56 protein-coding genes and 1 pseudogene (2 of these 57 cut by a window edge) are annotated in these 55454 nt (G+C 70.6%); 26 read left to right on the forward strand and 31 right to left on the reverse strand.

Annotation, left to right across the window (positions count from 1 at the left end):
• Window positions 1-198, forward strand: the 3' portion of a protein-coding gene (locus tag ACIBEI_RS01950; RefSeq protein WP_398884065.1) for a DUF2255 family protein. 195 nt of this gene lie to the left of the window's left edge; the window shows 198 of its 393 coding nt (coding positions 196-393); its start codon lies off the left edge, out of view; its stop codon occupies window positions 196-198.
• A gap of 60 nt (window positions 199-258) precedes the next feature.
• On the opposite strand, the gene ACIBEI_RS01955 is transcribed toward ACIBEI_RS01950, so the two are convergent.
• From ACIBEI_RS01955 to ACIBEI_RS01970, 4 genes and pseudogenes are all read right to left on the reverse strand, one after another.
• Window positions 259-924, reverse strand: a complete 666-nt coding sequence (locus ACIBEI_RS01955; RefSeq protein WP_398884067.1) for an SDR family NAD(P)-dependent oxidoreductase — start codon at window positions 922-924, stop codon at window positions 259-261.
• 50 nt (window positions 925-974) lie between these two features.
• Window positions 975-1550 (reverse strand): FABP family protein, encoded by a 576-nt coding sequence (locus ACIBEI_RS01960; RefSeq protein ID WP_398884069.1) that lies wholly within the window; start codon window positions 1548-1550, stop codon window positions 975-977.
• Between the two features lie 187 nt (window positions 1551-1737).
• Window positions 1738-3222: a DUF1996 domain-containing protein gene (locus ACIBEI_RS01965; protein ID WP_398884071.1), complete on the reverse strand. Its 1485-nt coding sequence runs from the start codon at window positions 3220-3222 to the stop codon at window positions 1738-1740.
• Between the two features lie 338 nt (window positions 3223-3560).
• Window positions 3561-3839: pseudogene (locus tag ACIBEI_RS01970) on the reverse strand (alkene reductase); the annotation flags it as partial.
• Window positions 3840-4265: 426 nt separating this feature from the next.
• On the opposite strand from ACIBEI_RS01970, the gene ACIBEI_RS01975 reads away from it, so the two are divergent.
• Entirely contained in the window at window positions 4266-5246 is a 981-nt protein-coding gene (locus ACIBEI_RS01975; protein WP_398884072.1) for an NADPH:quinone reductase, read from the forward strand.
• 325 nt (window positions 5247-5571) lie between these two features.
• On the opposite strand, the gene ACIBEI_RS01980 is transcribed toward ACIBEI_RS01975, so the two are convergent.
• The 5 genes from ACIBEI_RS01980 to ACIBEI_RS02000 all read right to left on the reverse strand — a co-directional run bounded on the left by ACIBEI_RS01980 (window position 5572) and on the right by ACIBEI_RS02000 (window position 11307).
• Window positions 5572-7539, reverse strand: a complete 1968-nt coding sequence (locus ACIBEI_RS01980) for a leucine-rich repeat domain-containing protein (protein WP_398884074.1) — start codon at window positions 7537-7539, stop codon at window positions 5572-5574.
• A 535-nt stretch (window positions 7540-8074) separates the two neighbouring features.
• The gene (locus ACIBEI_RS01985; protein ID WP_398884076.1) at window positions 8075-8266 is read right to left on the reverse strand and encodes a hypothetical protein; all 192 of its coding nucleotides are present in this window, start codon (window positions 8264-8266) and stop codon (window positions 8075-8077) included.
• Between the two features lie 382 nt (window positions 8267-8648).
• Window positions 8649-9506 (reverse strand): alpha/beta fold hydrolase, encoded by an 858-nt coding sequence (locus ACIBEI_RS01990; RefSeq protein WP_398884078.1) that lies wholly within the window; start codon window positions 9504-9506, stop codon window positions 8649-8651.
• A gap of 120 nt (window positions 9507-9626) precedes the next feature.
• Window positions 9627-10535, reverse strand: coding sequence for an NAD-dependent epimerase/dehydratase family protein (locus ACIBEI_RS01995; RefSeq protein WP_398884080.1), 909 nt, complete (start codon window positions 10533-10535; stop codon window positions 9627-9629).
• A gap of 19 nt (window positions 10536-10554) precedes the next feature.
• Entirely contained in the window at window positions 10555-11307 is a 753-nt protein-coding gene (locus ACIBEI_RS02000) for an SDR family NAD(P)-dependent oxidoreductase (RefSeq protein WP_398884082.1), read from the reverse strand.
• A gap of 135 nt (window positions 11308-11442) precedes the next feature.
• Between ACIBEI_RS02000 and ACIBEI_RS02005 the strand changes: the two genes are divergently transcribed.
• Complete coding sequence (locus tag ACIBEI_RS02005) at window positions 11443-11943, forward strand: MarR family winged helix-turn-helix transcriptional regulator (RefSeq protein WP_398884084.1); 501 nt, start codon at window positions 11443-11445, stop codon at window positions 11941-11943.
• Between the two features lie 287 nt (window positions 11944-12230).
• Here ACIBEI_RS02005 and ACIBEI_RS02010 read toward each other — a convergent pair whose 3' ends face one another.
• Entirely contained in the window at window positions 12231-12617 is a 387-nt protein-coding gene (locus ACIBEI_RS02010) for a winged helix-turn-helix transcriptional regulator (protein ID WP_398884086.1), read from the reverse strand.
• 106 nt (window positions 12618-12723) lie between these two features.
• On the opposite strand from ACIBEI_RS02010, the gene ACIBEI_RS02015 reads away from it, so the two are divergent.
• Complete coding sequence (locus ACIBEI_RS02015) at window positions 12724-13557, forward strand: enoyl-CoA hydratase/isomerase family protein (protein WP_398884088.1); 834 nt, start codon at window positions 12724-12726, stop codon at window positions 13555-13557.
• A gap of 432 nt (window positions 13558-13989) precedes the next feature.
• Here ACIBEI_RS02015 and ACIBEI_RS02020 read toward each other — a convergent pair whose 3' ends face one another.
• Window positions 13990-14955 (reverse strand): pirin family protein, encoded by a 966-nt coding sequence (locus tag ACIBEI_RS02020; protein ID WP_269654485.1) that lies wholly within the window; start codon window positions 14953-14955, stop codon window positions 13990-13992.
• Window positions 14956-15073: 118 nt separating this feature from the next.
• Between ACIBEI_RS02020 and ACIBEI_RS02025 the strand changes: the two genes are divergently transcribed.
• From ACIBEI_RS02025 to ACIBEI_RS02035, 3 genes are all read left to right on the forward strand, one after another.
• A complete protein-coding gene (locus ACIBEI_RS02025) occupies window positions 15074-15550 on the forward strand; it encodes a MarR family winged helix-turn-helix transcriptional regulator (RefSeq protein WP_398884090.1) in 477 nt (158 codons plus the stop codon).
• A 2-nt stretch (window positions 15551-15552) separates the two neighbouring features.
• Window positions 15553-16017: a MarR family winged helix-turn-helix transcriptional regulator gene (locus ACIBEI_RS02030; protein WP_398884093.1), complete on the forward strand. Its 465-nt coding sequence runs from the start codon at window positions 15553-15555 to the stop codon at window positions 16015-16017.
• A gap of 107 nt (window positions 16018-16124) precedes the next feature.
• The gene (locus ACIBEI_RS02035; RefSeq protein ID WP_398884095.1) at window positions 16125-16472 is read left to right on the forward strand and encodes a tetratricopeptide repeat protein; all 348 of its coding nucleotides are present in this window, start codon (window positions 16125-16127) and stop codon (window positions 16470-16472) included.
• Between the two features lie 22 nt (window positions 16473-16494).
• Here the strand turns inward: ACIBEI_RS02035 and ACIBEI_RS02040 are convergent, their stop codons facing one another.
• From ACIBEI_RS02040 to ACIBEI_RS02050, 3 genes are all read right to left on the reverse strand, one after another.
• Entirely contained in the window at window positions 16495-17766 is a 1272-nt protein-coding gene (locus ACIBEI_RS02040; protein ID WP_398884097.1) for an MFS transporter, read from the reverse strand.
• Complete coding sequence (locus ACIBEI_RS02045; RefSeq protein ID WP_398884099.1) at window positions 17763-18320, reverse strand: helix-turn-helix domain-containing protein; 558 nt, start codon at window positions 18318-18320, stop codon at window positions 17763-17765. The genes ACIBEI_RS02040 and ACIBEI_RS02045 overlap by 4 nt, the downstream gene beginning before the upstream one ends.
• A 205-nt stretch (window positions 18321-18525) precedes the next feature.
• The gene (locus ACIBEI_RS02050; protein ID WP_398884101.1) at window positions 18526-19923 is read right to left on the reverse strand and encodes a PepSY-associated TM helix domain-containing protein; all 1398 of its coding nucleotides are present in this window, start codon (window positions 19921-19923) and stop codon (window positions 18526-18528) included.
• A 175-nt stretch (window positions 19924-20098) separates the two neighbouring features.
• On the opposite strand from ACIBEI_RS02050, the gene ACIBEI_RS02055 reads away from it, so the two are divergent.
• From ACIBEI_RS02055 to ACIBEI_RS02065, 3 genes are all read left to right on the forward strand, one after another.
• Complete coding sequence (locus ACIBEI_RS02055) at window positions 20099-20749, forward strand: hypothetical protein (RefSeq protein WP_398884103.1); 651 nt, start codon at window positions 20099-20101, stop codon at window positions 20747-20749.
• Between the two features lie 361 nt (window positions 20750-21110).
• On the forward strand, window positions 21111-21677 hold the full coding sequence (locus ACIBEI_RS02060; RefSeq protein WP_398884105.1) for a sigma-70 family RNA polymerase sigma factor: 567 nt from the start codon (window positions 21111-21113) through the stop codon (window positions 21675-21677).
• 135 nt (window positions 21678-21812) lie between these two features.
• A complete protein-coding gene (locus ACIBEI_RS02065; RefSeq protein WP_398884107.1) occupies window positions 21813-22466 on the forward strand; it encodes a peptide deformylase in 654 nt (217 codons plus the stop codon).
• Window positions 22467-22579: 113 nt separating this feature from the next.
• Here ACIBEI_RS02065 and ACIBEI_RS02070 read toward each other — a convergent pair whose 3' ends face one another.
• The gene (locus ACIBEI_RS02070; protein ID WP_398884109.1) at window positions 22580-24013 is read right to left on the reverse strand and encodes a dihydrolipoyl dehydrogenase family protein; all 1434 of its coding nucleotides are present in this window, start codon (window positions 24011-24013) and stop codon (window positions 22580-22582) included.
• 122 nt (window positions 24014-24135) lie between these two features.
• On the opposite strand from ACIBEI_RS02070, the gene trxA reads away from it, so the two are divergent.
• Window positions 24136-24510 (forward strand): thioredoxin, encoded by a 375-nt coding sequence (trxA, locus tag ACIBEI_RS02075; RefSeq protein WP_189839268.1) that lies wholly within the window; start codon window positions 24136-24138, stop codon window positions 24508-24510.
• Between the two features lie 99 nt (window positions 24511-24609).
• Here trxA and ACIBEI_RS02080 read toward each other — a convergent pair whose 3' ends face one another.
• The 4 genes from ACIBEI_RS02080 to ACIBEI_RS02095 form a co-directional block, all read right to left on the reverse strand.
• Window positions 24610-26046, reverse strand: a complete 1437-nt coding sequence (locus ACIBEI_RS02080) for a benzaldehyde dehydrogenase (RefSeq protein WP_398884111.1) — start codon at window positions 26044-26046, stop codon at window positions 24610-24612.
• A 17-nt stretch (window positions 26047-26063) separates the two neighbouring features.
• On the reverse strand, window positions 26064-27287 hold the full coding sequence (locus tag ACIBEI_RS02085; RefSeq protein WP_398884113.1) for a 4-hydroxybenzoate 3-monooxygenase: 1224 nt from the start codon (window positions 27285-27287) through the stop codon (window positions 26064-26066).
• Between the two features lie 18 nt (window positions 27288-27305).
• A complete protein-coding gene (locus tag ACIBEI_RS02090; RefSeq protein WP_398884115.1) occupies window positions 27306-28340 on the reverse strand; it encodes a LacI family DNA-binding transcriptional regulator in 1035 nt (344 codons plus the stop codon).
• Window positions 28341-28450: 110 nt separating this feature from the next.
• Window positions 28451-29113, reverse strand: a complete 663-nt coding sequence (locus ACIBEI_RS02095; RefSeq protein WP_398884117.1) for a TetR/AcrR family transcriptional regulator — start codon at window positions 29111-29113, stop codon at window positions 28451-28453.
• Between the two features lie 118 nt (window positions 29114-29231).
• Between ACIBEI_RS02095 and ACIBEI_RS02100 the strand changes: the two genes are divergently transcribed.
• A complete protein-coding gene (locus ACIBEI_RS02100; protein ID WP_398884119.1) occupies window positions 29232-29795 on the forward strand; it encodes an NAD(P)H-dependent oxidoreductase in 564 nt (187 codons plus the stop codon).
• 187 nt (window positions 29796-29982) lie between these two features.
• Window positions 29983-30837 carry an HAD family hydrolase gene (locus ACIBEI_RS02105; RefSeq protein ID WP_398884121.1) on the forward strand — a complete coding sequence of 285 codons (855 nt, stop codon included), beginning with the start codon at window positions 29983-29985 and terminating at the stop codon, window positions 30835-30837.
• Between the two features lie 121 nt (window positions 30838-30958).
• Here ACIBEI_RS02105 and ACIBEI_RS02110 read toward each other — a convergent pair whose 3' ends face one another.
• Window positions 30959-31840 carry an LLM class F420-dependent oxidoreductase gene (locus ACIBEI_RS02110; protein ID WP_398885063.1) on the reverse strand — a complete coding sequence of 294 codons (882 nt, stop codon included), beginning with the start codon at window positions 31838-31840 and terminating at the stop codon, window positions 30959-30961.
• A 232-nt stretch (window positions 31841-32072) separates the two neighbouring features.
• Between ACIBEI_RS02110 and ACIBEI_RS02115 the strand changes: the two genes are divergently transcribed.
• The 4 genes from ACIBEI_RS02115 (at window position 32073) to ACIBEI_RS02130 (ending at window position 35985) form a co-directional block, all read left to right on the forward strand.
• Complete coding sequence (locus ACIBEI_RS02115) at window positions 32073-33515, forward strand: amidase (protein WP_398885065.1); 1443 nt, start codon at window positions 32073-32075, stop codon at window positions 33513-33515.
• A gap of 10 nt (window positions 33516-33525) precedes the next feature.
• Window positions 33526-33744 carry a hypothetical protein gene (locus tag ACIBEI_RS02120; protein ID WP_143634725.1) on the forward strand — a complete coding sequence of 73 codons (219 nt, stop codon included), beginning with the start codon at window positions 33526-33528 and terminating at the stop codon, window positions 33742-33744.
• Window positions 33745-33889: 145 nt separating this feature from the next.
• The gene (locus tag ACIBEI_RS02125; protein WP_398884124.1) at window positions 33890-35386 is read left to right on the forward strand and encodes an SPFH domain-containing protein; all 1497 of its coding nucleotides are present in this window, start codon (window positions 33890-33892) and stop codon (window positions 35384-35386) included.
• A 152-nt stretch (window positions 35387-35538) separates the two neighbouring features.
• A complete protein-coding gene (locus ACIBEI_RS02130) occupies window positions 35539-35985 on the forward strand; it encodes a type II toxin-antitoxin system PemK/MazF family toxin (RefSeq protein ID WP_307519264.1) in 447 nt (148 codons plus the stop codon).
• Here the strand turns inward: ACIBEI_RS02130 and ACIBEI_RS02135 are convergent.
• Window positions 35970-36872: a TIGR02452 family protein gene (locus tag ACIBEI_RS02135; protein ID WP_398884127.1), complete on the reverse strand. Its 903-nt coding sequence runs from the start codon at window positions 36870-36872 to the stop codon at window positions 35970-35972. The two genes, ACIBEI_RS02130 and ACIBEI_RS02135, sit on opposite strands and share 16 nt — an antisense overlap.
• Before the next feature lie 257 nt (window positions 36873-37129).
• Here ACIBEI_RS02135 and egtA point away from each other — a divergent pair, with 257 nt between their 5' ends.
• From egtA to ACIBEI_RS02160, 5 genes are all read left to right on the forward strand, one after another.
• Window positions 37130-38464, forward strand: a complete 1335-nt coding sequence (gene egtA / locus ACIBEI_RS02140) for an ergothioneine biosynthesis glutamate--cysteine ligase EgtA (RefSeq protein WP_398884129.1) — start codon at window positions 37130-37132, stop codon at window positions 38462-38464.
• Entirely contained in the window at window positions 38461-39807 is a 1347-nt protein-coding gene (gene egtB, locus ACIBEI_RS02145; protein WP_398884131.1) for an ergothioneine biosynthesis protein EgtB, read from the forward strand. Before egtA ends, egtB begins: the two co-directional genes overlap by 4 nt.
• The gene (gene egtC, locus ACIBEI_RS02150) at window positions 39807-40598 is read left to right on the forward strand and encodes an ergothioneine biosynthesis protein EgtC (protein WP_359728041.1); all 792 of its coding nucleotides are present in this window, start codon (window positions 39807-39809) and stop codon (window positions 40596-40598) included. Before egtB ends, egtC begins: the two co-directional genes overlap by 1 nt.
• Window positions 40595-41557 (forward strand): L-histidine N(alpha)-methyltransferase, encoded by a 963-nt coding sequence (egtD, locus tag ACIBEI_RS02155; protein ID WP_398884133.1) that lies wholly within the window; start codon window positions 40595-40597, stop codon window positions 41555-41557. The genes egtC and egtD overlap by 4 nt, the downstream gene beginning before the upstream one ends.
• Before the next feature lie 124 nt (window positions 41558-41681).
• Window positions 41682-41897 (forward strand): dodecin, encoded by a 216-nt coding sequence (locus ACIBEI_RS02160; RefSeq protein ID WP_398884135.1) that lies wholly within the window; start codon window positions 41682-41684, stop codon window positions 41895-41897.
• Window positions 41898-41961: 64 nt separating this feature from the next.
• Here ACIBEI_RS02160 and ACIBEI_RS02165 read toward each other — a convergent pair whose 3' ends face one another.
• From ACIBEI_RS02165 to ACIBEI_RS02180, 4 genes are all read right to left on the reverse strand, one after another.
• Window positions 41962-42495 (reverse strand): hypothetical protein, encoded by a 534-nt coding sequence (locus tag ACIBEI_RS02165; protein ID WP_398884137.1) that lies wholly within the window; start codon window positions 42493-42495, stop codon window positions 41962-41964.
• Window positions 42496-42607: 112 nt separating this feature from the next.
• Entirely contained in the window at window positions 42608-43504 is an 897-nt protein-coding gene (locus tag ACIBEI_RS02170; RefSeq protein ID WP_398885067.1) for a TerC family protein, read from the reverse strand.
• 60 nt (window positions 43505-43564) lie between these two features.
• Window positions 43565-44356, reverse strand: a complete 792-nt coding sequence (locus ACIBEI_RS02175) for a sulfite exporter TauE/SafE family protein (RefSeq protein WP_398884139.1) — start codon at window positions 44354-44356, stop codon at window positions 43565-43567.
• 75 nt (window positions 44357-44431) lie between these two features.
• Window positions 44432-45478, reverse strand: coding sequence for a LacI family DNA-binding transcriptional regulator (locus ACIBEI_RS02180; RefSeq protein ID WP_398884141.1), 1047 nt, complete (start codon window positions 45476-45478; stop codon window positions 44432-44434).
• A 110-nt stretch (window positions 45479-45588) separates the two neighbouring features.
• Between ACIBEI_RS02180 and ACIBEI_RS02185 the strand changes: the two genes are divergently transcribed.
• Genes ACIBEI_RS02185 through ACIBEI_RS02200 form a run of 4 tightly spaced genes read left to right on the forward strand, consistent with a single transcriptional unit; the run spans window position 45589 to window position 49599 of the window.
• Window positions 45589-46767 carry a phytanoyl-CoA dioxygenase family protein gene (locus ACIBEI_RS02185; RefSeq protein WP_398884143.1) on the forward strand — a complete coding sequence of 393 codons (1179 nt, stop codon included), beginning with the start codon at window positions 45589-45591 and terminating at the stop codon, window positions 46765-46767.
• A 17-nt stretch (window positions 46768-46784) separates the two neighbouring features.
• Window positions 46785-47546 carry an SDR family oxidoreductase gene (locus tag ACIBEI_RS02190; RefSeq protein ID WP_398884145.1) on the forward strand — a complete coding sequence of 254 codons (762 nt, stop codon included), beginning with the start codon at window positions 46785-46787 and terminating at the stop codon, window positions 47544-47546.
• A 32-nt stretch (window positions 47547-47578) separates the two neighbouring features.
• Window positions 47579-48583: a Gfo/Idh/MocA family oxidoreductase gene (locus tag ACIBEI_RS02195; RefSeq protein ID WP_398884147.1), complete on the forward strand. Its 1005-nt coding sequence runs from the start codon at window positions 47579-47581 to the stop codon at window positions 48581-48583.
• Window positions 48580-49599, forward strand: coding sequence for a Gfo/Idh/MocA family protein (locus ACIBEI_RS02200; RefSeq protein WP_398884149.1), 1020 nt, complete (start codon window positions 48580-48582; stop codon window positions 49597-49599). Before ACIBEI_RS02195 ends, ACIBEI_RS02200 begins: the two co-directional genes overlap by 4 nt.
• A gap of 102 nt (window positions 49600-49701) precedes the next feature.
• Here the strand turns inward: ACIBEI_RS02200 and ACIBEI_RS02205 are convergent, their stop codons facing one another.
• The 6 genes from ACIBEI_RS02205 to ACIBEI_RS02230 form a co-directional block, all read right to left on the reverse strand.
• The gene (locus ACIBEI_RS02205) at window positions 49702-50721 is read right to left on the reverse strand and encodes a Gfo/Idh/MocA family protein (RefSeq protein ID WP_398884151.1); all 1020 of its coding nucleotides are present in this window, start codon (window positions 50719-50721) and stop codon (window positions 49702-49704) included.
• 69 nt (window positions 50722-50790) lie between these two features.
• The gene (locus ACIBEI_RS02210; RefSeq protein WP_398884153.1) at window positions 50791-51705 is read right to left on the reverse strand and encodes an ATP-binding cassette domain-containing protein; all 915 of its coding nucleotides are present in this window, start codon (window positions 51703-51705) and stop codon (window positions 50791-50793) included.
• A 3-nt stretch (window positions 51706-51708) separates the two neighbouring features.
• Window positions 51709-52782: an ABC transporter permease gene (locus tag ACIBEI_RS02215; RefSeq protein ID WP_398884156.1), complete on the reverse strand. Its 1074-nt coding sequence runs from the start codon at window positions 52780-52782 to the stop codon at window positions 51709-51711.
• Between the two features lie 5 nt (window positions 52783-52787).
• Complete coding sequence (locus tag ACIBEI_RS02220; protein ID WP_398884158.1) at window positions 52788-53807, reverse strand: sugar ABC transporter substrate-binding protein; 1020 nt, start codon at window positions 53805-53807, stop codon at window positions 52788-52790.
• Between the two features lie 311 nt (window positions 53808-54118).
• Window positions 54119-54967: a sugar phosphate isomerase/epimerase family protein gene (locus ACIBEI_RS02225; RefSeq protein WP_398884160.1), complete on the reverse strand. Its 849-nt coding sequence runs from the start codon at window positions 54965-54967 to the stop codon at window positions 54119-54121.
• A 290-nt stretch (window positions 54968-55257) separates the two neighbouring features.
• Window positions 55258-55454: the final stretch of a sugar phosphate isomerase/epimerase family protein gene (locus ACIBEI_RS02230; RefSeq protein WP_398884162.1), read on the reverse strand. 688 nt of this gene lie beyond the right edge of the window; the window shows 197 of its 885 coding nt (coding positions 689-885); its start codon lies beyond the right edge, outside the window; it ends in the stop codon at window positions 55258-55260.

Genomic DNA, 55454 nt, shown 5'->3' on the forward strand with positions numbered 1-55454 from the left:
GGCCGCATCCAGGCCGGCGGCCTGGACAAGGACGTGACCTTCGTCGACGCCGATCCCGCCCTCAACGACGAGGTCGACGCCGCCTACCGCGCCAAGTACGGCCACTACGCCGCGAACATCATCAAGGCCATCACCGGCCCCGAGGCGACCTCCACCACGATGCGGCTCCTCCCCCGCCCGGCGGAGTCCGCCGCCTAGGCCACAGAGTTCGCTGCCTGGGCCACGAGGTCCGCCGCCCGGGTCACCGACCGCCGTCGGTCAGGAGTCGAGGTCGTCGGCGAAGTGCCGGAACCCGTGCCGCTCCTGGTGGATCCCCCACAAGGTGTCCGCGAGCACGGCCGGGTCCTTCCTGTGGTGTCCGGCGATGATCGCGCCGGGGACGATCAGCTGGGCGACATGGATGCCCTCGCCACCGAGCGCGTCGTGCAGCAGATGGCCGTACGCGCTCTCCGCGGCGAAGGCGATGGACGTGCCGGCGCGGTCGGGGTGGGGGACGACCGCGGTGCCGCCGTTGACGAAGAGGACCGTGCCGCGGCCCAGAGCGCGCATACCGGGGAGCACCTGCTGTACGGCGACGACGGGCCCGTAGACGGAGAACTCGACCGGGCCGGTGAGGTCGGCGTGGGTGGTTTCCAGGACCGGCAGCATGAAGTCCCGTTGCGGGACCGGGCTGTACTGCAGGACCTCGACCGGCCCCAGAGTCGAGTTCGCCGCGTCGAGGGCGGCGGCGAGGGCCTTCGGGTCCCGTACGTCGGCGGCGAAGCCACGGGCCGTGACGCCCTCCCGGCCCAGCTCGGCGGCGAGGGCGTTCGTCCGCTCGTGGTCGCGGGCGACGAGCGCGACGTCGAAGCCCTCACGCCCGAAGCGCCGGGCGACGGCCACCCCCAGTCCAGGTCCGGCTCCGACGATGGCGATGCTGGTCACGGTCTTCCTCGATCTCCGGGTTCGGGTCGGCGTGGGGACGTCACTCCTGCTCAACGCCCTGTGAACCGTGGGCCGGAGTCGTCCTCGGCCTTGCGGCGCAGCAGCGCCGAGAGGTGGTGCTGCATGGACTGGCCGACCGCTTCCAGGTCGTGGTCGAACGTGAGCGTGTCGTCGTCGGTCAGGGTGTAGCGGCGGTGGGTGGCGTCGACCTTCTTGGCGGTGGGAGCGAGAGCCACCTGGTGGGTGGAGAGGTCGACCGTCTTGTCGGCCGCGTGACCGACCATGATCTCGGCGATGCCGGTGGGCTGGGTGATCAGTGCCTCCACGCGGCCGTCGGGCTGCAGCCGCCACCAGCCGCTCTCCCGGGCCGACGGGCGCAGCGGGGCGTCATCGGCGCCGAGCAGCCAGGCCCTGGCCTCGTAACGCAGGAAGGGACGGCCGTCATGGCTGAAGGTCACCTCCTGCGCGTACGCGAAGTCCTCGGTGAGCGTCGGGTACTGGCCCCGACCCCGGCCGTGCCAGGAACCCAGGAGGCCGAGGACGGGTTCGAGGAGCGCGTGCGGCGTCGGCGTCCCGTCCGGCTGATGGCCGTCTGGGTACGGGTGCTCGGGTGCGGGGTCGAACACGGTGTGCGCTCCTGGGGTCGGTGGCGGTTCCGGTGCCGACCGGAAGCCTAGGCCGTCGACCCGCCCGGCGCCCCGAAAGCGGTGGGGTGGCGCCGTAAACGCGCCGGGGTGGGCGCCGTTCGCACGACGCCCACCCCTACCGCTAACTTGCGGACTAGCTCTGACTAGCTAGACCCGCTGTTCGGACTCAGCTGCACCTGCGTCCGGTGTTGATGCACTGGACCATCTTGTTCTGCACCTTCTTGTCGAACACGTTGATGAAGTCGCCGTGGTCCGTGATCGGCTTGTGCGCCTGCTCGGGGAACCCGTCCAGGGAGAAGAACGGCCGGGTCTTCCCGTTGTCCTTCAGGCTGGGCGCGTCCACGTCGTACACCAGACGCTGAACCAGCTGCGGAATGGCCTTGAAGCCGGCCGGGCAGTTGCCCTTGGCGTCCGCGAAGGCCACGTGCGTACGGTGGTTGGCGCTGTCGATGTTGGTGCCGTCCCAGCAGCTCTGGAACTTGAAGGTGCGCACCACGTCCCGGCCCGACGGGCAGAGCGGGTACTTGTCCTTCAGCTGGACCTTGTTCTCGAAGCCCGTGCAGCTCCAGGAGGCGTTGGCGTTGGTCGGGCCGTTCGTGAACGCCTTGGCGTCACCGGTGATGATGCGCAGGAGCTGCGGCATCGCCACGACCTTGCCGCGCGGGCTGCCGACGAAGTCCAGCGTGGCCTGCTTGGCCGTCAGGATGCGGCCGGTGTTGCCTTCGGCTCCACCGCCAAGGCGGTCGGCGTCGAACTCCTTGGTGCCGTCCTGCAGACGCAGCACCGGCCAGTAGTAGGACGACTTGTCGCCCTTGTTCTTGCAGCTGGTGTTGGCCTTGAGGAAGTCCTGGTCGCTGGTGAAGGCGTCGTTGTCCTGGCTGCCGACGTAGTCGTGCACGTGGTGGGCGCCGTTGGTGACACCGGGGGCGACGATGACGTTGTCGCTGTTGTACAGCTTGTTGGCGTTCACCCCGCACTTGGTGACGAAGGTGCCCTTGGACGCCTTCGACGACTTGCGCGGTGTGCTCACGTTGGGCTTGACCTTGGTGATGTCCACGAAGTCGGCGGCGACGGGCCCGTTGCCCGCGGCGGGCTGGCCGGCGGCCGGAGAAGCGGGCTGGCCCGAGGCCGGCTGACCGGAGGCGGGCTGGCCGGAGGGCTGACCCGCGGCGGGCTGGTTGCCGGTGGAGCGCAACGTGCAGGGCGCCAGCGCCTCAAGACCCTGCGGCTTGGTGCCCACACGGCCGATGGCGATGACGATCCGGTCGATCGTGGCCTTCCGCTTGTCCTTCAGCGGATTCACGATCGCGTTCTGCGCGAAGTTGGCGTCCTGCTGAATCGCCTGCTGGGAGGTGGAGAGACGCTGGTAGGCCTCGGACACCTGCTTGTCGAGCAGGGCAAGCTCCCTGTCGACCTGGGTTCGGGCCTTGGCGGGCACCGCCTTCAACTGCTGGCCGACGTCGGGGCAGTCGATCGTGGAGGTTCCGGCCGCCAACGCCTGGTTCTGGGCCGTGCCCTTCGCTGCGCCGGTTTCGTCGGCAGAGGCGTAGATGTTGGCCGCGACGAGTCCGCCGGCCCCCATGGCCAGTGCCGCCGCAGCGCCCACCACCCGAACGGTGGTCTTCGACTTCTTTCGCGTGTTGCGTCTCATCAGGCCTCTCTGAACATCCTCGGAACCGGCGGGACTTCCGGTGTGGGCGAAGCTGTCCTTCGATACGGATGTGGTCACAGGATGTTCACTGAATTCTCAGATTCATAGTTTCCTCCACCCGCAATCCGGGCATAGGAGCCGGACTCGGGCGCCGGATCGGTCACCTTCTCCGCGAGCAGGCCACGACCTTCACGCGTTCGCCGCCGCGAGGACGGACCGCCGCTCGACACCCAAAAGGCGACAAACAGAATGGTGTCGCCGTCGTTGGGTGCTGACGACCAGTGAGGGCGAGCCGGTGGCCACCGAGCGCCTCATCAGCCTGGACCGCGGTGAAATGCCACGAGAACCCGATCGCGGTGCGGACCACCGTAGGAATCGGTGCGCAGGTTGGCGCTGGACGACAGGAACTGCGAGATCAAGTAGCCGTTCGCGCCGTGCAGTTCGACGCCGTCGAAGCCGGCGTCGACAGCTCGCCGGGCGGCTTCGGCGTACGAGCGGGCCTGCTCGGGCACCTCGGGGAGATCCAGGGCGCGAGGCGTCGGGGCGGGCCGCGGGCCCATCGGGGTGAACACGTCGCCCACGGCCGCGACGGCGGAGGGTCCGACCGGTTGGGCACCCCGGGCCAGCCATCACGACCCGGTTGGGCAGCTCCAGACCGCCGAGCCGGTAGCGGTCCATCAGCGTGGGCGCGCTGGTCTGCCGGTCATGCCGGAACTCCTTCGTATGGTGCAGGGACCGGGAACAGCGGGCCCGACACAGGTACGCTAGAACCTGACATCAATGTGAGAGGCAAGCCCTGAGTGAGAGAGCCGCCGGGAGGGTCGGACACGGATCGCCTCTTCCCGGAGCCCGCGAGCTTCTTCTGCAACGGCCACGGCGGCGACCGCCCGCTGCTCGCTGCCCGCTGAGGAGGTCCCCCACGCCTACCGGCGCGGCATGCTCCTCACCGCCGAGGACGCCTCCGGGTCCGGCGCCGCGCGCACCAAGAACGATCCCCCTAAAGCTCGAAGAACCCGCGAGCCGAGAGGCGACGGAGGACCCGCATGCTTGCGTCCTGGTACGACGAACAAGGCTCCGCGACCGATGTGCTCCGGGTCGGTGAGCTGCCAGACCCCGAGCCCGGGCCGGGCGAGGTCCGTGTCCGCGTCACCGTGTCGGGGGTGAACCCCGGGGACACCAAGAAGCGGCGCGGCTGGCTCGGTTCATCGATGCCGTACCCCCGGGTGATCCCTCACAGCGATGCCGCGGGCGTCGTCGACTCGGTGGGGGAAGGAGTCGACGCGCGCCGGGTCGGGCGGCGGGTGTGGGTGTACGGAGCGCAGTCCTACCGGGCGTTCGGCACCGCCGCCCAGTACACCGTCGTACCCGACGACCTGGCCGTATCCCTCCCCGACCACCTCACCGACGAACTCGGTGCCGGCCTCGGCATCCCCGGAGTCACCGCTCACCGCACCGTGTTCGCAGACGGCTCGGTCGACGGAAGACTCGTGCTCGTCCACGGCGTGCTCGGCGGGGTCGGCTCACTGGCCGCACAACTCGCGCGGTGGGGCGGGGCGACAGTGCTCGCCACCGTGCGGCACGGCAAGGATCTGGACCGGGTCGACCCCGCCGTCGTCTCGCACGCCGTCGCCCTCGACCAGGGCGACCCGGCGAAGGAGATCCGCGCGTACGCACCCGACGGCGTCCACCGCATCGTCGAGGTGGCCCTGTCCGACAACGCCGACCTGGACAGCGCGGTCGTCGCCATCGACGGAGTGATCGCCGCCTACGCCACCCGCACCGACCGCACCGAACTCCCCTTCTGGCCCCTGCTGTTCAACAACGTCACCCTGCGCCTGCTCGGCAGCGACGACTTCCCCGCCGAGGCGAAACGCCAGGCCGCCCGCGACCTCACCGCCGCAGCGGCGGTCGGCGCCCTCACCGTCGACGTCGGCCACCGCTACCCGCTGCAGGACATCGCCGAGGCCCACGAGCGGGTCGACGCGGGCGGCCGGGGACGGGTCCTGGTCACCGTCCCGCAGTGAATCCGCCCACGGTCGCCTGCCGATCTGGCTGTCCGAATACGCCCTCGTCGACTTCTCCCAGGGCACGCCGCGCTACCCCAGCGCAGCCTCAGCACCAGGACCAGGGCCGGGACCAGCCCGACCAGCCCGACCAGCCCGACCAGCCCGACCAGCCCGACCAGCCCGACCAGCCTCTACGACGGAACCACGCCGAACGCCGGCGGCAACGCCTACCGCGACGAGAACTGAACCAGTCATCGCCGAGCGGCCGGATCAGAGCGTTGACTCCGGGCCGGGACTCCTAGCCTGAACAGCACTCCTCGGCGGGCCGGTTGGCACGCGTCGGTCAGTTTGCTGCCGGGCAGTGCAATTTCAGTATGGAACCCCCCAGGTGTGGCTCCGAGCAGACCCTGCACCGCCGTTCCGACCACTCAGGCGGTGGTGCGATCCTGGGGCCTTCCGGTGCGTCGCTGGGGAGAGGATCCACCAGCGACAAGAAGCGGGCTCGGTCTCCCTCTCCACGACGACCGTAGGGCAGCGTGACCCGCTGCAGGGACGGCAGGTCGAGCAGCAGGCCGAACTGCTCTTCCTTGAGGGATCGACACTTTCCGAGGTGGAGGGTGATGAGGTCGGGCAGGGCGAGCAGGGCGCTGATGTCCTCCAGCTCTCGCAGAGTGAACCAGAGGTGGCGGAGGTTCTTGTGACCTGCCAGGAGTGACAGGTCCCTCCAGTCGAGTCCGTCGATGTTCAGCTCGGTGACCGGCCCGGCCGGGATGTTCTCCACGCGCGGGCACTCGACCAGTTCCAGTCGCCGCAGGTCGGGGCAGCCCTCCAGAGCGTGCAGTGATCCCAGGTTCGGCACGCGGGCGAAGAGCACATCATCCACCGGAGCACCGGCGAGGCCGCCCGGATCCACGAGCAGCTCACAGTGGGCGACGCTGAGTCTGCGCAGCGCGGGCAGATCGCCGAGGCCTTCGAGACCGGTCAGTGAGGGGCAGTTGTTCAGCCACACCCCTCGCAGAGCGGGCAGGACACCGAGTTCGCCGGGGCGGGTCACGTTGCGACATTGGTAGACGACCAGGTCGGCCAGGTGGTCCTGCTGTTCCAGCCCTTCCAGGGTGACCAGACCGTCGCAACGGATCACGTGCAGGGACGCGAGACCGGGGACAGCGGCGAACGGCGTGAGGTCGCGTAGCTGTCCGAGTCCTTCCAGACCGAGTTCGTAGAGTGCGGACAACCGTGTGAGCGCAGAGAAGTCCCGCAGGGCGGGGCAGTCGGCGAGCCAGAGCGACTCCAGGAAGCCGAGTGTCTCAAGGCCGCGCAGGGAGGTGAGCTGTTCGGTGCCTTCGACGATCAGTCTGGTCAGCCGGGTGACTCCGGACAGCGCGCTCACGTCGGCCAGTTGGGGGCAGCCTTTGATCTCAAGCCGGGTGAGCCGGTGGTGGGAGCCAAGTCCGCGGAGGGTTTCGAGACGGGGGCAGTCCTGGAGGACCAGCTCGGTCAGGCCGGGCATTGCCTCGATACCGGCCAGTTCGCGCAGGCTGCCACAGCTGCGCAGGTCCAGGTGTGTCACGGCGGGGACATTGCGCAGGCCGGTCAGGTCACGGATGCCGGTCCAGCCCAGGTTCAGGTGTGTGAGCCGGCTCAGCCCGGACAGGTGCGAGGCGTCCTTGAAGGAGCGGCAGCCGCGCAGGGTCAGTGTCTCCAGCGCTGGAAAGGCCGCGCCGAAACCGTCGGCGGATCGCACCCTGGTGATGCTGAGGTCCAGTTCCCGCAGTTTCGCCAGGGCCAGCAGGGGCGTGATGTCCTGCACCGCGCGACAGCGGTGCAGGTTGAGCCGGGTCAGCCGGGTGAGGCGGGCGATCGGGGTCAGGTCCTCGATGCCCGCGCAGCCGTTGAGGTCGAGGTCCGTGAGGCCGGTGAGCATACCGACTTCGGTCAGGTCGGTGATCTCCTTGCAACGCTCGATGTACAGGCCCTGCAGTGTGGTGAGGTGGCGCAGACCGGTCAGTGAGGTCATCTTGCGCAGGCGTATCGAGGTCCGGTGGTCGCGCACGAGAGCGGGGGCCAGCAGGCCGGCGCAGAAACCGTCCGGGTCGGACGCCTGCGGCCACATCCGTAACAGCAGCTCCGAGGGGTACCCGGCTGCCTCCGCGAACCGGGCGGCCACGGCAAGTGCCGTTCCGTCGTCCGGGATCGCGACGAGTTCCCCCATGGCCTGACTCACCTTGACCGACTTGCCCGTGGCCAGCATCTCGCGCAGTTCGTCCAGCCTGGCGGCGCCGGCACCGCTGTAGTCGTTGATCGAAGTCATAGCCCGGCACTGTAGAGACCGGCTCTGACAGCGAGACGCGACACGGGCCGATCCACGGGCACAGCGATCGACGTTGGTGCCCACCCACCAGGCACCAACCTCGTTGCACGGCCGCACTCCGGACTACTTCCAGATCGTGCTCGGTCCAGGGCCGCACCGGCCATGACCGGGTTCACGAAGTCCACTTCGGGCCACTGGGCAAGGACCTGTCCGGCGCCCAGGCCCGCGACCTGAAACTGCGGGACGCCGCGTATGGGTACGGGCTACGCTCCAGCGGCCCCCCGAAGGCCGGCGCAAGCAGACTGCACGTGTTCCAGTCGGGCGGCGACGGTAGGGTCCTCCGCTACGATCTGCCCGCGCACCGCCGCGAGTTGGTCTCGCCCCAGCAGGAGGCCGACTTCTGCGGGCTCGCGGGATGGGACACGTACAGGCCCGGGTGAAACGAACGACTACGGCTCCTGCCCCACCGCCTGACCGAGACGACGTCCCGCGTATCCGGGTGTTCTGCCCGATGCCTGCTGGGAGTTGCCCAGCTTTACATGCCGCTGAGCGCCATCATCAGGGCACCAACCGACAGCAGAGTGCCGACGATGTAGCCTGCGCCACCGGCCACCATCGCCTGCCTGCCCGTCCACCGTCGGCGCGCCACCAGATAGACCACGAGCCCGACCGTGAAACCCATCAGCGCATGGAAAAGCGTCAACAGCCAACCGGCGCCCACGGCCACGGCAACACACCCGCCCGCCATCACCCGCGACAACGGCCGCGAATCGGGATCGGTCCACCTTTCGGTTCGACCGAGAGCGGTTCCGGGTACGAGGGCTACTGTCCCGGCATTGTGATCACGCCACGGAAGCCGGACTGGTTCCGGTGATGTCTCCGGACACATGCCCGTACAGGTGTGAGGGTCGATGTGCACGAAACGGCACGAGCCCGGAGCCACCTCGTCCGGAACGACCGAGGTGGGCGTCTGTCCGCCGCGGGCTTGCCATCTTCCGCGTCCTCGACAGCATCTCGGCGAGGGTCACGAGATCGCAGTTGAGGACGTCGCTCGGTCCTCACTGCTGCACAGGCGGCCCGGGGCAGTGCCCGCCCGGCGGGAGGTTCGATCAGGTGAGGAACTCGGTCACTGTCTTGGTGAACCAGTCGGCGTCTTCCTCTGCGACGAAGTGCCCGGTCGGCGCGACTGCGCTTCGCACGTCGTCGGCATGGGGGGCCAGGGCCTGGGCGGTGGAGGTGCCGGGGTGGGCGGTGCCGATGGCCAGGACGGGCATGGGCAGCTTCCGCTCGGCGAGTAGCGCGCGGTTCTCGCGTCCGTCTTCGAGGAGGGTGCGGTAGTGCTCGAAGCCTCCGCGTAGCCGTTCCCGGCCGGTGTACTCGTGTGCGTACGCGGCGAGGTCGTCGTCGCTGAAGGTGCCGGGGTTGGACATGGCGGTGAACGTGGCGGTGAAGAACTCCAGTTCGTGGCCGTCGAAGAGCATCTCGGGCAGGTGCGGGGTCATGAAGAACCCGAAGTGCCACATGCCGCCCTCGGCGACGTTCATGGCTTCCTCCAGGCCGAGGCCGGGCAGCAGGGAGTCGACCAGGACCAGGTGGGAGATGTCGTCGGGGTGGGCGGCGGCCCAGGCGAAAGCGACCATCGCGCCGATGTCGTGGCCGGCCACTGCGACCGGGCCTGTCAGGCCCAGGGCGGTGAGGATGCCGCGTATGTCGTCGGCCTGGCTGGTCTTGGCGTAGCCGCCTTCGGGGCGGTCGCTCGCGCCGGTGCCGCGCAGGTCGGGGACGACGACGGTGTGGTTCTCGGCGAGGGCCGACATGACGCGGGCCCAGGCGCGGGAGGTCTGCGGCCAGCCGTGCAGCAGGACCAACGCCGGTCCGCTGCCGCCGACGGCGACCGAGAGATGAGTGTCGTTGGTGGCGATCCGCTGGACGCGGAAGCCGTCGGGAAGCCAGTCGGCTGTGCTCACGGGGAGGCCCTTCAAGGGGGAAAGTGATCAAGAGGTGTACTGGGGAAGCCGTGTCGAGGCGGCTTCGGGGGCAGCGGACTTCGCCGGCGCCGGTGTTCCGCGGCGGTGGCGAAGTCCTGGTCAGGCGCTGGGTGTGGCGAGGCGGCGCAGGCGGTCTTCGCCGATCATGCTCAGCATGTCGGTGTGCTGGGGCTGCCAGCCGAGCTCCTGCTGGGCGCTGACGGCGCGGATACGGCTGGAGGCGGCCATGACGAGGGCACCGAACTCCCCCCACACGCCGGCAGCTTCCTCGGGGGTGACGCTGCGCGCCTCCACGTCGAGGTCGGCGGCCACGCGTTCGGCGATCCAGCGGTTGGGGGTCTCTCCGGCCACCGCGTGGTAGAGCCCTCCCGGCCGGCCCTTCTCCAGAGCGAGGGTGAACAGGCGGGTCACGTCGTCGATGTGGACGTGGCTGTAGGTGTTCAGCCCCTCGCCGACGTAGCAGGCCCCACCGGTCGCTGCGACGGACTGGTAGATCATCGACAGGTGGCCGTGGTCGCCGAGTCCCCAGATCAGACCGGGGCGGATGACCATCGCACGCAGTCCCTCGGAAGCCGCGGCCAGGACCACGTTCTCGGCGGCCCTGCGGAAGTCGGCCGGCGGCTCGGGGGTGAACGGCTCGTGCTCGGCGTACACGTCCGGGCTCCAGGCACCCGCGGTGCGCTGCAGCAGCACCCCGCTGCCGGACAGGAAGACCAGCGTCTTGCCCGTCCCGGCCAGCGCCCGGGTCAACTCCTGAACGGTTGCGGTCTCCTGCTCCTCTCCGGCCTGGGCGGCGTAGATGACCGTGTCCGTCTGCAAGGCCGCCTCGACGACTGCCGGGCGACGTTCCTCCAGGTCTCCGGCGACAGGGGTGATGCCCTGGGCATGGAGGCCGGCGGCGGCGGTTTCGGTGCGGGCCAGGCCGGTGACGGTGTGGCCCTCGGCGGCCAGGTGGCGGGCGAGTGCTCCGCCGACGAAGCCGGTGGCACCGATGACGAGGATGTCCATGGCGCGGTATCTCCGATGGTCAGGCGGGAAGACTGCTTCGCTCGCCGCCGTCGGCGAACAGCACGGCACCGTTGACGTACGAGCTGGTGGGGCCGGCCAGGAACGAGACGATCTCGGCGATCTCCGCCGGGTCACCGGCACGGCCGCGCGCGCTGGTCGAGTCCAGGGCCGCGATGTGCTCGCCGAGCATCGCCCGGGTGCCCTCGGTGCGGACCGGGCCCGGGGAGACGGTGTTGACCCGCACGCCGGATGCGCCGAACTCGGTGGCCCAGTAACGGGTGAGGATCTCCGCACCCGCCTTGGACGCGCCGTAGGCGGCGCCGATCGGGGCGGGCTGGCGGGCCGCGCTGGAACCGACGATCACGATCGAACCCTGCCCGCGCTCGGCCATGCCCGGCGCCAGCGCGCCGACCAGGAGGAACGGGGCGCGGGTATTGACGGCGATGTGCCGGTCGAAGCTCGCCGCCTCTGTCGCGGCCGTCGGGGTGAACTCGTACAGGCCCGCGTTGCTCACCAGGATGTCCACGGCACCTGCCTCGGAGGCCAGGCGCAGCGTTTCGTCGGCGTCGGTGAGGTCGGCGGCGACGAAACGGGCGGTACCGCCCTCGGCCTCGATCTCCTTCACCAGTGCCTCGCCCCGTGCCTGGTCCCGGCCGTGCAGCACGACCTCGGCACCCTGGCGGGCCAGGTTCCGCGCGACGGCCTTGCCGATCCCCGAGGTCGCCCCGGTCACGAGCGCGGTACGGCCCTGCAAAACGGTGCTGGTGCTCATCATCAATCCCTGCGGTCGTAGTCATGGCGCCGCGTGGATCACACACACGGCGCCGTTCACCCAATCCACTATGCACGACAGATGTTCTGCCCACAAGAACATCTGTCGGCCAGGGCATACTGGTAGGCTCAGCGCGTGGATGCATTCACGTCCGAGAAGAAGCCGAGCGGCGAGACCGCGGACCTGGCGCTGGACACAGATCTGGGCTGGGCGATCCGCATGGTCTCCTCGGCGTTCCGCCGCGTGGCCACGGAATCCGTCGCCGACCTGCCCGGAGGCGCGCGCGCCTACCTCGTCCTGGTCGCCCTCGTCAGCGGTGAGCCGCCCTCTCAGCTCGCCCTCGCCAAAGCGGTCAGCCTGGACCGCACCGTGATGACCTACCTCCTCGACGACCTCGAGGCCCACGAACTCGTCACCCGCAGACCCGATCCCCGTGACCGCCGCGCCCGCCTGGTCCTGATCACCGACACCGGACGCGCCCGCCTCGACCAGGTGCGGGAAAGTCTCGCCGCCGCCGAGGCCCGCCTGCTCACCGACCTCGACGACCACGACGCCCACCAACTGCGCACTCTGCTGTCCCGCGTCGCCCAGGCCGCACAACGCGACTCCGTCGCTGCCGACGAAGCAGACTGCTGACGCAGCAGGCGGCCCGCGTGTCCAACGAACCCACGTAGTCCGGGGGTTCGCGGCTGCTCGAATTCGAGCAGATCCGATGGTGATTGCCGACGGGTTCGACGACAGACAGGGCCTCGGCCCTCCGCCCGGAAGGGTCCCTCGGCGGCGAACCTGGCCTACAGGCCGTTCTCGACCGACCAGCAGCCGACCGCCCGACAGCACCCCGTCCTGGAGGGGCCTGCAACGAGGACCGGGTCATCCTCGAGAAGGAACCTGGCACCGGTGGCGCCGCGTTTCCACGTGCGGTGTCAGCCCCTGCTGTCGTACGCCCGCTGGCAGTTCTGGATCTCGTTGCTGTGCTCGACGGTCCAGCCGTAGAGATGCCCGAACGGCTCGCGCAGGGACTCGCCCAGCGGTGTGAGGGAGTATTCGACGCCGACTGGTGAGGTCGGCAGTACTTTGCGCTGGATCATGCCGTTCCGCTCAAGGCGACGCAGTGTCTGGGTGAGCACGCGCTGTGTCACGCCCTCCAGGCCACGCTTCAGCTCATTGAACCGGGTAGGCCGCTCCAGCAGCGCCATGACCATCATCGACCACTTGTCCGCGATCTGGTCGAGGATCGGCCGGCTGGGGCAGTCGGCCCAGAAAACGGTACGTGTTTCGGCGTCAACTCCGTGCAGGTCGGTGTCCTTCATGTGCCTTGGTTCTCCCAAAGTGCGTTCTTGACGATCCGAGCGGCGCCGCCGACGGTAGGTATTCATCGCAAACCTACATACCTTTTGGATACCCAGGGAGACTTTGATGACGAACGATGCCTACTCCACGCTGCACATGAGCAGCGAACACGGCGTCACACGAATCGTCCTCGACAATCCCCCGGTGAACGTGATCAGCGCGACGATGATGCGCGAACTCCGGACCGTGCTGACCACTCTCGCGGAGGATCCATCGGTCCGGGTGATCGTCTTCTCCAGCGCCGACCCGGAGTTCTTCCTCGCTCACGTGGACATGCGGATCGGGGAGAGGATGGACGTCCTCCAGGAACTCGCCGCGTCGGCATCGGCGGACGTCAACGTGTTCCAGGCCGTCGGCGAACTCATCCGCCACCAGCCCCAGATAACCATCGTCAAGCTCGCAGGAAAGGCGCGCGGGGGCGGGGCGGAATTCGTAGCCGCGGCGGACATGGCATTCGCCGCCGTCGAGACCGCCGGACTCGGTCAGATCGAAGCGCTCATGGGCATCGTCCCCGGCGGAGGCGGAACGCAGTACCTCCGGGACCGCGTGGGTCGAAACCGCGCACTGGAGGTGGTCCTCACCGCCGACCTGTTCGACGCCGAGACGGCGGCGTCCTACGGCTGGATCAACCGGGCCCTGCCCGCCGCCGAACTCGACGCGTACGTCGACCGTGTCGCTCGCAATATCGCCGCGCTGCCCGACGGTGTCATCGAAGCGGCCAAGCGCTCGCTGCCCGCCGAAGACTTCAAGGAGGGGCTCCTGCGTGAGAACGACGCCTGGGCTGCCACGTTCAGTCTGCCGGCCGCTCAGCGGCTGATCAGCGGGGGCCTGCAGAACGGGGCACAGACACCGGCCGGCGAACGCGACCTGGAGGCACTGATGCGCGGCGTCGCGCACTGATTGCCGGAAGTCCGCCTGCACACCGATGGCCCCCGGCCCAACCACGCCGGGGCATCCGGCAGTTCAGATGTCGTCATCCTGACACGAGGACGACGGCGTGAGCACATCGGACCAGGCCGCCACGGTCGTCGACCAGGAACGCCCACAGCTGCGCGTCTTGGCGCTGCCCACGCCCCCGCAGCGTCAGCGGCGACGCGGACACGCGGACACGCGGACACGCTGGAGCGATCCCTCGCCCGTAGTGCGAAGCAACCCCCTCCGGGCCGCCGATGGACGGCGCCCCATCCACCCGCTGCGCCACCCACCAAGATCCGAACCATACGCGGGCCGGAACCTGTCAACTCCCGACAGGGGACGAGCTCCCGACAGGGGACGAGCAGGCAGGTCGCCGTAGCCAGGCGACCCGCTTGCCGGCCCTCGAATTCCCACTGGTCAGCGCACCCTTCCACGCGGCTTCAGCGGCACCGGCGGAAGTTCGGGAGCGGGCAGCGCCGCCCCGCCGTACCCCACCACCTCGCCGAAGCGTGAGCCCGTCATCCAGTCCGCGCGGGCCTGGGTGATCTCCTCCTGGGAGCGGCCGATGAAGTTCCACCACATGATCAGCTCCTCCTCGAACGGCTCACCCCCGAGGAGCATGAGGCCCGCGTCCGACTCGGCGCGCAGGGGGAGTTCGGAGCGGCCGCAGCCGAGATAGAGCATGGATCCGGGCAGCAGCGGTACGCCGTCGACGTGGGCCTCGCCGGACATGGAGAGCACGGCGTACTCGAAGTCCGGCTCCAACGGGAGGCGTACGTCGGCGCCTTGGGCGAGGGCCAGGTCGGCGCCGACGATCGGGGTGTACGTCGTGCCGGGCGAGGCGGCCCCGTCGACGCTGCCGAGGATGAGCGTGGCCTCGATGCCGGGTGCGGTGACGACGGGCAGTTCGGCGTGGTGCTCGAACAGCGGGTCGGTGTGGCGGTCACTGTCGGGGAGCGCGACCCACAGCTGCGCGCCGTGGAGGAAGCGGGCGTGCGACTTGGGGCTCTCCTCCGAGTGGCTGATGGCGCGGCCGGACGTCATCAGGCCCAGCTCGCGCGGCCGGATCGTCTGGAGACTGCCGGTGGAGTCGCGGTGCAGGACCTCGCCCTCGTGGAGCCAGCTGACGGTCTGCAGGCCCATGTGCGGATGTGGCGGAACCTGCATGCCGGGCTCTTCGGCGATGTCGTCGGGGCCGTAGTGATCGACGAAGCACCAGGCGCCCACCATGCGGCGGCCCAGGTTGGGCAGCAGACGGCGGACTTCGCTGGACTCGCCGAGCTTGACCCGGCGGGGACTGAGGAGTTCACGCACCGGCTCCGCCACCACGAAACCCCGGCCGCCGCACAGAGCGGGAACTGCCTCGCGATCAAGATTGCTCATGGCCCACAACCTAGTCCCGCGAAGGACTCTCCGTCAGCCATCCGCCCGCCGGTCGGCGGTGACGCCCTCGCAGCGAACATAGTAGCCATGTACATAATGTCTATGTACTGTATCTCTCGTGAGTACGAATCCCGAGGGCGCGACGCCCGGCTTCCTGGTGTGGCGCCTGTCGATGAAATGGCGGGTCGCCGTGGACCGGGCGGTGGCGCCGCTCGGCCTGACCCACGCGCAGTATTCACTGGTGGCGTCGCTGTACGGCATGCACAGGACCGGACTCCGCCCCAGCCAGCGGCAACTCGCCGACCACACAGGGCTCGAACCGCTGTACGTGTCGAAGCTCGCCCGCGCCCTGGAGGCAGCCGGGCTCGTCGAGCGCACGCGGGACCCCGCCGATCCCCGCGCGGTGCGGCTGACGCTCACCGATCAGGGTCGCGAGGTCACCCGTCGCGCGATCGGGATCGTGCACGGACTGCTGGAACACCTGCTGACACCACTCGGGGGCCTCGACGGCCCACGCACGAAGGCATTCAGCCGCGAGCTGGCGACCCTCCTGGACGTACCGCTTGATCCGCCGACGGAGAACGAGACGGAGTAGTCATGACCACCGCCACACCCACCACACCCACCACACCCACCGTCAACGGCCGTGTCATCGCCCTCGCCCACTACGCGGGACGTGCCGTCCTGGAGCGCGTTCTGACGCGTACGGGCAACACGTTCAACCAGTCGGTGACCCTCAGGGTCGTCGCGATCGCGGACGGCCCCATCGAGCGCGACCGGGTGGCGTCCGACGTGGCCGGTTCGCTGAAGACCGACGAGTCGGCGGTGCAGACCACCATCGACGAACTGGTGGCGGCGAAGCTGGTCGAGGAGGCACCGTCCGACGGTTCCGGGCTGCGGCTCACAGCTGTCGGCCGGGACCTGTACGAGCGGGTCACCGCCGAGACCGCCCAGATCTCCGCCCGGATCTACGCGGACATTCCCGCCGAGGACCTGGCGACGGCAGGCCGCGTACTCACACTCGTCACCGAGCGGGCGAACGCCGAACTGGCCCGGATGTAGCAGCCACCGGCAGCCACTCCACGGCACTCGTGGAGGCCGTGGAGGTCGTGGAGGTCGTGGAATATTCAACGAAACGGCGTCGTTCTGGCCCTCGAAGGAGGTCGGAAGTGGACACGACGTACTACGACCACGGAACGGCCGCGGAGCGCTGGGAGCGCGCCCGGATGTTCTTCGACGCCAAGGAGTACGCCGCCTCGGCGCGCATCCTCGACGGCCTGGTCGAGGAGGTGCCGGAGCAGGTGGGCCCGCGACTGCTGTTGGCCCGCGCGTACTACCACTCGGCCCAACTTGGCCGCGCGGAAACCCAGTTGAGGCTGCTCGTCGAGCGCGACCCCGTGGAGCACTATGCCCGACTGATGCTGGGCCGCACCCTCCAACGCCAGGGCCGCCCCGACGAGGCCGAGCCGCACCTCCGCCTCGCCTCGGCCCTGGCGGGCGAGTTCGAGTCCTTGTGAGTGCCGGGAGCAACGGGAGCGCCTAGAGGCGCGCGCCGCGAAGTGACGAGGTGAGCGCGGTCGCGGCCGCCAGGACGCAGATCGCGCCGCACCCGGCGAAGAAGGTCGCCGTACCCCAGAGTGCGGCGGCCAGGCCGGTGAGCGGGAAGAGCAGAGGGCTGAGCCCCAAGGTGCCGAGGGTCGTCACTGACGTGACGCGCCCGAGGTACCGGGGCTCGGCCTCTTTCTGCAGCAGGGCGTTGCCCAGAACCATCGCGACACCGCTGACCGCACCGAGAAACCCGCTGAGCACGACAGCCGATCCTGGTGTCGTGGCCCTGCCCAGCACCGTGACCAGACCGGCGGTCACGGCGAGCGAGACCGCCAGGACGACTCCGGCCCGTGGCACTCGGCGGGCTGCGGCCGTCGCCAGGGCACTGACGGCACCGCCGACGCTGAAAGCGGCGAGAATCCAGCCGAGTGCGGCGGCGTCCCACTTCCGTTCATCGGCGAGCAGGACGAGGCCGGCCGCGAGCGGGCCGCTGAAGCACATCTCACCGAGGGCGATGACCCAGACGAGGCGGCGCAGCCGCCGGTGACCGCGCAGATAGCGGAGGCCGTCGCGCAGGTCGGCCGACAGAGCCCGGGGCGGATCGGATTCGACGGGACCGCTCCGATGCGGCGCGGGCTCGAGGCCCCTCTCCCCCACCGCCGTGGCGACCACCGTCGCGACGACCGGTTTCGTGCGCACCGCCGACAACAGCCCCAACGACACCCCGAAAAGCGCCCCCACCACAGCGAATGCGCCGGCCGCCCCCACCACGGCCAGGGCGAAGGACCCGACCAACGGCCCCACCGCGTTGCTGAACCGCACCGCCAGGACCCGCATGCCCTGCACGCGGGCCAACTGCCCCTGGTCCGTGAGCCTCGGCGGCAGGGCGCCCACCGCCGGCATGAACACCGCGTCGACCACGCCGAAGAGCACGGACAGGGCGTACAGCAGCCACAGTTGGGGGCCGCCGACCCAGGTCGCGACGGCGGCGCCGAGCAGCACCCCGCACCGTACGAGGTCGCTGCCGATCAGGACGCGGCGCGGGCCGAAGCGGTCGGCGAGCACACCGCCGCCCAGCATGAGGACTGCGCGGGGTATCGCCCCGACGGCGAGGACGACGCCCACCTGTGCGGGACCCGCGACCCGGGCAGTGGCCCAGGACAGCGCCATGAAGTAGGCGACGTCGCCGGTGACCGACGTGGTGTAGGCGCCCAGCCAGCGCAGGACGTTGGCATCGCGGAAGGCGGGTCTCGTCGCGGTCACGTCTCGTCGGTGAGCAACGGGAACATCTGCAGCTGAACGGTCACCCGCTCGGCCCCCTCGGTCGGCTCCCCCGTCCGGTACCGCTCGATGACTCCCGCCAACTCCCGCTTCATCGCGTCGAGTTCACCGGGCGTCAGGTGCAGGTTCTGGCTCATGAACGCGCTGACCCCGAACCACTCGTCGGGCAGGAACGGTACGACCTCGCCGGCCACCCTGCGCAGCGTCTCGCCGTCGGCCAGGGCCACAGCCTGTACGTACGCACGGCTTTCGGTGGCGTCCGGTGACGTGGACGGGTCGTGCGTCGAGATCCGGTGCCGCGCACGCCACCACCGGTCCCGCCTCGTCCCCCGCTCCGTGTCCTCCTCGATGAGTCCGCCCGCCGCCAGACGCCGCAGGTGGTAGCTGGCCGCGCCGGAGTCCAGTTCGAAGTGCGTGGCCAACTGCCGCACGGTCGCCGGGCCTTGCCGGCGCAGGCGGTTCAGCAGTGCGAGCCGCATGGGGTGCGCCAGTACACGCAGTGCGGCCGTGTCGAGGGTGATGTCGTCGTCCGCCATGGGCCGCAGCGTAGAACGCGAAGAACTCTTCCGGAAGAGTTCTTCGCGAACATCTCTTTACGAACACGGAGTTGAGGCCACCGCCTTGCGGCCTCGACCACATCGTTGAGGCCACATCGTTGAGGCCACCTCGTTGCGGCCACCTCGTTGCGGCCGGCTGGGTCCCCGCCCGAAGGGACCCGGCCGTGCGGGCAACGGCGGGCCGCTACTTGGACGTCGCGTACGTCCGCTTTCCGCGGCGGTGCGCGATCTCGCCCAGTACGACATCCACGGCGATGAACGCGGCCAGGGGGATGCCGAGGAGGGGGACGAAGTAGCCGAGGACGGCTATGGCCGCCATCAGGGGGACCAGGATGTAGGCGGGGACCTGTTGCCAGGCGCCTCGGGGGATGGGGCGGCCGAAGGCCGAGGCTCGGCCTCGTTGCCACCACATGCGGTAGCCCCAGAGGATGAGGAGGATCAGGCTGAGGGTCAGGGCCATCAGTACGAGCTGGTTGGCGAGGCCGAACAGGACTCCGGTGTGGGCGTCGATGCCCCAGCGGGTCAGCTTCGCGAGGACCGGGTAGTCGGCGAACCGCACCGTGTCGGTGACCTCGCCGTTCGACGGGTCGACGGCGACCGCGTCCTGCTTGGTGGGCCAGCTGCGCTGGACCTGCCTCACCACGTAACCGGACTCCGCGTCGGCGGGTGGGACGATCTCCACCGGGTCGCCCAGGCCCTCCGCCCGAGCGGCCGCCAGTACCTTGTCGAGGCCGACGCCGTGCTCGACGTCCTCCTCCGCCGAGGAGGAACCGTGGCCGGAGTGCTCGCCGCCCGCGGCCGCCGACACCGCGGGGGTGGCCTGATGGAGCGAGGTGCGCAGTTCGTCGATGTGCGCGCCGGCGTACGTCGACCAGGTCAGTCCCGTCGCCGCGAGGAAGAAGAACCCGAGGGCGGCCCAGACGCCGACCGTGCCGTGCAGACCGAGAGTGCGTCGGCGGCCGGTGGTGCCGCGAATCTTGCGCTGCGTACGGCGGCGGCTGAACCAGAGCACCAGGCCGCCGCCGGCTATCACCCACAGCCAGCTGGCGGCGAGTTCGCTGTAGAGCCGGCCGTTCTGGCCGAGTTGCAGGTTGGCGTGGAACTCGTCGATCCAGGTGCGCAGCGGCAGGGCGCCGGTGGATCCGTACTGTTCGAGCGAGCCACGCACCTTGGCGGTGTACGGGTCGACGAACACCGCGAGGGTGTGGGTCTCCTCGATGCCCGGGACGCCGGACAGCATCACCCTGGTGGTCTCGTCGTCCTCAGGCGAGGGGCGTACGGCGGAGACCGTGCCCTCCGGGTGGGCCTTGCGGGCGGCGGTGACCTGCTCGGATATCGGCAGCTTCTCGTCGCCGACGGGGACGGTCATCTCGTGCGAGTACAGGATCTTCTCGGCCTGGAACGACGCCGCGTACAGGAATCCGGTCGTGGCGGCGACCAGCAGGAACGGGGCGACGAGCACTCCGGCGTAGAAGTGCAGCCGCAGGACCAGGGGTCGCAGTGGCGACCAGAGGCCGCGTTTCGGGGAGGGGGCGACGGCTTGCGGGGACTCGTCCGTCTCGGTCGTGGGAGCGGTGGTCATCGGCGGGCTTCTCCGGTGGGGCAGGGGACGACGGGCCGTGCTCGGCCGTTGCGGTGCAGTAGTCGGTGGGCGGGGGCGTCGAGTTCCCGGAGGTTCGCGTGGTGTGGGTCACATCGCGCGACGCATATCGGGGCTCCTGTCGTCCCAACGCCCTTGTACTGGCACGATGCTCGCCATGACCTCCGGGATCGCCTTCCGCCTCGCGCGTGCCGCCGTGTTCGCGGCCGTGTGCGTGGTGTCGGCGGCTCTGGGGCACGCGCTGATGTCCGGGGCGGGTCTGCCGTGGTGGGCCGTCGGGTACGCGTTCGCCGCGACGACGGCCGCCGCGTGGTGGCTCACCGGGCGGGAGCGCGGCGTCGGGCTGGTGACCGGGGCCACGGTCGTGGCGCAGCTCGGGCTGCACCAGCTGTTCGGACTCGCCCAGCGGGCGCGCTCGTCGGACATCTTCATGTCGACCACGTCCATGGACGCGGGCCATACGCATACGCACCCGATGGGCCCCGAGCCGGCGGACACCCTGCTCATGGGTGGTGACGTCGGCATGTTCGCGGCCCACCTGCTCGCCGCGCTCGTCTGCGGTGTGTGGCTGTGGCGCGGCGAGGAGGCCGCGTTCCGTACGGCGCGGGCGATCGCGTACCGGACCGGCCGGCTGCTCGGCACCTCGCTGTTCGAGCCGCTGCGGCGGGCGTTGCGGGTGTTGGCGGCCATGCGGCCGGCCGGGCCCGTACGGACCCCCGTGTTCGTCCCGGTGCGCCGGCTGCGCGGAGTTCTGCTGGAGTACGCCGTCGCGCGGAGGGGCCCGCCGGTCGCACCGGCCGCCCGCTGACCGTCCGTCCCGCCACCGGTGACGGGCGGATCCGCGGCGTACGTGCCATGTGCCTGCCGTCGGCGAACGGCTCGCGCGCCCGGCGTCCAAGTCCCGGTCCTCCTCGTAGGCCGGTCCCGGTCCTGCTCACAGGCCGGCCCCGGTCCATCTCGTAGGCCGAGATCCTGGTCCTTCCCGTACTGCGCCCAGGCGTCGTACGGAGCCGCGCGCATGCCGTTGCCGTAGGCCCACGCGCGCGTGCGACGGCCCTTGGTCCACGCGAGGCCCACGCGCGCGTGCCTCACGCGCGCACCTCCGGGTCGCGGGGGCCGTACGCCGCTCTCCTCACTCCGCGCTTCCCTTCACCGAAGGACCACTTGCGATGGCTACTGCCCTGCTTCAGACACACGACGACGAACGGATCACCCGCTGGGCCCTGGCCGCCGGGGCCGGCGACCCCGACGCGGTCGAGCGGTTCGTGCGGGCCACCCACCGGGACGTATGGCGTTTCGTGGCTCACCTCAGCGGCGATGTGCACGGCGCCGACGATCTCACCCAGGAAACGTTCCTCCGGGCGCTGACCGCTCTGCCGGGCTTCTCCGCCCGCTCCAGCGCGCGCAGTTGGCTGCTGGCGATCGCCCGCCGCACGGTGGCCGACCGCTTCCGCACGGCGGCGGCCCGGCCGCGTATGTCCGACACCGGCGACTGGCAGACGGCCGCCGAGCGCGCACAGCCGCGCGGGCTGCCCGGCTTCGACGAGGGCGTGGCTCTTCTCGACCTCCTGGAGACCCTGGACGCCCCACGACGCGAGGCGTTCGTCCTGACCCAGCTGGCGGGCCTGCCGTACGCGGACGCCGCGTCGGCGGTGGGCTGCCCGGTCGGGACCGTACGGTCGCGGGTCGCGCGGGCCCGGGAGAGCGTGACGGCGTTGCTGGAGGCCGCGGGATAGGGGCCCGGGAGGGAACCGAGGGAGTATCCGGAGTCCGGGAGGCGCGACGCCCTCACACCCGCCGGGGTTCGACACCCTCACTCCCCTCCAGAGAGCCGCCTCGCACCCCGGCATCCCGCTTGGCATCCTGGCGCGATGGCTGCCACCAGTGATCCCGTGCCCTCGTCCCTCAGCGACCAGGTGGAGGAACTGCTCTCCCGTACGGGCCCGTTGCCGATCGTCGCCGCCGGTGACCCGGTGCTGCGGCGCCCGGCCGAGCCCTTCGACGGCCAGCTGGACCCGACGCTCCTCGCGCGCTTCGTGGCGGCCCTGCGCGACACGATGTACGCGGCACCGGGCGTCGGGCTGGCCGCGCCCCAGGTCGGCGTACCGCTGCGCCTCGCGGTCGTCGAGGACCCGGCACCGGTGCCGGACGAGATCCGCGAGGCGCGCGGCCGTGTGCCCCTGCCCTTCCGCGTGCTGGTCAACCCGGTGTACGAGCCGGTGGGTCCCGCCCGCGCCGCGTTCTTCGAGGGCTGTCTGAGCGTGCCGGGCTGGCAGGCGGTGGTGGCCCGGCCCGCCGAGGTGCGGCTGCTGGCCCAGGACGAGCACGGCCGCCCGCTGGACGAGGTGTTCACGGGCTGGCCCGCCCGCATCGTCCAGCACGAGACGGACCACCTCAACGGCACCCTCTACCTGGACCACGCCGAACTGCGCTCCCTCTCCTCCAACCAGGCGATGGCGGAACGCTGGTCCCACCCGACCCCGAGCCAGGCGGCAAGGGCCCTTGGCTTCCAGTTGCCCGAGTAAAACCGCGGCCGAGCGCCCCTTGAGTGCCCGCAGGGCCACTCTCAAGGGGCGCGGGGAACTGCGCGACCAGCCATAACGAACCCGCAGACAAAAACCCGCACCCCAGCGGAGCGCTACACGTCCCGATACGCCTCCAGCAACCGCAGCCACACCTCGCTCACCGTCGGATACGCCGGCACCGCGTGCCACAGCCGGCTCACCGGGACCTCGCCCGCGACCGCGATCGTGGCGGAGTGAAGCATTTCACCGACGCCGGGGCCGACGAAGGTGACACCGCGGAGGGTCTCGGTGTCGAGGTCCACGATCATGCGGGCGCGGCCCCGGTAGCCCTCGGCGTAGAGGCCGGCGCCGGCGACCGAGGAGAGGTCGACGTCGACCGCCCGGACCCGGTGACCGGCCTGTTCGGCCTCGGCGAGGGAGAGGCCGACGGCGGCGGCCTCCGGGTCGGTGAAGACGACCTGGGGGACGGCCGCGTGGTCGGCGGTCGCCGCGTGGGCGCCCCAGCGGTCGGTCTCCAGCAGTGGGACACCGGCCGCGCGGGCGGCAATGGCGGCACCGGCGATACGGGCCTGGTACTTGCCCTGATGGGTGAGGAGGGCGCGATGGTTGACGTCCCCGACCGCGTAGAGCCAGTCGCTGCCCGTCACCCGGCAGCTGTCGTCGACCGACAGCCAGGAACCGGGGTCCAGGCCGATCGTCTCGAGTCCGAGGTCGTCGGTGCGCGGGGCGCGGCCGGTGGCGAAGAGGATCTCGTCGGCCTCGATGCGGTCGCCCGCGGAGGTGGTGACCACGACCGTCGTGCCTTCCCGGGTCACCGCCTCGACCGACGTGCCCGTACGCACGTCCGCGCCCGCCTCCGTCAGCGCCTCGGCGACCAGCTCCCCGGCGAAGGGCTCCATACGGGGCAGCAGGCCCTTGCCGCGCACGAGGACCGTGACCTTCGAGCCGAAGGCCTGCCAGGCGGTGGCCATCTCCACGCCGACGACCCCGCCGCCGACCACCACGAGGCGGCCCGGCACGGCGTGCGCGCTGGTGGCTTCGCGGCTGGTCCAGGGCTTGACCTCGGCGATTCCGGGCAGGTCGGGCACGACGGCGCGGGTGCCGGTGCTGACGGCCACGGCGTGCCGGGCGGTCAGGACGTGCCGTTCCCCGTCGGGGCCGTCGACCGTGACCCGGCGTGGCCCGGCGAGCCGTCCGTGTCCTCGGTAGAGGTGGACGCCGATGCCGTCGAGCCACCGGACCTGGCCGTCGTCCTTCCAGTGCGAGGTGTATTCGTCACGATGGGCGAGGACCGCGCCGACGTCGAGTGGGCCCTGCACGGCCTGGCTGAGGCCCGGCACGTGGCGTGCGTCCGCACGGGCGAGGACCGAGCGCAAGAGGGCCTTGCTGGGCATGCACGCCCAGTAGGAGCACTCGCCGCCGACCAGCTCGCTCTCCACGATCGCGGCGGAGAGGCCCGCCGCGCGGGCGCGGTCGGCGACGTTCTCCCCCACGGGCCCGGCCCCGAGCACCACGACGTCGTACGCGATGGATTCCGATTCCGTCATGGGGTCAGTCTGGTGCTTGGTGTGGGCCGTGGCCACACGGGTACGTGCGCGGAATACGCCACCGATCGACGCCGTTGTGGACAGCGGCAAGGCCCCGACCCCAGGAAGAGGGATTCAACGCCATGAGCAGCACCGTGGAGCTCACCAAGGACAACTTCGACCAGCTGGTCACGGACAACGAGTTCGTCCTGATCGACTTCTGGGCGTCCTGGTGCGGCCCGTGCCGCCAGTTCGCCCCGGTCTACGAGAAGGCGGCGGAGTCCAACCCCGACCTGGTCTTCGGCAAGGTGGACACCGAGGCGCAGCCCGAGCTGGCCGCGGCCTTCAACATCCAGTCGATTCCGACGCTGATGATCGTCCGTGACCAGGTGGCCGTCTTCGCCCAGCCCGGGGCGCTGCCCGAGGCCGCCCTGGAGGACGTCATCGGACAGGCCCGGAAGCTGGACATGGACGAGGTCCGCAAGTCCATCGCGGAGCAGGGCCAGCAGGCCCAGTGATCCGCCAGGACCGCCGGCGCGCCCAGTGATCAGCCTGTGCCGCCGGCAGGCCCATTGACAAGCCGGTGCCGCCTACGGCCCCGTACCTCGTCGGCGCCCCTAGAAGGGGTAGCCCGCCACGTCTCCTCGCACCGTCGTCCAGCGCAGGTCGGTGAAGGCCTCCAGGTTGGCCTCGCCGCCGAACCTGGCGCCGGTGCCGGAGGCGGCGATGCCGCCGAAGGGCGCGACGGCCTCGTCGTTGACGGTCTGGTCGTTGATGTGGACGATCCCTGTGGGGACGCGTTCGGCGAGGTCGAGGCCGCGCGCGGTGTCCCGGGTGACGATGCCGAGCGAGAGGCCGTACGGCCCGTCGGAGGCGAGGGCGGCGGCCTCGTCGGCGGTGCTGAACGAGCGCACCGGCGCGACCGGGCCGAAGACCTCCTCGGCGTACGCGGGGGTCGAGTCGTCAACTCCCGCGAGGACCGTCGGACGGTAGAACAGCCGGTCGTGGGTGCCGCCGGCGGCGAGCTTCGCGCCGCGTGCGGTGCTGGACTCCACCAGGCCGTGGATCTTGGCGAGTTGGGCGTCGTCGATGATCGGCCCGAGGTGCACCTGCTCCCGGTGCGGGTCTCCGACGGCCAGCGAGTCGGCCTTCGCGGCGAGCCGCTCGATGTACTCCTCGTAGAGCGAGGCGTGGACGAGGTGACGGCCGGTGGTCATGCAGATCTGGCCCTGGTGGAAGAACGAGCCCCAGGCCGCCGTGGAGATCACCGCGTCGATGTCGGCGTCCTCCAGCACGATCAGCGCGGAGTTGCCGCCCAACTCCAGGTGTACGCGCTTGAGATGGCGCCCCGCGGCCTCACCCACCGCGCGTCCGGCGGCAGTTGATCCGGTGAACGAGATCACGGGCACCTGCGGGTCGGCGACCAGTGCCTGACCGGCTTCGGGGCCTCCGGGCAGGACGTGCAGCAGCCCCTCCGGCAGGCCCGCCTCGGCGAAGACCGCGGCGAGCGCGAGACCGCCGCAGACCGCGGTACGCGGGTCCGGCTTCAGTACGACGCCGTTGCCGAGCGCGAGCGCCGGGGCCACCGATCGGATCGAGAGGATCAGCGGGGCGTTGAAGGGCGAGATGACTCCCACGACACCGACCGGGATCCGCCGTGTGTACGACAGCCGGGCGGCCTCGGACGGCAGGACCTGCCCTGCCGGACGCGACGCGAGCGCGGCCGCCTCATAGCACTCCTGGGCCGCGACGTGCAGTTCGAAGTCGGCCTTGCCGGGGATGGAGCCCGACTCTCGCACGATCCAGTCGCGCAGTTCGGCGGCGTGCTCGTTGAACAGGTCGCCGGCCTTGCGCAGGACGGCGGCGCGGACGAAGTGCGGGGCGCGGGCCCACTCGGCCTGGGCCGCGCGGGCGGCCCCGGCGGCTGCCGCGACGTCCTCGGCGGAGGCGAGCGTGACGGTGCCGAGCGGGTCGCCGGTCGCGGGCTCCGTGACGGCGTACTCACCGCCCGCCAGGTTGTGGGACTGCCAGTTCTCCGGGTCGAGCAGCGGCATGACGGCTCTCCGATCGGTCAGTGGACACCGGTGGGACCCGCAGCGCGAGCGGTGGCCGCGAGCGGAAGTCCCGTGTAGTTCGCGGCCAGTTCGGCGGCCGCGGGGCGGGATGCCGCGATCCGCCGCAGTCGCGCGAGCTGCAGCCGGTCCTCGAAGGCATCCCCATCTGGTTGAGCGTGCAACATCCTAGTCATGTCGTACGAGAAACGGGTTGCCTGCCAGACCCGGTCGAGGCACAACTCCGAGTAGAGGTCCAGGAGTTGGGCCGAACCCAAGCGGTGGAGCTCGGCGAAGCCGCGGGCCAGGACCCGGACGTCGGACACGGCCAGGTTCAGTCCCTTGGCGCCCGTCGGCGGCACGATATGGGCGGCGTCCCCGGCGAGGAAGAGCCGTCCGTGGCGCATCGGCTCGTGGACGTAACTGCGCATCGGTGTCACCGACTTGGCGGTGATCGGGCCGCGTTCCAGCCGCCAGTCGCCGTCGATCGCGAAGCGTGCGTCGAGTTCGTCCCAGATGCGTTCGTCGGACCAGTCGTCGGCGACCGTCCCGTTCGGAACCTGCAGATACAGCCGTGACACCGACGTCGAGCGCATGCTGTGCAGCGCGAAGCCTCCCGGGCCGCGCGCGTAGATCAACTCCTCGCAGGAGGGCGCCACATCGGCCAGGATCCCGAGCCAGGAGTAGGGGTAGTCGTGCTCGTACGTGCGGCTGACGGCGGCCGGGAAGGCGTCGCGGGCGATGCCGTGGAAGCCGTCGCAGCCGACCACGTAGTCGCAGGTGAGGGTCTGTTCGCGGCCGTCGTGCACAAAGCGCACGAGAGGTGCGCCGCCGCCCGGCTCCTCGGCGGCGTTCTCGACGGCGAGCACCTCGGCCTCGAACAACAGCGGCGGCCCGTCGGCGAGTTGGAGTTCCACGAGGTCCTTCACGATCTCCGTCTGGGCGTAGATCGTGACGGTGCGGCCGCCGGTGAGCACGGGAAAGTCGATACGGTGCCGCTCCCGGTCGAAGCGCAGCTCGATGCCGTGGTGAACCAGCCCCTCGGCCTCCAGCCGGTCGGCGGCGCCGCACTCGCGCAGGGCGTCCACCGTGCCCTGCTCCAGCATCCCGGCGCGCTGCCGCTGCTCGACGTACGCACGGGTCCTGCTCTCCAGGACGACGCAGTCGATCCCCGTCCGGTGCAGCAGCCGGGCCAGCAGGAGCCCGGCCGGGCCTCCGCCGATGATGCCGACCGTGGTCCGCATGACGCGCCTCCCAGGTGTTCAGCTCGATTCGCGGTGCACGACCGTCGCTCCCAGCACCTCGTGCGCCTCCGGCGGGGCGCCGGGCTCCCGTACGGCGCGGTCGACCAGCTCGGCGAGTTCCCGTCCGGACGGCAGGTCGATGTGGACGGTGCTCAGCCGGGGACGCAGCAGTCGGCCGAGCATCAGGTCGTCGGCGCCGATGACAGCAGTGTCCCCCGGGATGCCGATGCCTTCATCCTGAAGGGCGCGCGTCAGCAGCATCGCGTACTCGTCGTTGTAGGCGAACACGGCGTCCAGGCCCAATGAGCGCCAGCGCGCGGCGAGTTGGGACGCGGCCTCCTCGTCGTAGGCGAGCGACACCTCGGTCACGGACGCGTCCGTGCCGCCGAAGGCCTGCCGTACGCCTTCGAAGCGGGGCTTGGAGAAGATCTCCAGGCCGGGGTCCTCGGGCACCACGACTCCGACACGGCGGTAGCCGCGGGCCCGCAGATGGGCGCCCGCGCTCCGGCCGACCTCGTGGTGGTCCATGATCAGGGCGTGCGCGCCCTCGACCCGGTCGGGGCCGAGGGTGACGACCGCCCGGGCGCCGGAGCGCTTGAGGACGGCCACACCTTCCGCGCCGAGTCCGCTGCCGGGCACGAGCACGGCGACCGGGCGCAGTTCGGCCCAGGCGCGGGCCGCCTCGTCGCCCTGGAGGCCGACGCTGCCGTACTGCACGACGGTGTAGTCGAGGCGGCTCAGGGCCCACTGGAGTTCGTTGAAGAACTGGCTGTAGAGCGGGCCCACGGGCACGTCGGGCGCGGGCATCAGGACCATGCGGCTGTGCCCGGCGCGCAGGCTGCGCGCCGCGGCGTGCGGGACGTACCCGAGTTCCTTGGCCGCCTGGTGGACACGGCGACGCGTGGGCTCGCTGATCCGTACGGCACTGGTGTTGTTCAGGACGTAGGAGACGGTCGCGCGCGAGACCCCCGCCAGGCGGGCCACATCGGCACTCGTGGGCACGGAGTGCGGCGCGGGCGGCGTAGGGGCGGATGTTCTCGGTATCTGCACCATGACGTACGGCATCTTTGCAGAAGCCGGGGACGGCCTCGGGGCCGGGGGCGCCGCGCGTGGCGGACCTGCGGAACCACCGTCCCAGGCCGGGTGCGGCCCAAGTCCCGGGCCTACTGGGGCAGTTCCGTACGAGTCACGCGCGCGACCAGGTCGATCCATCCCGCCTCCAGGCGTTCCATCGGCATCCCGCACTCCTCGGTCAGGTGGTGGATCAGGGCGGGGTCGAGATAGCCCATCAGGGCCTGGGTGAGGAGGGCGCAGTCGGCGTCGGGCACCGCCTGCCGCAGCAGCAGGGTGACGTGACCGGCCAGAAAACGCGTGGGCGGGATGGAGTAGCGGCGGGCCGCTTCCGGCTGGGCGGCCAGCTGGAGCTCCAGGTGGTCGGCCGCCTGGCGCAGGACGGCCTGGCCGAACGCACGCAGCCGCTCGACGGGCGGCGCCCCGGGACCCAGCGGCGGCGGTCCGCCGAGCAGGGCGGCCTGGAGCTGTTTCGCGGAGTGGTCGAGCAGGGCCGTCAGCAGCCCGGTGCGGTCGCCGAAGCGGCGGAAGACCGTCCCTTTGCCCACCGAGGCGGCCGTGGCCACCGCCTCCATCGTGACGCCGGCCGCGCCGTGCTCCTCGATCAGCCGCGTGGCCGCCTCCAGCAGCCGGGCCCGGTTCCGCGCGGCGTCGGCGCGCAGGCAGGGCTCCTCGTCGGCGGAGCCGAGCTCCAGCAGGACGGGCTCGCCGGTCGGCTCCTGGGACTTCGGGAAGGGCGGCAGGGAGGCGGACATGAACACAGCGTATCGCCCCGGGAAGAAAACTGGACCGTGGTCCGTTTAGGTGCTAGAACTTTAAACGGACCCCGGTCCGGATCGTAACGGCAATGTTTCAGCCCCCTTGGAGTTCCCCATGTCTGTTCGCATCCTCGCGCTCGTCGGCAGCCTCCGCGCCGGCTCCCACAACCGCCAGCTCGCCGAGGCCTCCGTGAAGCTCGCCCCCGAGGGCGCGGAGATCAACCTGTTCGAGGGCCTCGCCGAGATTCCCTTCTACAACGAGGACATCGACGTGGAGGGCAACGTGCCGGCCGCCGCCGCCCGGCTGCGCGAGGCCGCGGCCTCCGCCGACGCCCTGCTGCTCTTCTCGCCCGAGTACAACGGCACCATCCCGGCCGTCCTGAAGAACGCCATCGACTGGCTGTCCCGCCCGTACGGCGCGAGCGCCCTCCAGGACAAGCCCCTCGCCGTCGTGGGCACCGCCTACGGCCAGTTCGGCGGCGTCTGGGCGCAGGACGAGACCCGCAAGGCCGCGGGCATCGCCGGCGCCAAGGTCCTCGAGGACATCAAGCTCTCCATCCCCGGCTCCGTGGTCCGCTTCGCCGAGACGCACCCGGTCGACGATGCCGAGGTCGCCGCCCAGCTCGCCGAGGTCATCGGCCGCATCCACGGCGAGGCCGGCGCGCCCGTCGCCGCCTGACGACCGCGCCCGTCGCCGCCTGCCTCACGACGGCAGGCTCCCGCGGCTCGCCGCGAGGGCGGGAGGGGGCCGGAACCGACCTGGTTCCGGCCCCCTCCCGTACGTCCGTCCGGTGTTCGCCTCCCGGCGCCACCGGCCCCACAGCCCGGTCGGCCCCCGGGCCCGGCCCGGAAGGCACCGGTTCACGATGACGACGACGCCCGACCCGGCCCCCGCCCCCGCCACGCCGCCGAAGCTGGTGGCCACCGACCTGGACGGGACCCTGCTGCGCAGCGACGGGACCCTTTCCGGGCGGACGGCGGCCGCGCTCGCGGCGGCCGAGGCGGCGGGGATCCGCCTCGCCCTCGTCACCGGCCGTCCCCCGCGCGGCCTTCCCGCCCTGCACCGCGACATCGGCCGGCACTTCGCCGTCACCGCCAACGGCGCCGCCGTGTACGCGCCCGACGGCACACCCGTACGGCTGTCACCGTTCCCGGCCGCCTCGGTGGCCCCCCTCGTGGCACGGGTGCGCGCGGCGGTGCCGGGTGTGTCCTTCGCCTTCGAGTACGAGACGGTCTTCGGCCACGAACCGGCGTACCCCGCCTGGTCGTACGGGGAGTCCGAGGTCGAACTCATCGGCAGCACCGAGGAGTTGCTGGCGAGGGACCCCGACCGTCCGGTCCTCAAGATCCTCGCGCATCATCCGACGCTGTCCTTGCGCGACTTCCATACGCGGGCCCATGTCAGCGCGGGCACGGACGCCGAGACCACCCACTCCACGGGGCTCGCGCTCGTGGAGTTCAGCGCGCCGGGGGTCACCAAGGCCAGCGCGCTGACCGCCTGGAGCGCCGGGCTCGGCATCCGTCCCGACGACATCGCCGCGTTCGGCGACATGCCCAACGACCTGCCCATGCTGCGGGCGGTGGGCCGCTCGTACGCCATGGCCAACGCCGATCCGGAGGTCAGGAGGGCGGCGCGGTTCCACACCGCCTCGAACGACGAGGACGGGGTGGCCCGGGTGCTGGAGCAGTTCGTCGCGCTGGCGCACCGCCAGCCCGCGTAGGCGGCACACCCGAGGCCATCCGTGTGGGCCGGGCCTCGCCCGAAGTCCTGCGGGGCAGGCCGAACACGGTGGTCGGGTCAGGCCCAACACGGTGGTCGGGTCGCGTCAAAACCCTTGCGGTTCAGCCGAGTTCGGCCAGCCGTCCGACCACCGGGGCCACCCGCTGCTCGATCCACTCGGCGGGCTCGTCCACGCGCGGGCCGAGGATCACCGTCTCGATGCCGAGCTTGGCGTAGCCCTCCAACTCCCGGGTGAAGGCGTCGAGTTCGGCCTCGCCCCGTGGGTCGCCCGAGTGGGTGAGCGTCTTCTGGATGTCGGCGTACTCGCGCCCCACGGCGTCGCAGTGCCCGCGCAGGACGTCCAGCTTGTGCGCGACCTCCTCCGGGGTCGAGGCGAAGAGGTTGCAGGCGTCCCCGTACTGGGCGACCAGCCGGAGGGTCTTCTTCTCGCCGCCCCCGCCGATCATGACCCGCGGACGCGGAGTGCTCACCGGCGCCGGTACGCAGAGGGTCTCGGCGAGCCGGTAGTGCTTGCCCTCGAAGGGGCCGTTGGACTCCGGGTCCCACATCTGCAGGCAGATCCGCAGGGTCTCCTCAAGCCGCTCGAAGCGCTCCGCGAGCGGCGGGAACGGCACGCCCAGTCCCTCGTGCTCACGGCCGTACCAGGCCGCTCCGATGCCCAGGGTGGCCCGGCCGCCGGACAGGACATCGAGCGTGGTGGCGATCTTGGCGAGGAGTCCGGGATGACGGTACGTCACCCCGGTCACCAGCGTGCCGAGCCGGACCGTGGAGGTGTGGGCCGCGAGGAAGCCGAGGGTCGTGTAGGCCTCCAGCATGTCGCTCTCGGCGCCGCCGTTGAACTCCATCTGGAAGTAGTGGTCCATGACCGACATCCAGCTCACGCCCGCCGCCTCGGCGGCGGCGCCCGCGGCGGCCAGCTCGGGACCGAGCGCGGCCGCGCCCCGTGGGTGGTTGAACCGGTTGATGTGTACGCCGACCCGCATGTCCGTCTCCGTCACCCTGGGCTCACCGTCGGACCGTCACCGACTGTCGTGACGGTAGATCTTGGAGCACGCTCGAAGTCAAGGACCGACTCCTCGTCCGACCGGTGGGAGCGGTGCCGCGGACGGGCGAATCACCGCCCGACGAGGGAAGTCGCCTTTCCCGTACCGCTGGGCCCGCCTTGACGTTACCGTTCAGTAGACACGCGCTCCCGGAGGTGGCCGTATGACTCCCGTGACTCCCGACCGTGCCCCGGGGCTCGCGGAGTGTGCCCGCGCCCTCGCCGAGGGGACGGTGTCCTCCCGGACGCTCGTCGAGGAGGCCCTCGCCCGGATCGAGGCCTCTCAGGGCACGCTGAACGCCTTCCGACTGGTGCGTGCCGAGGCCGCGCTCGCCGAGGCCGGCGCCGCGGACAAGGAACTGGCGGCGGGCGAACGCCGGCCGCTGCTCGGGGTGCCGGTGGCGGTCAAGGACGACATGGACGTGGCGGGCGAGCCGACCGCGTTCGGCTGCCGCGGGGAGTTCCCGCCGGTGGCCGAGGACGGCGAGGCGGTACGGCGGCTGCGGGCGGCCGGGGCCGTGGTCGTCGGCAAGACCAACACCTGCGAGTTCGGGCAGTGGCCCTTCACCGAGGGGCCGGCCTTCGGCGAGACCCGCAACCCGTGGCACACCGGGCACACGCCGGGCGGTTCGTCCGGTGGTTCCGCGGCCGCGGTCGCGGCCGGTCTGGTGCCCGCCGCGCTGGGCTCGGACGGCGCGGGCTCGGTGCGGATCCCGGCTTCCTGGACGCATCTGATCGGCATCAAACCGCAGCGCGGCCGCATCTCGACCTGGCCGCGCGCGGAGTCCTTCCACGGCATCACGGTCAACGGCACGCTCGCCCGAACGGTCGAGGACGCCGCGCTGCTCCTGGACTCCGCCAGCGGCAGCCACGAGCGCGATCTGCACCGCCCGTCCGCGCTGCGCGTGTCGGACGCGGTGGGCCGGGACCCTGGCAGGCTGCGCATCGCGCTCTCGCTGAAGCCGCCGTTCACCGCGCTGCCCGCACGACTGCGGCCCGACGTACGGGCCCGGGTCCTCGCGCTCGCGGAGCGGCTGACCGCGCTCGGCCACGAGGTGGAGGAGGCCGATCCGCCGTACGGGCAGATCGGGCTGACCTTCATTCCGCGCGCCACGGCCGGGATCGCCGAGCGGGTCCGCGAGACGCCCCATCCCCACCTGCTCGACCGGCGCACCCTGGAAGCCGCCCGGCTGGGCCGGCTGCTCGGCGGGGCCCCGCTGCGGCTGGCCCGGCGCGCCGAGGCGAGGCTGCACCGGCGCATCGGCTCGCTCTTCGACACGTACGACGTGGTGCTCGCGCCGACGACCGCCGCTCCCCCGCCACGGATCGGCGCCCTGCACGATCTCAGCGGCTTCGGAACCGACCGGGCCATGATCGCCGCCTGTCCGTACGCCTGGCCGTGGAATGTGCTGGGCTGGCCCGGCGTCAACGTCCCGGCGGGGTTCGTCGACGGCTCCCTGCCGGTGGGCGCGCAGCTGCTCGGGCCCGCGGACAGCGAGCCGCTTCTCGTGTCGCTGGCCGCGCAGCTGGAGGCGGACCAGCGGTGGTACGAGCGCCGGCCGGGCCGCGAAGTGGACGGCGCCGTACCTGAGTTCGGGGCGCCCTCCGGCCCGTAGTCTGGGGACCATGGACGACGCGTCGATGGTGGGCCTCATGGGACGGGTGACCGGCACGATCGGGCCGGGGCTCGTCGGCGAGGTGATCGTCCGGGTCCGCGGCGGCGCCGAGCACTTCCTCGCGTATCCCGCCTCCCCGAAGGACCGCATCGAGACGGGCACGGTGGTGATGGTGGTCGAGTACCTGCCGCCGCGGACGGTGTACGTGTCGGCGGCGTACGACAGTTGAGCCGACCGTGAGCCACTGTGCCATGTGAGCGTGTCGTGCTCGTCAAAGATGCGCCAAAGACTCGTCAGCGTCTGTACCACCGGGCTCCACCGGGCGCACACTCCGTTCGTTCGGTGCCGAAAGGGCACCATCCAACAGGGGGCGAATGCCGATGGTTGTCGGCGTCGTGGCGGGGGCAGCGGTCCTCGCGCTCGTTTTCATCGTGGTGGTCTTCAAGCTCATGTGGCGGGTCGCGGAGCCCAACGAAGCACTGATCATCTCCGGTTCGAAGCACCGCACCGAAGGCCTTGAGGAGGGCATGGGATTCCGGATCGTCACCGGGCGCGGCACGCTCGTGCTGCCGGGCGTCCAGGCGGTGCGCAAACTCTCGCTCGACCTCAACGAGACCGAGCTGTCCGTGGACTGCGTGACCCACCAGGGCATTCCGCTCAAGGTGCGGGGCGTGGTCATCTTCAAGGTGGGCGACGACTTCGTGTCGATCGCCAACGCGGGCCGCCGCTTCCTCGACCAGCAGAAACTGATGTCGGAGCGGGTGCACAACGTGTTCGCCGGTCATCTGCGGTCCATCGTCGGCGGGTTGACCGTCGAGGACATGATCCGCGACCGCGAGAAGCTCACGGGGCAGACCCGGGCCGCCTGCGGTACGGAGATGGAGAAGCTGGGGCTGATCGTCGACTCGCTGCAGATCCACGAGATCGAGGATCCGACGGGTTACATCAAGAACCTGGCCATGCCGCACGCGGCGGCCGTGCAGCGGGACGCCCGGATCGCGCAGGCCGAGGCCAACCGGCGGGCCACCGAGGCCGAGCAGCAGGCCGCCGCGCGAATGTCGGAGGCGACCCGGGACAGCGAGATCCTGCAGGCCGGATACCAGGCGGAACGCGACAACGCCTCCGCCAAGGCCCGGCAGGCCGGACCGCTCGCCGACGCGGCCGCGCGCCAGGAGGTCGTGGTCCAGGAGACGCGTGTCGCCGAGCTGGAGGCGCACCGTCGTGAGCAGCAGCTCCAGGCGGACGTCCGCAAGCCGGCGGACGCGAAGGCGTACGAGAAGCGCACGCTGGCAGAGGCCGAGCGCGATGTCCGGATCTCCGCGGCGCAGGCCAAGGCGAAGGAGACGGAGCTCGCGGCCGCGGCGGAGGCGACGCGGGTCACGACGGCCGCGGGGGCCGACGCCGAGGCGACCAAGGCGCGGGGTGCGGCCGCCGCGACCGCCACCCGTGCCACGGGTGAGGCGGAGGCCGCCGCCCAGCAGGCCAAGGGCCTTGCGATCGCCGAGTCCACGCGGGCGAAGGGGCTCGCCGAGGCCGAGGCCATCAAGGCGCGGGCCGCCGCGCTGGCGGAGAACCAGGAGGCCGTTGTCGCGCAGCAACTTGCCGAGAACTGGCCGGAGATCGTGAAGGCGGGGGCGGGGGCGTTCGGGAACGTTGAGCACATGGTGTTGCTGAACGGGGCCGATGGGATGTCCGACATGTTCGCCAAGGCGCTGACGATGGGGGGTACGGGGCTGGGACTGGCTCGGCAGTTGCTGTCCTCGATGGGTCAGGATCAGAACGGGCAGGTTCGTAAGGACAGTTCGCCGGTCAATGGGTTTCCCGCGCCGCCGGCCGCTTCGCAGAAGGTTCCGGTGGATGGGGAGTCGTAACCTCGCCGTTGGAGCGGACGTCCATTGCCGACTGCACGTCGTGTGTGGCTGAGCGCGCAGTTCCCCGCGCCCCCAAGAAGGCAGTTGCCCGCGGCCCCGGCCAAAAGGGGTGCGCGGACTTCTGTCGTAGGGGCGCGGGCTACCGTGTGCCCGTGACTGCCTCTACCGAGCAAGACATCCCCGGCCACTCCGGGCCCTCCGCCACCGTCGAAGCGGATCCGCGCCGGGTGGGTCAGGTGCGTACCGAGTACTCGCCCGCGCACGACGGGGATCCGGACCCGGGCGAGATCGTGTGGACCTGGGTGCCCTATGAGGAGAACGACGGTCGGGGCAAGGACCGGCCGGTGCTGGTTGTCGCCCGTGAGGCCGCCGGGACGTTTCTCGCCGTGCAGTTGTCGAGCAAGCGGCACGACGGCGACCGGGAGTGGGTGCCGATCGGCAGCGGGCCGTGGGACCGGTCGGGGCGCGACTCGTGGGTGGACGTGGACCGGGTGCTGCGGCTGCACGAGAAGGGGATGCGCCGCGAGGCGTGCGCGTTGGACCGGATGCGGTTCAACTCGGTGGTTCACCGGCTGCGGGAGCGCTACGGCTGGCGATGAACCGCCTTGCCCTCCAGGACCTGTGCCTCCAGTACCTCCCGGAAGGCCCGCTCGAAGGCGCTCCGCACCACCGCGCCCTTCGTACGGTCCAGGACGCCGAACACGACGTGCTCGAAGGAACCGGCGAACCGGCCGCCGTCCGTGAGAAGGGTCCGGAACGCGCGCGCCACCTGCTCCGGGTCGTTCTGGAAGACGCCGCAGCCCCAGGCTCCGAGCACCAGCCGTCGGTAGCCGTGCGCCGCGGCCGTCTCCAGGACCCGCTCGGCCCGTGACGCCAGGGCGCCCGGCAGCTCGGGCGTGCGGTCCGGCGCCGTGCGCAGGACGACCCCGGCGTTGGGTGCGGCCGCGGTCAGGAATCCGGCGGTGTACGGCTCGTCGAGGAGCTGTCCCCGGTCGTCGCGGAAGACCGGTACGGCGGGTGAGTGGATCACCCGATCGGTGTAGAAGGGGTCCCGGTGTGCCCGGTGGTGGTCGTAGAACTCCCTGGCCTCCACCACGCACGCGTACAACGCGGAGGCCCGGCACAGGGCCTCTTCCTGGGCTTGTGCGCCGTTCAGATAGCCCCCGCCGGGGTTGCGGGCCGAGGCGAAGTTCAGCACCGCCACCGGGCCCGGCAGCCGGCGCGCCGCCTCCAGGCTGCTCTCGCCCGTGACCTCGAAGAACGTGTCCAGCGGGCCGCCGACCGGCGAGGAGGTCTCAGGGCCGGTCCCGGCCGCCTGGCCGGCCGGCGGTGTCTCCACGGGCCCCGGCCCGTACATTCGCGTGCCCTGTCGCGCGGCGGCCACCGCCGCGGCGATCGACACCGTGCGTCCGTCCGACGCGCGGTACGAACCCGCCGCGACGATCTCCTCCGTCTGCCGCGCGATCCCGCGCAGGCGGGCGCTCATGGCGCCACCCCTGTACGCGCCATGATCGCGTCCCGCGCGATCTCCCCCGACTCCCCCGTCGCATCCCCCGTCGTGCTCATGAACGCATGGTGAGCGATCCTGGTATTGCGCCGCAACAGAGTTTCCCGGCCCCAAAAGCGACGATACGCACCCTTGTGCGAGGCGCCGTAAGGGTCTTGGGTGGGACGAGCGACTGTCGGCCCGGTCCATCCGACGCCGGGCCGGCGGCATGGATGGAATCTCAGGAGGATCCCGACATGTCCGATTCGGTGAGTGACTGTACGGAGCCCCGGCGCTCCGCCGTCACCGAGGCCGAAGTGGAGGCGCTGGTCCGCGGCATCTGCTTCAAGACCGGCCCGCCCCGATTCCTCGGTGTGGAACTCGAATGGCTCGTCCACGAGTCGCGGTCCCCGCGACTCCCCGTACCACCAGAACGTCTCGAAGCGGCCTACGCCGCACTGCGGGCCCTGCCCCTGAGTTCGGCGCTGACCGTCGAACCGGGTGGTCAGCTGGAGCTCAGCTCCGCTCCCGCCGCCTCCCTGATGGAGTGCGTGGGGTCCGTCTCCGCCGACCTCGACGCCGTACGCGCGGTACTGCGCGAGGCGGGCCTGGCCCTCAGCGGCCTCGGCCAGGACCCCTGGAACCCGCCCACCCGCTTCCTCCATGACCCGCGCTACGACGCCATGGAGACCTACCTCGACCGCACGGGCCCCGAGGGCCGCGCCATGATGTGCACCTCCGCCTCCGTCCAGGTCTGTCTGGACGCCGGGTACGAGGAGCCGGGCCCGCTCGGGCACGGGCGGCGCTGGTGGCTCGCGCACCAGCTGGGTGCGGTCCTGGTGGCCGCGTTCGCCAATTCCCCGATGGCCTGTGGGCAGCCCACAGGCTGGCGCTCCACCCGGCAGTCCCTGTGGGCCGCGATGGATCCCGGCCGCACCAGCGCCCCGCCCCTCGACGGCGATCCGCGGACGGTCTGGGCCCGGCACGTCCTGGACGCGCCGGTCATGTGCGTCCGGGCGCCCAGCGGACCCTGGGACGTGCCGGAGGGGATGAGTTTCCGTGCCTGGACCCGGTCCGACGCACCGCCCGACCGGGAGGACCTCGACTACCACCAGACGACCCTGTTCCCGCCGGTGCGGCCGCGCGGCCATCTGGAGCTGCGCATGATCGACGCGCAGCCGGGCGAGAACGGCTGGATCGTGCCGCTCGCCGTGACGGCCGCGCTGTTCGACGACGCGGAGGCCGCCGAGACCGCGTACCGGACGGTCAAACCGCTCGCCGAGCGGGCCGGCTCGCTGCCCGCGCCGCGGAACCCGCTGTGGACGGCCGCCGCCCGCGCGGGCCTGACCGACCCCGAGCTGCGTGAGGCCGCCGTCACCTGTTTCGCGGCGGCCGCCGACGCCCTGCCCCGGATCGGCGCGAGCGCCGAGGTGCAGGAGGCGGTCGCGGAGTTCACCGACCGCTATGTGGCCCGGGGCCGCTGCCCCGCCGACGACATCCTCGACCACACCGACGGCACCGACCGACTGTTCAACGGCACGGAACTCCGGAGCACGGAACACCTGCTCCCCGGGAAGGACATCCGCACATGACCGACCCCGACACCCACTCCTCCCCCACCGACCCGGAGACGCTCAGGGAGCGCGCGCTGGCGGCGCTGACCACGGCCCGTGACCGCACCGCGCTCCTGACCTCCTGCGTGGAGGATCCCGAACTGACCGCCCAGCACTCGCCGTTGATGTCGCCGCTGGTGTGGGACCTCGCGCACATCGGCAACCAGGAGGAGCTGTGGCTGCTGCGGACGGTCGCCGGCCGTGACGCGATGCGGCCCGAGATCGACGGCATCTACGACGCGTTCGAGCACCCGCGCTCCGAGCGGCCCTCGCTGCCGCTGCTGCCGCCCGCCGAGGCCCGCACCTACGCGGCCGAGGTGCGCGGCCGGGCGCTGGACGTCCTGGAGAGCGCCTCGTTCCAGGGCACGGGCACACAGCTGACCTCGGCCGGCTTCGCCTTCGGCATGATCGCCCAGCACGAACAGCAGCACGACGAGACGATGCTGATCACCCATCAGCTGCGCAGAGGTCCGGCGGCACTGACGGCGCCGGACCCGATGCCCGACCCGGCGTTCAACGGACCGTCCGAAGTGCTGGTCCCCGGTGGCCCGTTCACAATGGGCACGTCCACCGAGCCGTGGGCCCTGGACAACGAACGGCCCGCGCACCAGCGGCTCGTGCCGCCGTTCCACATCGACACGACTCCGGTCACCAACGGCGCGTACCAGGCGTTCATGGCGGACGGGGGCTACACCGACCAGCGCTGGTGGACACCCGCCGGCTGGTCCCACATCCAGGCGCACTCCATCGAGGCGCCGCTGTTCTGGCGCCGCGAGGGCGGGGAGTGGCTGCGGCGGCGCTTCGGTGTCACCGAACTCGTACCGGCGAACGAGCCCGTGCTGCACGTCAGTTGGTACGAGGCCGACGCGTACGCCCGCTGGGCCGGCCGACGGCTGCCGACCGAGGCCGAGTGGGAGAAGGCGGCCCGCCACGACCCGGTGACCGACCGCTCCACGCGCTACCCGTGGGGCGACGCCGACCCGACGCCCGAGCACGCCAACCTCGGCCAGCGCCATCTGCGGCCGGCCCCCGCCGGCAGCTATCCGGAGGGCCAGTCCCCGCTCGGCGTACGGCAGTTGATCGGCGACGTGTGGGAGTGGACGTCCAGCGATCTGCTCCCCTACCCGGGCTTCGCGGCCTTCCCGTACAAGGAGTACTCGGAGGTCTTCTTCGGGCCCGAGTACAAGGTGCTGCGCGGCGGCTCGTTCGCGGTCGACTCCGTGGCCTGCCGGGGGACGTTCCGCAACTGGGACTACCCGATCCGGCGGCAGATCTTCTCCGGGTTCCGTACCGCTCGGGACGCCGATCCGGAGACCGTCTGATGTGCCGTCATCTCGCGTTCCTTGGCCCTGAGGAGCGGCTCGGACGGCTTCTCGTGGACCCGCCGCACAGCCTCTTCCGGCAGTCGTGGGCGCCGCGGCGGCAACAGCACGGGACCGTCAACGCCGATGGTTTCGGGGTCGGTTGGTATGCCGAGGGCGATCCGGTGCCGGCGCGCTACCGGCGTACCGGGCCGATCTGGGGCGACCGTTCGTTCGCCGACCTCGCGCGGGTGGTGCGCTCGGGCGCGCTGCTCGCCGCGGTGCGCGACGCGACCGTGGCGAGCGCGGACGGGGAGGCCGCGGCGGCGCCGTTCGCCGCGGGGACCTGGCTGTTCAGCCACAACGGCGCGGTCGCGGGCTGGCCGCGCTCCCTGGCCCCGCTCACCCGGACCCTGCCGGCCGAGGACCTGCTGTCGATGGAGGCGCGCTGCGACTCGGCGCTCGTCTGGGCGCTGGTCCTGAACCGGCTGCGCGGCGGCGACGAGGAGGGCCAGGCGCTCGCCGACACGGTCCTCGACGTCGCGGCGGCGGCCCCCGGTTCACGGCTCAACCTCCTGCTCACCAACGGCGAGGTGATCGCCGCCACCGCCTGGGGCGACACACTCTGGTATCTGACCGAGCCCGGCCGGCGCACGGTCGTGGCGTCCGAGCCGTACGACGACGATCCGCACTGGCAGGAGGTGCCGGACCGCACGCTGCTGGCCGCGAGCCGCACGGACGTCCTGCTCACCCCGCTCAAGGACGTGGAAGAACACCTGGCATCCGCCCCACCCAAGGAGCCCAGTACGTGAGCCCGTTCCTCGTCACCCGCACCCTGCCCGAGGACGCGACCGACGCAGCCCTGCGCGCCGACGTCCTGCACGGCCTGACCCGCACGCCCAAGACGCTCCCGCCGAAGTGGTTCTACGACGCGCACGGCAGCGAGCTCTTCGAGAAGATCACCGAACTGCCCGAGTACTACCCCACGCGGGCCGAGCGCGAGATCCTCGTCGCCCGGGCCGCCGAGATCGCCGAGGCGACCGGCGCGCGCACGCTCGTCGAGCTGGGCTCCGGGTCGTCCGACAAGACCCGCCACCTGCTCGACGCCATGCCCGACCTGCACACGTACGTACCGGTCGACGTGAGCGAGAGCGCGCTCACCCAGGCCGGGCAGGCGCTGATCGCGGAGCGTCCCGCGCTGAACGTGCACGCGCTCATCGCCGACTTCACCGGCGGCCTCACGCTGCCCGCCACGCCGGGTCCGCGGCTCGTCGCGTTCCTGGGCGGCACGATCGGCAATCTGCTGCCCGCCGAGCGCGCCGCGTTCCTGGCGTCCGTACGCTCGCTGCTGTCGCCCGGCGACGCCCTGCTGCTCGGCACCGACCTGGTCAAGGACGAGTCGGTCCTCGTCGCCGCCTACGACGACGCGGCCGGGGTGACGGCCGCGTTCAACAAGAACGTGCTGACCGTGGTCGACCGCGAACTCGGCGCCGACTTCGACCCCGACGAGTTCACCCATGTCGCCCTCTGGGACGCCGAGCGGGAGTGGATCGAGATGCGGCTGCGCGCTCGTTCGGCGCTGACCGTGAAGATCCCCGCGCTCGACCTCGCCGTGGACTTCGCGGAGGGCGAGGAGATGCGCACCGAGGTGTCGGCGAAGTTCCGCGAGGAGGGCGTACGCACGGAGCTGGCGGCGGCCGGACTGGACCTCACGCACTGGTGGACTGACGAGCAAGGGAGGTTCGCGCTGTCGCTGAGCACGGCCCGGTGACCCGCACCGGGCGGGAACCCGTACGGACCCATGTCCCTCGGGCCTACATCTCGCGGTCCCCCGCCTCGTGCGGCACCGTGGAATGACGCGTGGCACACAGGCCACGGCGGAGAGGAGCACCCGCATGTCCGACCACACCTACCGGATCACCGAGATCGTCGGCAGCTCGCACGTGGGCGTCGACGAGGCGATCCGCAACGGCATCTCCCGGGCCTCGCAGACCCTGCGCAACCTCGACTGGTTCGAGGTCACCCAGGTCCGCGGCCAGATCGAGGACGGGCAGATCAAGCACTACCAGGTCGGCCTGAAGGTCGGCTTCCGCCTGGAGGACGCGGGCTGACCTCTGAGGACCTCCACGACCCTCCGCGGAATCCCACCGCCGCGGCGAGCGGGGGCGCGGACCCTCAGGTCCGCCCCTCCCGCTCCTGCGCCACCTTCAACGCCTCGGACGCGGCTGCCCAGCGCGCCCGTACGACGGTGAAGCCGGCCCGCTCGGCGTCCTCGCACACGAGCTCGTCGTCGTCCACGAACACCCGGATCTCACGGCCTTGGGCCAGCCCGCGGAGGATCTCCAGCTTGGTGCGCCGAGCGGGCCTGCGGTCGTCGTTGCGCCGCATCCGGATGCGGCCCTCGGGCAGACCCTGGGCGGCGAGCCAGGCCTCCGTGTCCTTGCGGCAGCGCTCGGGCCGCCCGGTCAGATAGAGGATCTCGCACTCCCGCGCGTGCTCCAGCGCGAGGGCGACGCCCTCCGCGAGCGGCGGATCGTCCGGCGCCGCCGCGAAGAAGGCGTCCCAGTCACGCGGCTTGCACTCCAGGAACTTCTGCCGGTGCGCGGTGTCGGCGAGGGTGCCGTCGAGGTCGAATACGGCGAGGGGCCTGCGTGCGCCGACACCGCCGCGGGCGTCGGATCCGGGGCGTGGCCTGCTGGTGTTCGTCACTCGGCCCACCCTAGAGTCCGGCGCGGCGGCAACGCCCCTATAAGGGGCGCGGGGAACTGCGCGACCAGCCACGACGCGCCCGCAGACGACGTGCCGGACGCCACCCGAGCACTTAGGACACAGGCCGCTCGGCCTCCACCTCCCGCTTCTTCGAGGCCCGCAGACTGGTGAAGGTCGTCACCGCGAGCACCAGGACGATGAAGCCGAGCGAGAACGGGATGCTGATCTCCGGGACATGCACCCCCGACTCGTGCAGGGCGTGCAGCACCAGCTTGACGCCGATGAAGCCGAGGATGATCGACAGCCCGTACGAGAGATGGACGAGCCGCTTGAGCAGGCCGCCGATCAGGAAGTACAGCTGCCGCAGGCCCATCAGCGCGAAGGCGTTCGCGGTGAAGACGATGTACGGCTCCTCGGTGAGGCCGTAGATGGCCGGGATGGAGTCCAGGGCGAACAGGACGTCCGTGGAGCCGATCGCCAGCATGACCACCAGCATCGGGGTCATCACCCGCTTGCCGTTCTGCTCGACCCACAGCTTGGTGCCGTGGTAGCGGTCGGCCACGCCGAAGCGTCGCTCAACGGACTTGAGCAGCTTGTTCTCCTCGTACTCCTCCTCGCCGTGGCCCTTGCGGGCGTCCTGGACGAGCTTCCAGGCGGTCCAGATCAGGAACGCGCCGAAGAGGTAGAAGACCCAGGAGAACGTTGAGATGATCGCGGCACCGGCGGCGATGAAGATCGTGCGCAGCACCAGGGCCACCAGCACGCCGACCATCAGCACGCGCTGCTGGTACTGGGCCGGCACCGAGAACTTCGCCATGATCAGGACGAAGACGAAGAGGTTGTCGACGCTGAGCGACTTCTCCGTGATGTAGCCGGCGAAGAACTCGCCCGCGGGGCCGCCTCCTTGGGCCACCAGCAGTCCGAACCCGAACGCCACCGCGAGGGCGACCCAGACCGCGCTCCAGATACCCGCCTCCTCGAGGGAGACCTCATGGGCTTTGCGGCCGATGAGGTAAACAAACGCCCACGTCCGGGCATACGCACCGCGCCGAAACGTCGAACCAGTCGTTCAGGTCGCGGTGGCCTCGCGCCACAGGCTCCACGCGAGCCCGAGGCCGGCGAGGGCGATCGCGATGCGGAGCGGGGCCTCGGGCAGGCGCCGTACGACCGCGGGGCCCATCCAGGCGCCCACGAAGCAGCCCAGACCGAGTGCCAGGGCCGCGCTCCAGTCGACCGGGGCGAGGAACGCGTAGGCGACGGCCGCGGTGACGTTGGCCGCGCCGGTGGCGATGTTCTTGACGGCGTTGGTCACCCGCAGGGGCTCGGTGGCGGACAGGGAGAGGACGGCCAGCATGAGGACCCCCGCCGCCGCGCCGAAGTAGCCGCCGTACAGGCCGACCAGCAGGACGGCACAGGCCAGCGGGAGCCTTGGCAGGGAGTCCCGACCGGGGGTGAATCGCGCGGTCAGCCGGCGCAGGGGTTCGCGGGCCAGGATCAGGACCGAGCCGAGGGCGATGAGCCAGGGCACGACCAGTTCGAACGTCGACGACGGTGTGCCGAGGAGCAGGGCCGCGCCGGTCGCCCCGCCCAGTGCCGCGGTGACGGCCAGACGGACGAGTCGTGCGCGCTGTCCGCGGAGTTCCTCGCGGGAACCCACCGCCGTTCCGACGGTGTTGGAGAAGAGCGCGACCGTGTTGGTGACGTTGGCCGCCACGGGCGGGAGGCCGGCGGCGAGGAGTGCGGGGTAGCTGAACAGTGAGGCCAGGCCGGCGATCGAGCCGGCGAGTCCGGAGGCTATGCCCGCGGCCAGGAGCAGGAGTGCGGCGCCGGGTTCCGGCTGCCCGACGATGAGCGCTTGCACGTGACTCTCTTGTCTTCACGGGGCGGTGGCGTTCCGGCACACCAGATATTGCCGTGCCGGCTCGAAACGTGTGCCTCAGAGGGCGAACTGTGCCAGCGGTACCCCCGGCGGCATGTTGTAGGGCGTGACCACCTGGATCGCCGAGGGGAGGAAGGGGCCCTCGTCCGGAAGGGCCTTGTGGGCCCTCATGATGGTCTGGCATGCGCGGCGCATGTCCTGGCGGAGGTCGTGGTGGAGGACGGCGGAGAGGCGGCGTTCGCGCAGGAAGCGGGTGTTGTCATGGTCCAGGTCGTGGGCGATGAACACCGCGCACTCCCGGCCGAGGGTGTCGAACGCGTCGAGGGTCGCCGCGTTGCCGCCACCGGCGGAGTAGACGGCGAGGACCTCCTCGTCACGCTTGAGGGCCTCCAGGACGAGGTCCCGCTGGGTGGCGTCCAAGCCGTCGCTGTCGGTGACCTCCACCAGGGACCGCCCGGGCTGCGCGATGCGCATCGCGCTGCGGAAGCCCATCTCGCGCTCCTCCTCACCGCGGAAGGAGCCCCGGCTGATCGTGGCGAGGACGTTGCCCGGCCGGTCGCCGAGCCACTGTCCGATGAGGTAGGCGGCGGTGGCGCCCGCGGCCCGGTTGTCGATTCCCACGTACGCCATGCGCGCACTGCTGGGCAGGTCGCTGACCAGCGTGACGACGGGGATGCCGGTCGCGACCAGCCGGCTCACGGCGGCGCCGATCTCCGGCAGGTCGGGGGCCTTGAGGATCACTCCCTGCGAACCGCGCTTGGCGATCCTGTCCAGGGTCGCGATCATCTCCGAGGCGGGGCAGGTCTCGCGGAAGTGGAAGCGCGATCGCACCACGGCGGGATGCAGGGACGGCAGTTCGGCTTCGAGTGCGTCCCGTACGGCGGTCGAGAACCGCTCCGGTGTCTGCATCACGATGTCGATCATGAATGTGCGCCCACCGATGCGAACCTGGGTCCGTTGACGGTCCAGATCCTTTATCGCCTGGTGCACCTCCATGACAGTGCTCTCCCGCACGCCGCCCCGGTCGTTGAGGACTCGGTCGACCGTGGCTTCGCTCAGACCGGCCTGACGGGCGATCTCTCTGATCGGATACGGATGTCGCATGGCGGTCCCCGAAAGCAGGATGATGGACTTTTGACGGGTCTCTGCGGATTGTATGACGGGCTCTCGTTCACAAGACTGGCAGAAAAGCAGGCATGGCGAAAGGACCAGGGATGTCCCCCACGGAGGCGGGAACACCGACTTGGCTGAGCGAGGACGACTGCGATCTTGGCGCATTCCGCTCGTTGGTCGAGCAGAGCACCGAGCGGCAGGCGTATCCCTCGGCCGAGCGGATCGAGCAGAACGTCCTGGTCTACGCGAGTGACCGGATCAGGGACCTCGCGGTGACCCCTCGGGGGCGCCGGGAGGTGCAGGCCGAGCTGGTGCGGGCCCTGCTGGACGGACCCGGGGTCGTGGTCCTCAAGGGCGCGTTCACGGACCCGGCCGTCGTGGACGCGGCCTCCGGTGCCTTCAGCGCGCTGATCGAGGAGGAACGTTCCGGCGGCGAGGCCCGCGGTGACCACTTCGCCAAGCCCGGCGCCAACGACCGGGTGTGGAACGCCCTGGACAAGGTGGCCGTGCGCGCGCCGGAGGTGTTCGCGGACTACTACGCCAACGACATGCTGGCCCTGATCTCCGAGGCCTGGCTCGGCCCCGCCTACCAGGTGACCTCCCAGATCAACGTGGTCAACCCGGGTGGCGCCGCACAGAGCGTGCACCGCGACTACCACCTGGGCTTCCTGACCAACGCCGTCGCCGCCGCGTACCCGGCGCACGTCCACCGCCTCTCCCCCGTACTGACGCTCCAGGGCGCGGTCGCGCACTGCGACATGCCCGTCGAGTCCGGGCCCACGCTGTACCTGCCGCACTCGCAGAAGTACGAGCCCGGCTATCTGGCCTGGCGGCGCCCGGAGTTCATCGAGTACTTCGAGGAGCATCACGTCCAGCTCCCGCTGGAGAAGGGCGACGCGGTGTTCTTCAACCCCGCGCTCTTCCATGCCGCCGGACACAACCGCTCGGCGGACATCAAGCGCATGGCCAACCTGCTGCAGGTCTCCTCCGCCTTCGGCCGCGCCATGGAGTCCGTGGACCGGGAGGCCATGGCCGCGGCCCTGTTCCCGGTGCTGCTGCGCCGCAAGGAGGAGGGCGCCTCGGAGAGCTGGCTGCGCCGCGTGATCGCCGCCACGGCCGAGGGCTACCCCTTCCCCACCAATCTGGACCTCGACCCCCCGGTCGACGGTCTCGCTCCGCCCTCGCAGGCGGACACCCTCTGGCAGGCAGTAGCCGAAGGCTGGGCCCCGGCCCGGCTCCGCCAGGAACTACAGGCGGGCGCGAAGCGCCGCCGGAGCTGAAGGAGAGAACAGCACTCATGGGACTGCTTGAGGACAAAGTCGTCCTCGTCAACGGCGGCAGCCAAGGCGTCGGCGCCGGAATCGTCCAGGCGGCCGTACGCGAGGGCGCCACCGTCGTCTTCACCGGACGACGTGCCGAGGTCGGCGAGAAACTCGCCGCGGACACCGGAGCCCACTTCGTACGCGCGGACCTGTCGGACGCCGCACAGGCTCGCGACAGCGTCGTACAGACGGTGGACACACACGGACGCGTCGACTGTCTCGTCAACGCGGCGGGGCTGACGTCACGTGGTTCGCTCCTGGACACCACGCCGGAGCTGTTCGACGCGCACATCGCGATCAACCTGCGGGCGCCGTTCTTCGCCATGCAGGCCGCGGTCGCCGACATGACGGCCCGCAAGACGCCGGGCACCATCGTGAACGTCATCTCGAACTGCGCGCACGGCGGCCCGCCGTATCTGGCGCCGTACTCCACGGCGAAGGCCGGACTCGCGGGGCTGACCCGCAACGCGGCCCACGCGCACCGCTGGGACCGCGTCCGCATCAACGGCCTCAACATCGGCTGGACCGACACCGAGGGCGAGGACGCCACCCAGCGTGCCTTCCACGGGGCGGGCGACGACTGGCGGGAGAAGGCCGCCGCCGCCCAGCCGATGGGCAAACTCGGGCAGGTCGACGAGATCGCCGATTTCGTCGTCTTCCTGCTCTCCGACCGCAGTGGCGTGGTGACCGGCTCGGTCATCGACTGGGACCAGATCGTCTTCGGCGGGCTCGACTGAACCGCCCCCTGGGCTGAAGGAGCAAGATTCTCATGCGTATTGGCATCATGGGGCTGGGCCGGATCGGCGCTTTCCACGCGGAAACCCTGTCAGGACTCGAAGCGGTCGACTCTCTGGTGGTCACCGACCCGGTGGCCGCGGCCGCCTCCGCCGCCGCGGAGCGGTTCGGAGCCGCGGCGGTGGACTCCCCCGACGCGGTACTGGCCGCCGGTGTGGACGGAGTGGTGATCGCCGCCGCGACCAACGCACACCCCGAACTCATCCTCGCCGCCGTCAAGGCGGGCATCCCGGTCTTCTGCGAGAAGCCCGTAGCCCTCGGCATCGAGGAGAGCCTCGATGTGCTGCGTGCGGTGGAGGGCGGCGGGGTCGAGGTGCACATCGGCTACAACCGGCGCTTCGACGCCGGCTGTGTCGCCGCGCGCGCGGCCGTGGTGAGCGGCGAACTCGGACTGCTGCACACCGTACGGTCCACCACCCTGGACCCCGCGCCGCCGCCCCCCGCGTACGTGGCCGTCTCCGGCGGCATCTTCCGCGACTGCAGCGTGCACGACTTCGACATCGTGCGCTGGGTCACCGGCCGCGAGGTCGTCGAGGTGTACGCGACCGGCGGCAACCGGGGTGCGGACTACATCGCGGCGGCGGACGACGTCGACACCGCCTCCGCGCTCCTCACCTTCGACGACGGCACGATCGGTGTCATCTCCAACTCCCGGCACAACGCCCGCGGTTACGACGTCCGCCTGGAGGTGCACGGTATGAAGGACAGCATCGCCGTGGGCCTGGAGGACAAGCTGCCGCTGCGGTCCGTCGAGCCGGGAGTCACCTTCCCCGCCGGCACGCCGCACTCCTTCTTCATGGACCGCTTCGCCGACGCCTACCGCGCCGAACTCACCGCGTTCACCGAGGTCGTGGCGGGCTCCCGGCCCTCTCCCTGCACCGTGGCGGACGCCCTCGAAGCGAGCTGGATCGCCGAGGCCTGCACGCTGTCGCTGCACGAGCGCCGGCCCGTACGACTGGAAGAGGTGCGTAAGGCATGACGGACGAGCCACTGCGAATCGGCATACTGGGGGCGGCCCGCATCGCCGAGCTCGCGATCGTCGGCCCGGCCCGCGTGACCGGCCACCGCCTTGTGGCGGTGGCCGCCCGCGACCGGTCCCGCGCCGAGACCTTCGCCGCCGAGCACGATGTCGAACGGGTCCTGGACTCGTACGCCGACGTGCTCGCCGACCCCGAGGTCGAGGTCGTCTACAACCCGCTCGCCAACAGCCTGCACGGGCCCTGGAACCTCGCCGCGCTCGCGGCGGGCAAGCACGTGCTGACGGAGAAGCCGTCCGCGAGCATCGCGGAGGAGGCCGTGGAGGTACGGGACGCCGTCGCGAAGGCGGGCACCGTCTTCATGGAGGGCTTCCACTACCTGTTCCACCCGGTCACCCGACGCCTGCACGAGCTGCTGGACAGCGGGGAACTGGGCGAACTCCGGCACGTGGAAACCACGATGCTCATGCCTGCGCCGCCGGACACCGACCTGCGCTGGTCGTTTCCGCTGGCGGGTGGCGCTCTGATGGACCTGGGCTGCTACAGCCTGCACGCCCAGCGGGTGCTCGCGCCCTGGGCGGGCGGCGCACCGCGGCTCGTCGCCGCGCGCGGCGGTGAACGGCCGGGCGCGCCCGGGGTCGACGAATGGCTGGACGCCGAGCTGGAGTTCCCCAGTGGTGTCACCGGTACCGCCCGCTGCCACATGGCGTACCACGAGTGGGAGATGAGCTACCGGATCGTGGGCTCACTCGGTGAGGCCACGGCGACGAACTTCGTCCAACCGCACCTCGACGACCGGGTCCTGGTCCGCACGGCCTCGGGCGAGCGCACCGAGATGCTCGGCCGCCGGTCCTCGTACACCTATCAGCTCGAAGCGTTCGCGGCCCATCTGCGGCGGGGTGCGCCGCTGCGCCTGGACGCCGATGACTCGGTCGCCACCATGCGGCTCATCGACGAGTGCTACCAGGGCGCGGGGTTCCCGCCCCGACCGCGGACGGTCCTGCCGAACACGGTCTGAGAGCAAGAATGGTCTGAGAGAAACAGGAGAACGGGAGAGGGCGGTGCCGAAACGGCACCGCCCTCTCCCGTTGTGCATAAGCCATGTACCACTAGAGGGCGGTTACCGGTAGAGGTCGGGCCGCTCGATCAGCTCGACCTCGACCCGCCGGCCCTCCCGCTGGGCACGCACGCCCGCCTCGCACACCGCGGCCGCCGCGTAGCCGTCCCAGACGCTGGGACCGGTGACCTCGCCGCGCCGGGTGGCGTCCACCCAGGCCCGTACCTGGCGGTCGTACGCGTCCTCGAACCGCTCGATGTAGTCCGGCGTGACGCGGCCGCCCCACCGGCCATCGGTGCTGAGCCGTGGTCCGTACTCATCACCGATGCCCGCGACGCCGCGCTCGCAGACGGCTTCGGCCCACACCTGATATCCGTAACCGCAGTGGCCGAAGATCTCGACGTCGACTAGAGCCCCCGACTCGGTTTCGAACAGGACGAGTTGAGGGTCGCTCATGCCTTCTGGCGCCAGTGAGGACGGAGTCGGCTTGAGGACCGTGACCGAGGTGATCTCCTGATCGAGGAGCCAGCGGGTCACGTCCATCTCGTGTACGACCGAGTCGTTGATGAGCATCTCGGTGGTGAACCCCGACGGCATGGAGGGGTTGCGGTGCCGTTGATGCACCATCAGTGCCCTGCCCAACTCCCCGCCGTCGAGCAGCTGCTTCAGCTTCACGTACTCGGAGTCGTACCGGCGCATGAAGCCCACCTGCACCCGGCGGTGCCCGAGCCGCTGTTCCGCCTCCAGGACCCGTAGCGCAGACGCCGCGTCAGGGGTGAGCGGCTTCTCGCACAGGACCGGCAGATCACGGCCCAGGGCTTCGAGCAGGGCCGCCTCGTGGGCGGGCCCGGGAGAGGCGATCAGCACGGCGTCCACGTCCTCCGCGGCCAGCGCGACCGCGGCTTCCGTGTACGCCGTGCATCCGTCCAGCGTGTCGGCGAGGGCCTTGGACCGCTCCGCGTCGATGTCCACGACGGCGGTCACCCGCGCCCCGCTGATGACGTGCTGGAGCCTTCGGACATGATCGGCCCCCATCTTGCCGGTGCCGATGACGGCTACGCCGAGTACTCCCTGAGATGACATATATGCAGTGTCTCTCCTATGCCTGAGGATCAGGCCTGTGCCTGAGGATCAGTTGCCTGTGGACGAGGGTCAGTTGCGCTGCGCACCGACCTGGAGCTCTGCCTCTTCGGGGAGTTCTTCGACGTCGACGCCGCGGACCTGGGCCAGCTCGTGCTTCAGCGCGGCCAGTTCGGCGCCGCCGGCCATGTGGTTGGTGAGTTCTTCGAGGCTGACGTCGGCGCGGGCGGCGGAGAGTTCCATGGTGCCCAGACGCAGGACGCTGAAGTGGTCGCCGACCATGTAGGCGTGGTGCGGGTTGTGGGTGATGAAGATGACGCCCAGGCCGCGGTCGCGGGCGGCGGCGATGTACTTCAGGACCACGCCGGACTGCTTGACGCCCAGGGCCGCGGTGGGCTCGTCCAGGATGAGGACGCGGGCGCCGAAGTAGACGGCGCGGGCGATGGCCACGGACTGGCGCTGGCCGCCGGACAGGGTGCCGATGGGCTGGTCGAGGTCGTCCAGGATGATGCCCATGTGGCGCAGTTCGGTGTCCGCGGTCTGCTTCATCCTCGCGATGTCCAGGCGCCGGATGGGCCAGGGGCCCTTGGTCATCTCGGAGCCGAGGAAGAAGTTGCGCCAGACCGGCATCAGCGGGACGGTGGCGAGGTCCTGGTAGACCGTGGCGATGCCCTTGTCGAGGGCCTCACGCGGGTTGCTGAGCTGCACCGCCTGGCCGTCGATGAGGAACTCGCCCTCGGTGTGCTGGTGCAGCCCCGAGATGATCTTGATCAGGGTGGACTTGCCGGCGCCGTTGTCGCCGAGCACACAGGTCACCTGGCTGGAATGGACGGCCAGGTCGACGCTGTGCAGGGCCCGGACGTTGCCGTACGACTTGCCCGCGCCCTTCAGCTCGACGGTGGGTGTGCCGTCCGCCGATGCCGTTTTCTTGGGGGCTGTCCCGTTGGGTGAGACCGACCCGTCGGAGGTGATGGGGTTGGTGGTCATGGGTTACCTCCGGGTCGCCTGGCGGCGGACCCACAGATTGACGAGGGCGGCGAGCAGGAGCATGACGCCGAGGAAGGCCTTGAACCAGTCGGGGTTCCAGTTGGCGTAGACGATGCCCTGGGAGACCATGCCGAAGATGAAGGCACCGATGACCGGGCCGATCGCCGAGCCGTACCCGCCGGTCAGCAGACAGCCGCCGATCACCGCGGCGATGATGTACAGGAACTCGTTGCCCACACCCTCGCCGGACTGGACGGTGTTGAACGAGAACAGGATGTGCATCCCGACGAACCAGGCACCCGCCCCCACCCCCATGAACAGGGCGATCTTCGTGAAGGTGACCGGCACACCCACCGCACGGGCCGACTCCTTGTTACCGCCGGTCGCAAAAATCCAGTTGCCGAACTTGGTACGCAGCAGCAGCCAGGTCGCCGCCGCGGCGAAGACCAGCCAGTAGAACACCGTGATCTTCACATCGACACCGCCGATGCTGAACTCCGACGCGAAGACCTTCTGAGCCTGGTCGAAACCGTCCATGTCACTGATCGAGTCAGTCGCGACATTCCCGGTGAAGACCTTGGTGATGGCCAGGTTGGCGCCTTGCAGGATCAGGAACGTGCCGAGCGTGATCAAGAACGACGGCAGCCCCGTCCTGACCAGCAGGTAGCCGTTGAACGCTCCGATGGCCAGGGACACCAGCAGCGCCACCAGGACACCGGTCCATACGTTCATGGAGAGCTGGAAGCTCCACATGCTGGCCGTCAGCGCCGAGGTCGTGACCGCGACGCCGGCGGAGAGGTCGAACTCGCCGCCGATCATCAACAGGGCCACCGGCAGGGCCATGATGCCCATCACCGAGGACTCATAGAGCACGTTGGACAGCGAGCTGGCCTCACGGAAGGGGGAGGCGACCGCGAAGAAGAAGACGTACACCGCGATCGCCGCGATCAGCGCGCCGATCTCGGGGCGGGCCGCCAGCCGGCGGGCCAGGGAGCGTTCCGCGGTCCGGCCGTCCTTGGGGGCGGCCGGCGGAGCCGGCGACGAGGAACTCGTCGCCGGTGCCGTTGCCTGGGACATGGAGATCACCTGGTGCCCTTCGCGGCGAACTTCGCGATGGTCTCCACGTTCGACTTGTCCACGAACGCCGGACCGGTCAGCACCGGCTCCTGGCTGCCACCGCTGAAGTTGCCGTTGGTCTTGTAGAGCCACAGCGAGTCGACCGACAGGTAGCCCTGGAGGTAGGGCTGCTGGTCCACGGCGAACTGGATGTCGCCGTCCTCGATGGCTCCGATGAGGTCCTTGTTGAGGTCGAAGGTGGCCAGCTTGGCCTTGCTGCCCGCGTCGTCCAGCGACTGCACGGCCGCCAGGGCGAACGGGGCACCGAGGGTGACCACGTAGTCGATCGAGGAGTCCTGCTTGAGCTTGGCGGTGATCGTCGACTTCAGAGCCGGCATGTTCGTGCCGTTCACGTACAGGTTCGTCGTCTTGCCCTTGAAAGTCTTCTTCACACCCGCACAGCGTGCTTCCAGAGCGACGTGGCCCTGCTCCTGGATGACACAGATGTTGTTCTTGGCACCGAGTGCGTTGAGCTTCTCGCCGAAGGCCTCACCGGCCACGGTCTCGTCCTGGCCGAAGTACTCCAGGAGGCCCTGCTCCTGCCAGTCGTCGACGCCGCCGTTGAAGCCGACGACGGGGATACCGGCCTTCTCCGCCTTGGCGACCGCGGACTTCATGGAGTCCGGCTTGGCCAGGGTGACCGCGATACCGTCGACCTTCTGGTCGATCGCGTTCTGCACCAGGTTGGCCTGCTTGGCACCGTCGGGGCTGCTGGAGTAGATCAGCTCGACGTTGTCCTTCGCGGCGGCGGCCTGCGCCCCCTTGCGGATCGTGTCCCAGAAAGTGTCACCGGGAGCCGCGTGCGTGATCATCGCGACCTTCATACGGGGAGTGTTGGCCTTGCCGGCGGACGCGGCGCCCGTGTCCTCCTCGGCCTTCTTGCCACCGGAGTCACTGGAGCAACCGGCGAGGACGAGAGCCGCCGCGGCGGCCGCGGCCACTGCGGGGACGATTCTGCGGGAACGGGAGTGGAGCGAGCGGTTCATCTTTCCGGCACCTCACTGTGCGACTGGAGAAGGAACAGGTGACCGACCGGGAAGGACCCCGCGGTCACATGCCGTTAACACGGCTGTTGCCTATGACGGGATACAAGCCCCAGTTGCACCCCAGCGTCAATATACGCAAAGACATCATTTATCCATCAAGGGAAAGGTCAGAGCATTTCCCTGACGGGCCATTTCCCGTGTCATATACACGCGAAATGTCGCGGGCAGTCGCCTGCCCTTTTCGTTATCAAATCCTCACGCGATCGAGCCCCATAAACCACACGCGCCATACCCGCCTGCCCCCTGTGCGGTTACTTCAGTACCGCCGCGGCGGTGCGGTACGCCGCTTCGGCGGCCTCGCGCACCGGAAGAGCGCGATGCGCGTCGGACAGGATCTCCACCCCCCAGGGACCGGTCCAGCCGGCCGTGCGGAGCGCGGAGATGATCCCCGTCAGGTCGAACGATCCCTCGCCGCACAGGCGTCGGCGCCTGACGGTGTCCTCGAAGAGGGTCCCGATCACCTCGCTGTCCGCGTCGTTGAGCTCCACGCCCACGATGCGTGACGCGGGTACGTCCGCCAGCTCGGCCGGCGGGGTGTGGGCGCGCTCGGTGTGCCAGACGTCGATGATCAGACCGCCGGCCGGGTGACCGGCGGCCTCGACGAGCCGGAGTCCGTCGTGCACGGTCTTGAGGTTGGTCCAGGGCAGGAACTCGATCCCGAGCCGGGCGCCCACACCGTCCGCCTGCGCGGCCAGCGTGGCGAACTCCTCGGCCCAGACGTCGAGTTCCCACGGCCTGTCCTCGACGTCCGGTCCGATCTTGAGGTGGCGCGCGCCGAGTGCCTCGGCGGCCCGGAGCAGGTCCAGGCGGACGGCGTCAGACGCGGCACGCGGTGCTCCGTCGGCCCACCAGTCGGTCAGCAGCTCCAATTCGATGTGGACGAGTCCGTTGTCCTCGAAGAGGGACCGGATGCCGGACAGTCCGTATGCGCGCTCGGCCTCGACCAGGTCCGCGTACAACAGGCCGAAGCCCTTGAAGCCGGCGGAGCTCGCCGCTTCCACCCGCTCCCGAAGCGTCAGCGGGCTCCGTGAGTCGGGCCACCCGGGTGCGGCATTGCCCGTGGTGGTCCAGCAGGTGGCCAGCAGGTCCTCCGTAGTCACGTCTGTTTCCCCATTCCTGGTCGAGGACCGGACGAAGCCGGTGCATCATGTATGTCGGCCCGAACTCGAATATATTCTGGAGCAGTCGTCCCGGCCTGCCACCGAGGTCATTCCGCTGATTCGCAGACGCGCCAATATGCCGAGCAGGAGATAAATCTCAGCTGCCCGGCATTGGCCCGGTGACCGGTAAGGACGGCCCCGGTCGCCGGGACCCGGCGACCCTCAAGGCTTGAGGTGATCGCGACCCTCGATGGATCCGCAGGAACCCATCAAGAACACCTCATCGCCCGCTACGCAGCGTCGCCCAGCACAGAGCGCAGGTGCTCCGCACTGGCCCATACGTCGTCCAGGGGCCCCCGGCCCGTGGGCTCCTCGGTGAGGATGGTGTCCTGCTCCAGGACGTACCAGCCGTCGTAGCCGCGGGCCCCGAGGTGGGTCACGATGGCCCTGACGTCCACGTCACCGGCGCCGAGCGGCCGGTACATGC

This window comes from Streptomyces sp. NPDC050988, assembly GCF_044456225.1.
In the GTDB taxonomy this organism is placed as follows: domain Bacteria; phylum Actinomycetota; class Actinomycetes; order Streptomycetales; family Streptomycetaceae; genus Streptomyces.

Coding starts and splice junctions, on each gene's coding strand:
- ACIBEI_RS01965 (WP_398884071.1), bottom strand. CDS start 3,222: ATGAGACGCAACACGCGAAAGAAGTCGAAGACCACCGTTCGGGTGGTG.
- ACIBEI_RS01975 (WP_398884072.1), top strand. CDS start 4,266: ATGCTTGCGTCCTGGTACGACGAACAAGGCTCCGCGACCGATGTGCTC.
- ACIBEI_RS01980 (WP_398884074.1), bottom strand. CDS start 7,539: ATGACTTCGATCAACGACTACAGCGGTGCCGGCGCCGCCAGGCTGGAC.
- ACIBEI_RS01995 (WP_398884080.1), bottom strand. CDS start 10,535: ATGGACATCCTCGTCATCGGTGCCACCGGCTTCGTCGGCGGAGCACTC.
- ACIBEI_RS02000 (WP_398884082.1), bottom strand. CDS start 11,307: ATGAGCACCAGCACCGTTTTGCAGGGCCGTACCGCGCTCGTGACCGGG.
- ACIBEI_RS02010 (WP_398884086.1), bottom strand. CDS start 12,617: ATGAAGGACACCGACCTGCACGGAGTTGACGCCGAAACACGTACCGTT.
- ACIBEI_RS02015 (WP_398884088.1), top strand. CDS start 12,724: ATGACGAACGATGCCTACTCCACGCTGCACATGAGCAGCGAACACGGC.
- ACIBEI_RS02020 (WP_269654485.1), bottom strand. CDS start 14,955: ATGAGCAATCTTGATCGCGAGGCAGTTCCCGCTCTGTGCGGCGGCCGG.
- ACIBEI_RS02030 (WP_398884093.1), top strand. CDS start 15,553: ATGACCACCGCCACACCCACCACACCCACCACACCCACCGTCAACGGC.
- ACIBEI_RS02045 (WP_398884099.1), bottom strand. CDS start 18,320: ATGGCGGACGACGACATCACCCTCGACACGGCCGCACTGCGTGTACTG.
- ACIBEI_RS02050 (WP_398884101.1), bottom strand. CDS start 19,923: ATGACCACCGCTCCCACGACCGAGACGGACGAGTCCCCGCAAGCCGTC.
- ACIBEI_RS02055 (WP_398884103.1), top strand. CDS start 20,099: ATGACCTCCGGGATCGCCTTCCGCCTCGCGCGTGCCGCCGTGTTCGCG.
- ACIBEI_RS02060 (WP_398884105.1), top strand. CDS start 21,111: ATGGCTACTGCCCTGCTTCAGACACACGACGACGAACGGATCACCCGC.
- ACIBEI_RS02065 (WP_398884107.1), top strand. CDS start 21,813: ATGGCTGCCACCAGTGATCCCGTGCCCTCGTCCCTCAGCGACCAGGTG.
- ACIBEI_RS02070 (WP_398884109.1), bottom strand. CDS start 24,013: ATGACGGAATCGGAATCCATCGCGTACGACGTCGTGGTGCTCGGGGCC.
- trxA (WP_189839268.1), top strand. CDS start 24,136: ATGAGCAGCACCGTGGAGCTCACCAAGGACAACTTCGACCAGCTGGTC.
- ACIBEI_RS02080 (WP_398884111.1), bottom strand. CDS start 26,046: ATGCCGCTGCTCGACCCGGAGAACTGGCAGTCCCACAACCTGGCGGGC.
- ACIBEI_RS02085 (WP_398884113.1), bottom strand. CDS start 27,287: ATGCGGACCACGGTCGGCATCATCGGCGGAGGCCCGGCCGGGCTCCTG.
- ACIBEI_RS02090 (WP_398884115.1), bottom strand. CDS start 28,340: ATGGTGCAGATACCGAGAACATCCGCCCCTACGCCGCCCGCGCCGCAC.
- ACIBEI_RS02095 (WP_398884117.1), bottom strand. CDS start 29,113: ATGTCCGCCTCCCTGCCGCCCTTCCCGAAGTCCCAGGAGCCGACCGGC.
- ACIBEI_RS02100 (WP_398884119.1), top strand. CDS start 29,232: ATGTCTGTTCGCATCCTCGCGCTCGTCGGCAGCCTCCGCGCCGGCTCC.
- ACIBEI_RS02105 (WP_398884121.1), top strand. CDS start 29,983: ATGACGACGACGCCCGACCCGGCCCCCGCCCCCGCCACGCCGCCGAAG.
- ACIBEI_RS02110 (WP_398885063.1), bottom strand. CDS start 31,840: ATGCGGGTCGGCGTACACATCAACCGGTTCAACCACCCACGGGGCGCG.
- ACIBEI_RS02120 (WP_143634725.1), top strand. CDS start 33,526: ATGGACGACGCGTCGATGGTGGGCCTCATGGGACGGGTGACCGGCACG.
- ACIBEI_RS02125 (WP_398884124.1), top strand. CDS start 33,890: ATGCCGATGGTTGTCGGCGTCGTGGCGGGGGCAGCGGTCCTCGCGCTC.
- ACIBEI_RS02135 (WP_398884127.1), bottom strand. CDS start 36,872: ATGAGCGCCCGCCTGCGCGGGATCGCGCGGCAGACGGAGGAGATCGTC.
- egtA (WP_398884129.1), top strand. CDS start 37,130: ATGTCCGATTCGGTGAGTGACTGTACGGAGCCCCGGCGCTCCGCCGTC.
- egtB (WP_398884131.1), top strand. CDS start 38,461: ATGACCGACCCCGACACCCACTCCTCCCCCACCGACCCGGAGACGCTC.
- egtC (WP_359728041.1), top strand. CDS start 39,807: ATGTGCCGTCATCTCGCGTTCCTTGGCCCTGAGGAGCGGCTCGGACGG.
- ACIBEI_RS02160 (WP_398884135.1), top strand. CDS start 41,682: ATGTCCGACCACACCTACCGGATCACCGAGATCGTCGGCAGCTCGCAC.
- ACIBEI_RS02180 (WP_398884141.1), bottom strand. CDS start 45,478: ATGCGACATCCGTATCCGATCAGAGAGATCGCCCGTCAGGCCGGTCTG.
- ACIBEI_RS02185 (WP_398884143.1), top strand. CDS start 45,589: ATGTCCCCCACGGAGGCGGGAACACCGACTTGGCTGAGCGAGGACGAC.
- ACIBEI_RS02190 (WP_398884145.1), top strand. CDS start 46,785: ATGGGACTGCTTGAGGACAAAGTCGTCCTCGTCAACGGCGGCAGCCAA.
- ACIBEI_RS02195 (WP_398884147.1), top strand. CDS start 47,579: ATGCGTATTGGCATCATGGGGCTGGGCCGGATCGGCGCTTTCCACGCG.
- ACIBEI_RS02200 (WP_398884149.1), top strand. CDS start 48,580: ATGACGGACGAGCCACTGCGAATCGGCATACTGGGGGCGGCCCGCATC.
- ACIBEI_RS02205 (WP_398884151.1), bottom strand. CDS start 50,721: ATGTCATCTCAGGGAGTACTCGGCGTAGCCGTCATCGGCACCGGCAAG.
- ACIBEI_RS02210 (WP_398884153.1), bottom strand. CDS start 51,705: ATGACCACCAACCCCATCACCTCCGACGGGTCGGTCTCACCCAACGGG.
- ACIBEI_RS02215 (WP_398884156.1), bottom strand. CDS start 52,782: ATGTCCCAGGCAACGGCACCGGCGACGAGTTCCTCGTCGCCGGCTCCG.
- ACIBEI_RS02220 (WP_398884158.1), bottom strand. CDS start 53,807: ATGAACCGCTCGCTCCACTCCCGTTCCCGCAGAATCGTCCCCGCAGTG.